This is a genomic window from Massilimicrobiota sp. An105, assembly GCF_002161155.1.
GTDB classification, from domain to species: Bacteria; Bacillota_I; Bacilli_A; order Erysipelotrichales; family Coprobacillaceae; genus Allocoprobacillus; species Allocoprobacillus merdigallinarum.
In genome coordinates this window covers 1-57,671 of sequence record NZ_NFLY01000004.1, presented here as the reverse complement: position 1 = coordinate 57,671, position 57,671 = coordinate 1, and the positions used below count along the sequence as shown (strand labels likewise).

Here is a 57,671-nt window from a genome sequence, read left to right as displayed (position 1 = left end):
GTAGAGATTTTAAAATTTTATGTTTAGAAGAACCTGAAGCACATTTACATCCAGCAATGCAATACAAGTTATTTAAATATCTTAAAAATTTAGATAAGAAGAATGAGTTAAATCAGCAAATTTTTGTAACCACACATTCAAGTAACATTTCTGCAGTAGCCGGAATAGACAATATGTTTATGCTTTCATATGAACGAACTGGTAAATATCCTGATTGCCGTCAACAAAGTTTGAAAGAACAATTTAAGGATTCAGAAGGAAAAACAGAGAAAAAAGAAGCAAAATTACATTTAACAAAGTTTTTAGATGTTACACGTTCTGATATGCTATTTGCAGATAAGGTGATTTTGGTAGAAGGTATTGCAGAAAAATTATTGATGCCTCTATTTATGGAAGCATGTGGTTGTTCATATGAGGATGAACATATTTCTATAGTTGAAATTGGTGGGAAACATTTTGAACATTTTGTAGAGTTATTCAATGGGAATGCTGTAAATAAAAAGGTACTTTGTATTACAGACAAAGATTTTAAATGGATTGATAATGATGGAAAATTAAAATCTTTTGAATCATATCAAAGCGAGGAAGTAGCACATATTAAAAAACTAAAAGAACGATTCAGTATAGAAAATTTTTGCATACATACTCAAACTCTTGGTGGAAAAACTTTTGAAGATGAGTTATTTCTTGCTAATATGGATAAACCTGAAGTAGCAAAAATTATCTTTAAAAAAGCTATATGCGATGGATTGGAAGAGTTCTTTAATAAGTATGATTTTAATATAACAGAATGGATTATGAACAAGGAAGATATTGATGGTAGATCACGTAAAGTAATAAATAAGTACTTAAAAGCCTTTGAAGAAAGAGTTGATATATTGCCTAGAAAGACAGAATTTTATGAGAAACTCATATTTGCAGAATTATTTTTACATTATGCTAAAAATAAAAAAGGTGATGTTGCATTAAGTTTATTAACAGACGTTGATTTGTATAATGAAGATGAAACTACTAAGTTAATTGTACCTGAATATATACAGGAGGGGTTAAAATGGTTAATGAAATAACATCTGGTGATATATTGAATGTGGAGCAACTAAAAAAACACTCAAAAATTTATGCCGGACCCGGCGCAGGAAAAACTTATTTTTTAGTTGAAAATGTAAAAAACATTTTAACAACTAACGAATCTATTGTAAATAGCAAATCTAGAAAGGTTCTTTGTATCACATATACTAATACTGCGGTAAATGAAATACAAAAGAGGCTTGAAAGGTATATTGATTATGTTGAAGCATATACAATACATGGATTTATAATTGAACACATAATTAAACCTTTTCAAGATGATTTGATAGGTATAATGAAATCGGATTTTAACATATCTGTTTCAAAAAAAGGTATGATTTCTTCTCAAATTGAAGGACTTGGTATTTTGCATGGGATTAATAAAGAAGAAATTTATAGCTATATAAAAAATACAAATCCAGAAAAATTTGATACAGACAAATTTAATTATAGTAAAAAGATTATGGGAGAAGTTGAAGTTGATAATAATCTGTTCTTAAAGTCAAAAAAAGAGAGAGAAGAACCCATTCATGAAATTAAAGCTTCAAAAAGCATTAAAGAAGATCATAAACTTCCTCTCAAACAGTATATGTGGTCCATTATTAGAAAACTAACACATAATGAAATTTTATATTTTGGATATAGAATTTTAGAAAATAATCCAATAGCTCTATATGCTATACGTGTTAAATTTCCGTTTATATTTATAGATGAATTTCAAGATACTAACCCTTTGCAAACATTACTTGTAAAATTAATTGGACAAAAATCAACTAAAATTATTGTTGTCGGAGATGTTGCTCAATCAATTTATAGTTTTCAAGGAGCCAAACCAACTGATTTTAACGATTTTTGCATTGATCCTGAACATGATATTTTATACTCTATAAATGGAAATAGACGTTCTACAGAAAACGTAGTTAATTTTTGTAATTTTTTAAGACAATCAGATACAAATATTATTCAAAAAAGTATTAAATCATATGATAATGAAGGAATTAAGAAAAAGACAGAAGCTAAAAAAATACATTTTTTGATTGGGGAATCATCAGACAATAAAAAGATTATTAGTGATGTTATAAACGAAGGAGGAGTTGTTTTAACAAGAGTATGGGCAGCAGCTTTTGATTACATTCAAGATGTAGAAGAAAATCAAGCTAGTTTGCTAAAATCCATATATAATAGTTATAGTAGGTCACCTATACGGCTTAGAGATGAAATAATGGAACATAATAATGTTAAATGGGTACGATCTTTTCGTTTCATTTTTAAATTATGGGAAAGTTTTAAAAATGGATCTTTTATAGATATGATTTCTGCATTACAGATATATTTGGATATTAATGTCCAAAAGATTACTCCTAAGTTTATTTTTCAATTTAATCATATGTTAAGGGATATTTTTAAAGATGTTAATAATTCTTCCTTCACTTGCGATGTTATAGAAAAATTTAATAATAAAATATTGGACGGTGAGTATATTGGTTTAAAAGAATTGTTTAAAGAAGGTATTACTAAAATATCTATTTTTGACGAACAAGAAAGAGAGAACTTAATAAGCTGCGTATCTTTATTAAGATGGGATACATCATATAAATTATTTACTGAAGTCTTTTCAGAAAATAGCAAGTATATGACAGTACATCAAGCAAAAGGATTAGAGTGGGATAAAGTGATTGTGTGTTTAATGCCAGCTTCTAGAGACGGAATAGTTATTTCGGAGGTGTTTTCAAACCCCCAATTAATGGCAGAGAATAGTTCTGATGAGTTTGTAAGAATGTATTATGTTGCGTGTAGCAGAGCGAGAGAAGATTTATATATACATATTCCGAATGGATGTAGCAAAGATATTATAATAAGAAATCTAGATGAATATGTACAAAATCATGGATGTAGATTAGAATATGAATTTTTGCCAATGCCATAGAAAATTTTACTATTAGGAGAAATAATTTGAAATATAAATTTTTGAAAATGGGGGGGGGTTATGTTACTACAACGGGAGTATAAATAATTAATTAGAGATTTAATAGAGCAAATTATATGCAATATGTTTCTAAAAATTAGCAAATATATTAAATACAATTACCTTGTTTTGGAGTTCATGGTAAGATATGATTGAAGAAAGTTTAAGAAGATATTATCCTAAAAATATTAGGATTACCGAAAACATATGTGCTAGAAATTTTTAAATAATTTGTATCAAAGTAATCAATTTGGAGTGGAGAAAACAAATTAAATACTAACATTAATTATGAAAGAAATGGAAAAGTCTTGTGATAATTAATAATTATATGCTTAATGAAATAAATTTATTGGTTGTGGAGAGGAATGTTAATAATGGCAAAAAAAGAAATAAAAACAGATTTGTGGGTTTATGATTTGCTTAAAGAAGCTGGAATAAAAATTGATGCACAAGGTTCAACTATAAAAGAATTGGATTTAGCATTAAAAAGTGCATCAAAAAGAGGGACAGGAAACGTAGGTTTCCCTGAATATTGTGGAATTGTTAAAGATTTTGTCATAGTTATAGAAGATAAAGCAGATGTAAAAAGTCATATGATTATAGATGAAGATGTAATCAAAGATGATATAAAAGCTATAACTGATTATGCTGTAAATGGTGCCCTACATTATGGTAAACATATTGCTAAAAACACATCCTACAAAAAAGTCATTTGTATTGGAGTCTCTGGTAATGAAAAAAATCATAGAATTACACCTGTTTTTGTAGATGATACAGAATATTATAGAATTCTTCCTGATGTTGAAAGTTTCATATCGTTCAATTCTGATAACATTGAGGAATACTATATTAAAGAAGTTCTTAAAGAACAAACAGATAAAGAAAAGGAACTTGCTGAAATCTTAAAAGATGCTGCATCTTTGCATGAGGATTTAAGAAATTATGGGAATTTAAAAGATATCGATAAACCCTTGGTGGTTTCAGGTATCTTGCTTGCCTTAAATGAAAAAAAACAAAATTTAATTGATGAGCTTAATGGTGATGATATTACAACTGATGGTCAAATTATATATCAAACAATTGAGACCGCATTAAAAAGGGCAAACGTAGCTCCAGATGTTAAAAGGGATAAAATATTGCATCAGTTTACTATAATTCAAGATACTGCTATTTTAAATATTAAAAATCAAGTGTTAGGGGAAACCCCTTTGAAATATTATACAAAATTTCTATACCAACATATTTTCAGGGCTATAAAATATACTGATACTTCTGAAGATTATTTAGGAAGATTTTATGGTGAATTTATGAGTTACAGTGGAGGAGATGGTCAAACTTTAGGTATAGTTTTGACCCCTAAACATATTACAGAATTATTTTGTGATTTGGTTGATTTAAAGCCTACTGATGTGGTTTTTGATCCATGCTGTGGCACTGGAGGGTTCTTGATTGCTGCAATGCAGGATATGCTTAAAAAATCAACTTCAGAGAGTCAAAAGACACAAATAAGAAAAAATCAATTACATGGAATTGAGTTGCAACCATATATGTTTACGATAGCAACAACAAATATGATTCTTCGAGGTGATGGAAAATCTAATTTAATAAATGCTAACTTCTTTGATGAAAAGCCAAATAAATTACAATTAAAAGGGGCAACAGTTGGAATGATAAATCCTCCATATAGTCAAGGATCAAAACAAAATCCTCAACTTTATGAAATTTCATTTATTGAACACTTATTAGATTCATTAGCGCCAGATGCAAGATGTATTGCGATTGTTCCTCAATCAACATTTACTGGTAAAACAAAAGATGAGCAAAGTTTAAAAGAGAAGATTTTGAAAAATCATACACTTGAAGGAGTAATAACTTTAAATAAAGATACATTCTATGGAGTTGGAGTATTGCCTTGCATTGCTGTATTTACTGCGCATCAAACACATCCATCTGATAAGGAATGTAAATTTATAAATTTTGAAGATGATGGTTGGAAAGTATCTCCTCATATCGGATTACTTGAGACAGAATCAGCAAAGGATAAAAAACAACATTTGTTAGACGTTTGGTTTGATAGAATAGAAGCAGATACAAATTTTTGTGTAAAATCAACAGTTGAATCAACGGATGAATGGTTGCACAGTTTTTACTATTTTAATGATAATATTCCAACCGAAAAAGATTTTGATAAGACAATTGGTGATTTTCTTTCGTTTGAATTTTCCATGATAATGCAAGGCAGAAAATATCTTTTTGAGAATGGAGGAGAACAAACTGATGAATCTTAATGATAAAAAATGGAAAGAATTTCATTTTTCTTCTTTTGTTAATTCAATTGACAGAGGTAAAGTAAAAGATTTAAGCAAAATTGATGTAGGAGAGACGGCTGTAATAGCAGCTGCAGGTGCAAATGAGGGAATCTCAACTTTTGCTAATTGTAACAAAAAATATAAAAATGCCATGACTATTTCTTTAAATGGTGTTGGAACAGGAACTGCTTTTGTTCATAATTATTCGTTTAATTTAAATTCTGACTGTGGTGTTGTTATTACGGGGAGTAAAATGTCTATTGATGTCTTAAGATTTTTCCAATGTTGTATTAATATGCATAAAAATAAATTTAGTTATGGATATAAAGCAAATGAAACAAGACTCAAAAGACAAATAATTCTATTACCTGTAAAAGATAATAATGAACCAGATTTTGAGTATATGGAACACTATATTAAAGAAATTAAATTTAAAAAAAAGGAGGAATACGTAAAATTTTGTAAAAATAAACTAGATGAATTAGGAAAAGAAGTATCAATCTTACCTCTTAATAAGATTGAATGGAAAGAATTTTTCGTAACAGATATTTTTAACAAACCAATGAGAGGAAAAAGAATTATTTCTGCCAATTATATCGATGGGGATAAACCTGTTGTTTCATCAGCTGGAGGAAATAATGGAGTAATTGCATTTGTTGGTAATAAATATAAAATTAGAGAATATGAAAATTGCTTGAGCGTTGCAAACGGAGGAGTTTCGGCAGGATTTGCTTTTTATCATCCGTATAAATTTATAGCTACGGATCATATTACACATTTTAAAGGACAACAATTAAATAAATACCATTATTTATTTCTTGGCACAGTAATAAGGAATCAGATGCATACAAAATATGATTTTAGTAGAGAAATGACAGATCCAAGACTACAACGAGAAAAAATAATAATTCCTATTACAAAAGAAGGGAATCCAGACTATTCTTATATGGAACAATACATAAAAAATATAATGATTAGGAAATATTCCGAATATTTATCATATTTAGAAAGAGATTAAATATATAAAATTTAATTATATTCTATCATTTATATAATTATTTAGCGTATTATTACATAGATATTTTTTGTTTAAATCCATTTATTTTAACAGCATTAATTACTTGAATAACAAAATCGATTTTTATGCATTTTCTTCAATTTTAAGACTTTTTCTTTATATCATATTTTTATTTTGATAATCTATTTTCGATGTGTTTTAAGATTGAATTTAATTGAATTTCTTTGGGTTGTTTTTTTAGAGTGATTCAATTTTATATATTGAAAAAAGAATATGCTGAAAACGAAGATGTTTTATGGTTCATATACTCCCAGATATGAGCAATATATCATATAAGCATCGTATTAGGTGTAAATAATAATTAAAAATATACTAGCTAATATGTGTTGATGAAGGATAAAATAATTATTGTTATACTTAAGTTTTATTTGAAAGCAACTAAATTCGATGTTAAAAAGTATGAGTAAATGATAATGAAGTTTCTATGCTAAATAAAAAATTTATTTTAAAAAAACTTGTTATGATAATATAGTAGTTCTATTTTGCATATTATAATGAAAATGAAAAGTATTGTGTTGGATAAATACAGATATAATAAAAAACAAATTTTTTGATAATTATTTATAATCAAATATCATATATGAAATATGAAGTGTTTTATTGCTTAATCAGAGTTTTAATGAGTAATTGTAACAAATACCTAGAATAATATTTTTGATGTTAAACTTAGGAAAGTATTAATACTATAAATACATTTTTAATTTTATACGCTCTTTTTAATAAAAATGTTGCTAATCTTTTCTCGTTGAAGAAATATATCGTAATCATCTTTATAATTAGCCTCTTTAAGAGACAGTGGCATTGAAGTAACATATAAAAATATATTTTTATATGATGATCTCTCTGCTAGTAAATTCATGAATTTTTGAAGATTATTAATACATTAAATAAATAGCAATAAAATTCTTAAAAAGAGCGATTTTATAAAGAATCTTGAAATAAACGAACTTTCATTATACGATTAGAGATTTTATAAGATGTGTAGAAAAAAATTAAAGGTTCTAGTTCTAGTAATAAGTAATTTTAATACTAATTAATAATTAAATATACCATCTTCCACCAAAATAGTTTATAATAGGAAAGCATGTTATAAAATGCAAATGATAGGGGAGAAGGTTTGATATGATAAAGTTTTTTAAAGCCAATATGGAACCTAGAAAAGGGTTACGTATTGCAGAAGTTATTATTTCTATTTTATTATGTGTTGCTTCTATTGTATCTATTGGATATGGTATGTTCCAAGTGAATGCCCATGTCAATGATGCAAAGTTTATCCAAAGTATAGAAATGACTAGAGATAGGGAACTAGAAGATTATAGTGAGGATAATACAGTTTGTGATGTTACATATATAAGTGGGGATAAGCAATTAGTTGTTTCTTATTCGTATGAAGATTACATTCAATTAGAAGATGATAGTATTACAGCATATGAATATGAAACTGATAATGGAACAAAGCTCTATTTTGATCATCAAAATATAACAGATCAGGAAATACAACATTCATATGGACAAGTCAAAGCCAATGAATTAACACCTGTGTTTAACTTTGGAATTGCTTCATTTATTTTGATGATATCTGTTTTGATTATGACATTATTTGCAAAACAGTTTACAACGTATGAAAAATCATGGTTTTTATCAATCATGGTATTGGCTACGATTATTTCAGTTATTTTTCCAGAAGAAAGTGCAAATGGTGTCAATGGAATTATCATCATGTTGCTTTATTTACTAGATACATTCCTGAATATTCTTTGTGAATTGCTTATTTCTAAACAGTCAAGATACAATTTCCTTGTTTCTGTATTCGTAGAAATCGTAGAAATAGCAATGTGTGTTGTCTTAATGTATCGTTTTGCGACAATGGTCACAACATTATTGTTCTGGTTACCAATTGATATTATTAGTTATATTAACTGGTCAAGACATAAAGATGAAGAAGAAAGTGAATTGACAGTTGTCAGAAAATTAAAAGGATATCAGGAAGTGTTAGTTATTGTTGGTATTGTTGTTTGGACAATTGTTGTAGGATATTTTATTAGTGGTTTAGATATCTCAACAGATTTCTATAACAATGAATTATTAGAAACTGCTATTATTTATATTGATGCCTGTGCATCAGCAGTAGGTATTGCGAATGGTTTGTTTATTTTCTTTAGACTAAGGGAACAATGGATAGCATGGTATATTTGTGCATTCCTTGAAGCTGTTATTAATGTAATTTCTGGACAATATGTTTTATTAGTTCTGAAATTAGGTTACTTTACAAATACAACATATGGTTATATCAAGTGGAGTAAGTATATTCAGTCCCATTCACAAGAAAAACAGACTCAAATATCTGCATGAGTCTTGTAGATTGTTTATAAAATTGGTAAAATAAGCATGAAAGAAAATCTTAAAAATATATAAGGAGTGAAAAATATGGCTATATCAGCAGGAGATTTTAGAACAGGATTAACTTTAATCGTTGATGGTGATCCTTGCCAGGTTTTAGATTTTCAACATGTCAAACCTGGAAAAGGTGCAGCTATCTTGAAAACAAAAATGAGAAATTTAAAGACAAATGCAATTCAAGAAAGAAACTTTAATGCAAATACAAAATTTGATCAAGCTAATATTTCAAGAAAAACAGCACAATATTCATATAAAGATGGATCAACATTCTATTTCATGGATATGGAAACATATGAAACATATGAATTAGCTAATGATCAAGTTGGAGATACTCAATATTATATTATTGAAGGTTCAGAAGTTTCATTAATGTTCTTTGAAGGTGATTTATTATCAGTATCTGTACCAGAAAAAGTAGAATTAACAGTTGTAGAAACTGATCCAGCTATTAAAGGAGCACCATCTAATCAAACAAAAGATGCTGTGACTGATACAGGATTATCATTACGTGTTCCTCAGTTCATTGAACCGGGAGAAAAAATTGTTGTTTTTACAGCAGATGGTAAGTATGCAGGAAGAGCTTAATCAAGCTCTTTTTTTCAAAGATGAATAAAGTTGTATTAATTACAGGTGGAGCACAAGGCATTGGAAAAGCCATTGCTTTAGAACTTGGAAAACAAGGTTATGATATTGTGATTAATTATCTCACATCCAAAAAAGAAGCTCATGCATTAAAAGATATGATTAGAGACAATTATGGTGTACGATGTATGGCTATTCAATGTGATGTTTCTAAGGAAGATGAAGTTGATCAGATGATATCTTCTATTGAATTAGAACTATGTGGTGTTGATATTTTAATTAATAATGCTGCTGTTGATTTATCTAATCTTTTTCATTTGAAAAATGCTGAGGAATTTAGAAAGACTTTAGATGTCAATGTTGTGGGTGCATTTAATTGCAGTAAACGTGTTTATCGACATATGTTAGATCAGGAATATGGTAGAATTATAAATATTTCTTCAACTAATGGTATCAATACTTATTATCCTATGTGTATAGATTATGATGCTTCTAAAGCAGCACTGATTTCCATGACACATAATCTTGCTTTTGAGTTTGCTCCATATGTCAATGTCAATTGTATTGCTCCAGGTTTTATCGGAACAGAAAATGAGTTGGACGGATATGATGAAGAATTTTTAAAAGAAGAAGTTGAAAAAATTATGGTCAATCGATATGGTGATCCTCAAGAAGTGGCTTATTTAGTGAAATTCTTAATAAGCGATGAAGCTAATTTTATTAATAATACTGTCATACGTATTGATGGTGGACAAAAGGGAAGTTGTTAATCCAACTTCCCTTTCATATTTGATAATGCCAGTAAAATAGACAATTTACCATATTCAAATGTTAATCCACCTTGTATGTAAAGTGTATAAGGTTCAATAACAGGTGCATCAGCACTTAATTCAATCGTGCTACCTTGTGTAAAGCTACCTGCTGCCATGACTTCATCAAAAGGATAGCCTGGCATAGGGGCAGGTAAAACTTGAACGAATGAATCAATAGGGCTTGTCTGTTGAATCCCTTGTGTAAAGTTCACTAAATTATCTTTTGTTTTGAGTTCTAAAGTTTGAATGATATCTGTGCGTGGTTCATCATAACGAGGAGATACATTAGAATATCCTAATTTTTCTAGCATATAAGCAGAAAATACAGCTGTTTTTAAAGCGTTTTTGACAGCATTAGGAGCCATAAATAAACCTTTAAAGAAAGTATTGTTTAAGTTGAAATTAGCACCTAAATCTTTTCCAATACCAGGAGCAGTCAAACGTTCAGCAACCATATGAATAAGTTCCTGATTTCCTGCTATATATCCACCAGTAGGTGCAATTCCTCCACCGAGGTTTTTCATTAAAGATCCGACAACTACATCAGCTCCAACATGACCAGGTTCTTTGTCTTCTACTAACTCACCATAGCAGTTATCAACCATAATAATAACATCTTTATTTACTTCACGAATCTTTGAAATTATACGTTCAATCTTTGAAATAGAAAGAGATTGACGATGTGAATATCCTCTAGATCTTTGAATTTCAACAAGTTTGACATTATTCTGTTTTAATCTCTCTACAATTTTCTCATCATCAAAATCATCATTGACTAATTCAATCTGTTCATATTTCACACCATTAGCCTTTAATGATTGTGTAGAATTTCCACTCAAACCAATCATTTCTTGTAAAGAATCATAAGGAGCTCCAGATAAAGAAATCATTGTATCTCCATGTTTTAATAAAGCAGAAAGCGTTAAATATAATGCGTTTGTTCCACTCATAATCTGAGGGCGAACTAAAGCAGCTTCACATCCAAGAACAGTCGCAAAGATTTTTTCTAATTTATCTCTTCCCTCATCATAATTTCCATATCCATTAATATCTGCAAAATCAGAATAAGAAACTCTATTTTCTATAAATGCTGATAAGATACGATTAGAATTTATTAAAGCTATTTCATCTATTTTTTTATAAATATCATTTAAAATATTTTCTGATTCTTTTGCTATTTCCAGTAAATCTGGATGAATTTGTTCTAATATCATGTTTATAATCCTCCCATAATTAATCCATTATCTATTATACATGAATATTGATAGTTTGTATTAAAATCAATTAAAATATTTCAATCACTTTAAATGTATAATTATTGTATTTTTATAAAAATAAAGTTATAACACGATAATCATGCTATAACTCTATTTCATCTATGCGTTTTGTTTCATCTTCATGACATATAAGTTGAATATGTCCATCAACAATGAGATAACTTTCACCATATATTGTTTCGTGTTTATCAATGAGTAAATAACTTCCATCAACCAATACGATGAATGGATGACCAATGCTATCTTTATAAGTGATATCTTCATATAATCTCATACCATCTAAGTATTTATCTTTAACCATTTGATAATGAGGAATAATATTTATTTTTGTAAGATTCAAACCACTTATCCATCTCTGAAACTCTGGATTTATAGCTTCGCCATCTTCTTCAGGTTGACAATAAACAATGTCTGCACTATTCATACTACCAGCACTAATACCAATGATAATTCCATCAAAATCTTTAATTTTTTCTCGAAGTTGAATATCTTTAAAAAATTGATTTTGAGTAGGAACATGACCTCCGCCTAATAAAATAACATCATATTGTTGAAGTTCATCTTTGGTAAAGTCACTATATCTTCTATCAATCAAATCAAAACATTGAATAGAAAAGTTTTCTTTCAAAAAAGTTTCTCTAAAGAAGTCACACATGTCATCATTTTGTTCATAGGCATAAGGACTAGCGGCAATGATACAACAACGACTATGCTCTTTCCAATATTTTCTCAATTGATCTACAAAATGATTTTTCTTATCTAAACCATCTACTTTTCTACTGCCATCTAATGGACCAGTAGGACTACTCGTTAAAAAAATGACCATATTTTTCACCTCATGTTTATTTTATCACAAAAATAATCGAAACAAGATAAATAGATAAGGAAAATCTGTTATAATAATCATAGAAAGAAAAGGGAGTTGAGCAATATGCATTTAAGTGATGAAGAAAAAAGGGCAATGTTAAGACAAATGCAAGATGGTTTTATTAGGTATCATCAAAGAGAAGAATATATGAAAAATATATCTATTGATGATTTATTAAAAGATATCAATCAATTAGGTTTTCAGTATACCGAACAAGACATACTGGATAAGTACCAAGAATATATAAGTGTAACAGACACTGATGATTATTTTTTTAAAAGAAATCAGATGAGTTGGGAAGCTGTTGATGATCAAGCACAAATACTAAATTCTGATGCTTTGCTTCAACTTATATGTAAAATAGTAAAAAAACATTATGATATAGAAAAAATATGCGACCCATGGTTTATTATGGAAAGAATCGATGCACTGGATGATGTTCCAAAAAATGAAGCACAAGAAAAAATATTAGGAATTATTGAATCTATAGTAGAATATGGGAAACTACGACATATCAATAGTGTTGAAGAAATTATGGAAGATTATGACATAAATGCGATTTTAAAAGATCAGATTCGTCGATGTCATCAAAGAGATGCTCACTTTAAGCAAGTAATCAAAAGTTATTATGATACATTTATAGATGCCGATCATAGCATTTATAAAATAAAGTAGAAATGTTATATATTTTGTAAAAAAGTAAAGGAGATAACAAATGATACCACAATATAATGAAATGTATAATGAAGTGTTACAAGTATTAAATAAACATCATCAGTTAAGAGTACGTGATATGGTAGATGAAGTATCTGATGTATTACATTTAACTGAAGATGAAAGAAATCAAAAGATGGAAAACAGTCATAAAACAGTGATTTATCATCGTTTGGGATGGACAAAAACATATTTAACAAAAGCAGGATTGATTCGTTCTGTAGAAAGAGGTGTTTATCAAATTACACCTCAAGGGGAAAATATACTATCTTCTCATATTCATGTTGATGATGATTATTTAATGCAATATGAAGAAGTTAGACAGTTTGTAAATCGTCATAATGAACAACCTGAAAATCAAACGAAACCAAAAGAGTCTACGCCTTTAGAAAATATTGATCAATCTATTAAGATGATATCATCACGTGTCAGTGATGAACTATTAGATATGATTATATCTAAAGATCCGGCTTTCTTTGAAAAACTTGTTTTAGATTTGTTAGATAAAATGGGTTATGCTTATGATAAAGAATCTATTATTTCAACTGATTATAGTGGTGATGAAGGTATAGATGGAATTATCAATGAAGATCAGTTTGGATTTAATAGTATTTATATTCAAGCTAAGAAATGGAATAGAAGTAGTGTGGGAAGACCAGAAATTCAAAAGTTTTTAGGCGCAGTAGCTGGTCAAGGTGGTATAAAGGGATTATTTATTACAACATCTACTTTTACAAGAGAAGCCATTGATTATGCAAAAAAAACAATTACAAGTTAAACTCATTTTAATTGATGGTAAAATGTTAACGGATTTAATGATAAAATATAATTTAGGTGTGAGTGTTGTGCAGACTTATGAAATCAAACAATTAGATTTAGATTATTTTGATAGTGAGCTTGTTTAACTTTAATTAGTTTTTTATTTATAATAGAAGTTTAACTATCATGTTTCAATTAAACTTTATGTTTTAGAATCAATTTGGTACAAATAGTTGACTATATCTAAATAATGAAAAGGGGTATGAGAAAAAATATTGATATAGAAGAAATAATGAATAACTTCATTTTTCCAATAAATACCCTTAGGATGATACCAACCTCTAGATTGCTTATCTTCTTTTGTATAATCACAGATGATAACACAGTGATGGTTTGTTTCAAATGTTATCTTTTGTTCTCTTTGTAAAAGGTGTGAATAAGATAGGTTGCATTGTTGAGAAATTTTCTTTAAAAATGAAAAAGTGTCTGCATCATTAATGATATCAAGATTGGAAAGTATATCTTGACTTATTTGTTCTTCACAACGGGAGATATATCTTCCAATACGCAAGATATTTTGCTTTGTATACATTAGGTTGATTTTGAGGACAGGAATTTGTAAGTGTGATGTTTCAATAAATGTATCACTAATAATAAAAAATACATTATTTAACGATATATTATTCATTTCATATAGTTCTTTATATATAAAACGAATATACGGAAATTCAGATTGTAGTTTGTATAGTAAGTCTTGCGATAAAAGTTTTCCTACAGAGGTTGTAACAATAATAGTATATGGTTGAAATGTTTTTTGACTATGAAGATGTCTTAGAATGACATATGCAATAGAACAGATATCATTATCAAATAAATCAATATGATATTGATTCTGGATGAGTACGGAGAGTCTATAAGCTAAATCAATGCTTAATGGGCTTCTCTTTTTTATTTCTCTTATCATAACAGAGTTTGAACATATCTGATTTTTTGATTTGATAAGTATAGGAATAAGTAATTGAGATAAATCATTTATAAATGATTTTCCTAATACAACATTTGTTTGTTTCTCTAAGCTTTTTACAAGTGTCTGAATTTCATGAGGTGGAATGTATTGATTATCATGAGGACCACTAGAAAGGATTAAAAGGATTAGATAATATAATTCTTGTTTAGGAAAGTTTAAGTATTTTTGAAATGAATGAATCCATTTTTGAATATATGGAATATATTTTTGACAATATTGATTGTTTTGAATGATTTCACTGGATACATAAATTCCTTTCCATATGCGATAAAACATAATCCATATATGATTATATAGGTTATATGCCTCAATATGCGATAAAGAAATATGAAATGTTTGTTTTATATACTCTATAAAATCTTCAAAAGATATATGAATAAAATTCAATTCCTGCTGAATATAAGTAATAAGAGGTGATTCTTTATAAAAGGCTGTTTCCCTAGCCAATAACATGCGTTTATTAATTTCCGTACCTTCAAGATAAACACCTTTATAAGGAAGAAAGTATATTTTCATGTGATAAGGTTCAATCGTTTCACTTGCACGTGTGATATCTTCTTTTAATGTGGCTCTTGTTATATAGAAATGAGATATAAGTTCTCTTGTTGTTACAATATTATTTTTGAATAAAAGATAACGTAATATAAGTTGTTCACGTATAAACTTATCTTTCGTGTCAATATTATCATAATAATATAAATCGCCAAGTTCTTTTTTGATTTCAGCCTGTAGTTGTTTTATAGAACCTTCTAATTGATATCCTATTCCACGAATAGAGTGTAAATGACAGGGATATGTAACTAACTGTTGTTTTAAATTTTGAATATCATAGCGAATGATTCTTTCAGATATATTGAAATATCTGGCAAAATATTGTGATGTTAAAGGATGGGTTGACTGCATAAGTAAGTTGAGTATACGTGCTTGACGTGCATGTTGAAATTTTATTGACATATTTTTCTCCTTAAATGTTTTAATATTTTGCCGTTATATAACGGCTTATAAAGTGCAAATTTCTATAAATCTCTATGCTATAATTAAATCATAAAGAAGATGAAATCTCAAGGTTTCACCTCGTAAACATTCGAAAAAGGAGGGACAATTATGAATGTTATTATGAGTAAAATTGAAAACGTATTATTACCTATAGCTAATAAAATTGGTAATAATAAGTATTTAATGGCTCTTAGAGATGGTATGGTTGCATCTATGCCAATGATGATGATAGGATCAATTTTATTGATTATTACAGAAATACCAATTCAACCATATCAAGATTTTATGGCTCGAAATCTGGGAGAAGGATGGAAATGGTTCAGTGATGCAGGGACAGCTGCAACCATCAATCTGGCAGCTATTTTTGCTATTGTTGGTATAGCAACTTCATTGGCAAGAAGTCATAAAAAAGATACTGTCATGGCTATTATCGTTTCTTTAGCTGCTTATTTTACAGTTCTTGTACAAATAGAAGGTGGTGGCTTTGCATTACAGGATTTAGGTGCAAAAGGATTGTTCTCGGCTATGATTATTTCTATGATTTCTACAAAATTATATGCAGTTATTGTAGATAAGAATATTACAATCAAGATGCCTAGCAGTGTTCCACCTGCTATATCTAAAAGCTTTGAAGCATTAATACCAGCAATGATTATTATACCTATCTTTTTAGTAGTACGTTTTATATTTGCGCAAACATCATTTGAATCAATGAATAATTTTATTCTTAATATGTTACAGGCGCCTTTAACTGGTATTACTTGTACATATGGTGGAATCATGCTTTCGACGTTTTTATCACATTTACTATGGTTCTTTGGCTTACATGGAGCTTCTATTGTATCAGCTGTTTTTGGACCGATGTTACAGGTAGCAGGTTTAGAAAACTTAGCAGCTTTTCAAGCTAATACAGCTCTGCCAAATATTGTTACACAACAATTTAATGATATTTTTCAAACGTATGGAGGAGTAGGTTCTACTTTAGCATTAGCATTTTTGATGGCATTTTTCTGTAAATCTAAACAGGTCAAAACTTTAGGAAGATTAGCACTTGTTCCTGGAATATTTGGCATTAATGAACCACTGGTTTTTGGTTTACCACTTGTATTAAATCCATTTTTAATGCTTCCGTTTTTTATTACACCACTTATAAATATAACTTTAGCATATTTTGCAACATATTTTGGATGGATTGGTGTCACAACAGGAGTTGCGGTAACCTGGACAGTACCACCTATCATTTCAGGTATACTAGGTACAAATACAATAAGTGCAGGTATTTTACAGTTAATAGCAATATTATTATCAGTGGCAATCTATTATCCATTCATTAAAGTATATGATAATAGAATGTTAGATGAAGAAAATGAGGCTTTAATGAATGAAACAAAATAAGATTATTTTATTGAAAGCAGAATATGTTATAGGTTTTAAGAATAATCATCATGTTATTTATCAACCAGGTGTGGTTGCATATAAAAATGAAAATATTATTTTTGTTGGGCAGGATTATAAAGGGCATTATGATGAAATGCATGATTTTGGTTTATCAATGATATCACCAGGCTTTATTGATTTAGATGCTGATATAGATAGTGATCATGCATTGCAGGATATTGTACATGTTCATGATGAGAAAAAAAGATTTCATATTAATATTCATGCTGATTACTCTGACAGTTATAGTGATGAAGATTTTAAAGCAAGACATCATTTTTCAATGATTCATTTATTAAAAAGTGGTATAACAACTGCAATGCCTATTTCAGGTGAACAATTTTATAAATGGGGTATGAGTAAACATGAATGTGAATTGATGGTGGATATGGCAAAAAAAGTAGGCATAAGATTGTTTTTAGGCCCATCATTCAAATCAAAAAAAACACCTCAATCAAAAATAGTAAAAGAATTACAAGATCAAAGTGTTCAAGATGCATATGATTTTATAGAGGAGTGGCTTAATAAAGATGAACTCATTTCTCCTATCATGAATCCTTGTCAAATTCATATTACAGATTTAAAAATATTAAAAGAAACAGTAAAATATGCTCAAAATAAAAATATTCCCTATCGTATTCATGCCTGTGAAGGCATTAGAGAATGGAATTATACATTACCGTATTTTCAGCAGACAACAATTGATTTGTTTTATCAAGAAGGAATGTTATATAATCATATGATTATCCCTCATTGTATCACTGCTAAGAATTCAGAACTGAAGTTATTAGCACAAAATGGTGTGAGTGTTGTCAGTACACCTTTAGCTGATGCAAATTTTGCGACAGCCCTGTTCTCCTTTGATAAATATTTAAGTTATGGTATTAATATGACAATGGGAAGTGATGCTCAACCATGCGATATGATTAGAAATATGAGGATGGCCTGGGATTTAGATCGTTTATGTAATCGAAGAAAGTTTTTTTCAAGATATAGTGATGATGGAAAGATGATTCCGTTACTACCTGATGAACCACTATATGAAAAAACAAATGCTGATGCTTTCTTCAATGCCGCAACAATTAATGGAGCAAAGGCATTAGGAAGAAATGATTTAGGCAAACTTTCTGTAGATGCAAAAGCAGATATAATTGTTGTGAATCTTAAAAATATTATGGTGGGACCAATACATGATCCAATTCGAACAATGATCAATAGTTGTACAAGCTACAATATTTCTGATGTCATAGTAAATGGTGAATATCTCATTAAGAATTATCATTATATAAAAGAAGATGAAGATAAAGTTCTGGAAGATGCTTATCGTGCATACGAAAGATATTTAAATTTATATGAAAAATATGATATAGAACATAAATCATTGGAAACAATGTTTCCAAGTACATTTCCTCTCTATAAAAAATAAACGAAAAGCAGCTAGATAATATTCTGGTTGCTTTTCATGATTGATGTTATAATTTAAATATATAATTGTAGTTTTATGTAGTTGAATTATTAACATTACTAGGAGATGAACAATATGTTGTTTGATTATGATGATAATGATATTAAAAGTATTTACAGTTATGCAAAAAAATTAGAATCTCGTACATTTAGAGATATCAAGAAAGAATTTGATGATTCAGGATTAACTTATTATTTGAATCCTCGAGATAGCAAGCCTGTTCATATTGTTAAGGAATCAAAAACAGGATATACATCAAATTCTAAAGCTAAAGGTCAATTAGGAGGATTTTTAGAGAGGTATTATTTTGGATATCAACCTAATAGTCATCAAGGTGCAGATTTTGAAAAGGTAGGTATTGAACTTAAACAAACATGCATTGATCTAACTAAAAAGGGTGAATATCGCGCAGGTGAAAGATTATCAATAACAAACATTTCTTACAAAGAACCTGTTGTTGAAGATTTCTATGCTAGCCATGTATGGGAAAAGATAAAGAAGATATTACTTGTGCATTATTTAAGAGATAAATCTAAAGATAGAATGGATTATCAAATAAAATTTGTTAATCTTTTTACACCGCCTCAAAAAGATTTAGATATTATTATTCAAGATTATAAGAAAATCAACGATAAAATCAAACAAGGAAAAGCACATGAATTAAGTGAGAGTGATACTCTTTATTTAGGCGCATGTACAAAAGGGAGTACAGCCATAAAAAGTATGCAACCTCAATATTATGGTGAACATATTCTAGCTAAAAAAAGAAATTTTTGTTTTAAACAAAGCTATATGAATTATGTTTTAAAAAATTATATTTTGACAAATAATGTACCTTATGAATCTATTATCCATGATGCATCATCTTTAGGTAAAATGACTTTTGAAGAGTATATTATTCATAGAATTGAAAAATATGTAGGAAAGACAGATAAAGAATTATGTGAAATGTTTGAACGTGAATATAATAATAATGAGGCACAATGGAGTCATTTAGCTTACTTGATGCTTGGAATTAAAGGAAATCATGCTGAAGAATTTGAAAAGGCAGGAATTGTAGTAAAGGCTATTAGAATTGAAAAGAATAATACAATAAAAGAAAATATGTCTATTCCGCCATTTAAATTTAAAGAGCTAGTACAAGAAACATGGGAAAATTCAACTTTATTTAATTATTTTGATACAACTAGATTTTTATTTGTAATTTATAAATCGGATGGTGATTGTTATAAACTGATAGGGTCTCAACTATGGAATATGCCATACAATGATTTGAATAAGGTGGTAAAAGCTGGTTGGGAAAACATAAAGCAATCTTTATTGAATGGTGTTCGTTTTACATTAAAACAAATAAATAATGGTGTACGAGTTGAAAATTCTTTACCAAAGAAAAAAGATAATCCAATTTTGCATATACGTCCACATGCACAAAAGTCAGCATATTTATTGAAAGATGGTACCCAAATAGGTGATTTATCTAATGCTAATGAGTTGCCTGATGGACAATGGATGACAACACAAAGTTTTTGGATTAATAATACCTATTTGTATACACAATTGAATGTTTTAAAAAAATCTAGGTAAACTGATAAAAATCATAAAATGGAGATTTCATTATGGAGGATAAGAAAATACGTTCTAAAATTATGTCACATATTAGAGGTAAAGATACAAAACCAGAAATCAAAGTAAGAAAATATTTATACCATCATGGTTTTAGATATCGTAAGAATGATAGAGGTTTACCGGGAACACCAGATATAGTTGTTTTAAAATATAAAGTTGCAATTTTTGTGAATGGTTGCTTTTGGCATCATCATTATAATTGTAAATATGCGACTATTCCCAAAACGCGAAAAGAATATTGGCTTCCTAAAATTCAAAGAAATATCGATAATGATATAAAACATTATAAGCAATTAGAGGATATGGATTATCGAGTGATTGTGGTATGGGAATGTGAAGTAAGAGATGTTTTTAAATATAGAATGGAACAATTAATAGAAGAAATTAAAAATCCATATTATCATTAATGCTCATTTAAAAATTTTGTCTTGATCTTTTTGACAAATGATGATAAAATACGTCATGTACAATATTCTGTACATGACGTATTTAAGGGGCTACTAAAAATATTAAAGGAGAATACCATGGAAAAAATTGTCGTAGAATTATTTGCGGGTGTAGGCGGTTTTCGAGTTGGTTTGAATCATATAACTCATTTTGATGATAATGGAAGAGCCATTGAAGAAGGAAATTGGAATTTTACGTGGGCAAATCAATGGGAACCTTCTACAAAGGTTCAACATGCTTTTGATTGTTATTGTACTCGTTTTGGACAAGAAAATCATTCGAATATTGATATTTCAAAAGTAGATAAAAGAATAATTCCTGATCATAATTTATTGGTAGGAGGATTTCCTTGCCAAGATTATTCTGTGGCTAGATCATTATCGGGTGAAAGAGGAATTGAAGGGAAAAAAGGTGTTTTGTTTTGGGATATTGCAGAAACGTTGAGAACAAAGCATACTCCATTTGTATTATTGGAAAATGTAGATAGATTATTGAAATCTCCGTCTAAACAACGAGGAAGAGATTTTGGTATCATGCTTAGAACTTTTCATGATTTAGATTATAATGTAGAATGGCGTGTTATCAATGCAGCAGATTATGGATTTGCACAAAGACGTCGCAGAGTATATATATTTGCATGGAAACGAAATACAAATTATAATAATAATTTTATTGATATGCATTTACGAGATATTATATTTTATAACGGAATTTTTGCACAAGCATTTCCTGTTAATGTTGAAAAATCGCTTGAACTTAAAAGTTATAATACAAATATTGGAGAACATGAATATAAAGATACTGTAGTGATGACTGAACATTTTCACCAATCATTTGAAAATGCAGGAGTTATGATAAATGGATATGTATTTACAAATAAGATTGAACCTGAACTTGAGCCATTTACACCACTGAGAAATATATTGGATACAACCAGTCATCTAGAAGACTTCTTACTAGATGAAAATCAAATTCAGAAGTTTCAGGAATTAAGAGGGGCAAAAAAAAGAGAAAGAATTGCTCCTGATGGTAGTATATATTATTATTCAGAAGGCTCAATGTCACCTTATGATAGCCTGGACTTACCAGGGAGAACTATGTTGACAAGTGAATCAAGTATCAATAGAAGTACACATATTATAATGGATGAAGAACTTCACGCTTTACGATTTATTACACCTATTGAAGCGGAAAGAATGCAAGGATTTCCAGATGATTGGACTAATACAGGCATGCCCATTAATAGAAGATATTTTATGATGGGTAATGCATTAGTTACAGGGATAGTTTCTAGATTAGAACCATTTCTGTCACAAATTTTTGAAGATGAAGATTAATAAATAGGCAAAAAGCATATATTTGCTTTTTGCCTATGTTTTTATAAAAACATGTTTATTATGATATTTCATATATTTTTTTTCTTTAGGATTTATATTTATTCTGAGAGTATTATCGATGTTGAAATTATCATATAAATCAGTATTTATTAAATTGGAAATTAATATTTTCCCATCTGTATTAAATGATATATAACCTTTATCGAATAGAGCATCATGTGTAGCACATAGTACTAGCCCATTATTCAAATCATATGCTTCTTGGGCTGTACATTTAGAAAAAGGTTTAATATGGCTAGCTAACAATAAGTCTGGAATGTTTACTTGACATAATTCACATTGACAACGTTTATGCTTCAATAATTTCTTTCTAAAAGCGCCTTGCCCTTTCCTTGCTTTTAAAGTGGTTTGAATATATTTTTCAACGCTTTCTGGATTGCTAGAATCAAAATTTTGTGAAATATTAATTTCTTCATTAACTAATGTTTTTATTGTCATATCACTTATAGTATTATTTTCTATTGAATTTTTCCAATTTAAAGGACAAAAATCACTATCAAATGGATTGATACCATTTTGCAAATCTTCAAGCCAACCTAAATCGATTATTTCTTGAATGAGTGTAAAATTGGCTTTGTAGTTTCGTACGCCATTTGATTCTACAAATTCAAGCCCCAATTCCTTATAGTTTGGTATGCACAAGCCTGCATATTTTAAATCCGAGCTTTTTTCACAATCAGAATCATGATAAAAAAGAAAAATCGGATACTGTTTATAAGGATTATCAGCATTACCAAATAAAAATTTTAAATTTTTGTTACCGTTGTGTTTTGTATCATATATATTTTTACTTTTATAATTATCACCATAATATATAACCCTATTTTCATTGAATATGATTTTATCATTCCAATTATTATGATTAGCTTTCATAATTAAGACAAGATATGCTTTTTTATATGTTCCTTTTATATTTTTGGTTCTCATACCAGAACTATTTGATACTCCCATTAGTTTTGATATTTGATCTCTGCCAGCATTAGGTTGTGAACCGCTTTGATAAATATCTCCAGGAACAAGTTTGATTGGATTATTTTTATAAACATGGGTATATTTTTTTATAAGATTAAAAGAAACTACGTTCATTATATCAACCTCCAAAATTATTATCTCATTTTATTTTTAAGAATTAAAGCATGGATTTTAAGGTTTTATAGATAAGATTCTTAGAAATTTTTGAGAAAATTATTTGAACGATATGTATGTTAAGTATTATGTGATATATTTTATATAAGAAAATAAATTAATTAAAATAAGAAATGAGGAATAATAATGAATATTCAAAATTATTTTGCAAGACATATTTATAATAGAGGTGTTGATATCTACAATAGTGGTGGTGTTTACAATGTTGTTAAAGTGGGAAATGTATATAAAGGAAAGGTATTAGGCAACCATGAGTATGATGTTGAAATAGAAGTTTCTGATCAACTGAAGATTACAGATATGCGTTGTACTTGTCTTTATGCTATGAAAGGTAAAAAATGTAAACATGAAGCTGCATTGCTTATAGAGTTATTTGGTGATCATTCATCTTATGATTATGATTATGACGATTACGATGACGATCATGATTATGAGGATTATGACGATGATTATGATACAAAAGATGATAATTGCAGTGATATGTACCAAGGTCATGAAATTTTAGAACCCTTATCAAAGAAATCAAAAGAAGAATTACTGGATATCATTGGTCAAGCTCTTGAATCATCAGAAACATATCAAACCTTTTTCCATATTATAGAAGATATGCAAAGAGTCAATCATATATATCAAATGATTTATCAATATATATCATCAAATCAAATACCTCTTAGTGAAGATTATGAAAAGATATACACATCAATTCAAAACTTACATCATTTTCATCAAGATCAATATATAACAGATTTAGCTAAAGAAGCGCTCAATCAGCTTCTTCATACATTTTCATCTTTACAATCTTATCAGGAAGATTTCTTTCATCAGATGATTCAACTAATAGATACTTATGCATCTCAAAATGAAAAAACAAGTATTTATTTTGATCTCTGTGTAAAATATAACCAATCTGTGATTTATCAACTTATTGACAAACTTCATCAACAAAACATACCTCTAGATGATCTTTTATCATCCTATCAACAAAAGATAAGTTCTTATCCTATTTCAACTGAAATCTACGATAAATATCTTTATATTTTATATCACTATCAAAGAGAATCATTATCTTCTGTTATAGACACCAATAAAAACAATCTAGTATTTATTAAAGAAGCTATCAATCTTTATATGAATCATCAAGACTATCAAAAAGCCATTGATTTATGTCTCCAACAACTTCAAGAACATCCTCATCAAGATATTTATTTATTACTTCTTGATATTTATAAACAAACAAATCAAAATGAGCAAATCATTGTTCTTGCTACTGAGTTGCTTTATCATCAATATCCTGGACAAATCCAATATTATCAGTTACTTCAACAATCATATTTACCAGAAATATGGGAACACAAGAAAAAAGACATTATCCATGATTTAGAAAAGAACCAAATCAATATAAGTGAAATTTATATACAAGAAAAAATGTATGATGCTTTATTTCAATATTTAGCTAAAAATGATGATATATTTGGTATGAAGAAACATGAAGATATTCTTTTTGAACATTGTTTAGACAACATGATTCAATATTATAGTCGCTATGTGATGAATAGTTTAAGACATACAGGATCAAGAAGTTTCTATCATGAAATGGCTGAGCTTATTCATAAAATCAGTGAATATGATTTTGATAAAGCTTTTGATTTATCAAATCATCTGATATCGTTATATCCTAATAGACCAGCAATGATAGAAGAGATTAGAATATTTAAGGTTAAGTTAAAAGATGTGATTAGAGCTATTGAAATGACTGATCAGGATATAACTTGGTATTATCAAATATCTCAAGGACAATTTATCAATATAGATGATGATACGAATATTGCTAAAAAAATGATTGTGTTGAATTCACCAGATTATATACAATTACCAGATCATTATGATATTCATGAATATCATATTATGGAAATGTTCGCCAATCAATTAAAAGATCAGCATATGAAAAGAGAACTTCAAAAGACATTAAAAGGTAAAGGAGCATTCCGTCGCTTTAAGGATTTCATCTATAAAAATCAATTGAACACTGCATGGCAACAATTCTTATATGAAACTCATAGAGAATTGGCTATTCAATGGTGTCATAAACATAATATAGAGTTTGTAGAATAATCAAATGATTTGAATTTTATGATAATTCTTATTGAAGAAAATAAAATATAGCTTTATAATGACAATGTCATGGATGTCTTCTTATTGTAGCCTTTAAGGCTAGTGCTGCTCCATGATATAAGTTCCCTTATTGTTTTATGGTAGGCTTTTAGCTGAATCCACGTTTCAACAATGATAGGGAACTTTTATTTTATGTTTTGAGTTTTTATTTAGATGAAGCTTTATCTTTAGACGGAGAGAGTTTCATCTTTTTTACATATTCTAATCTAAAGATAACATATTTATTCTAATGAAAATATTATAGGTAATATTTGAAAAAAGAAACAGCCCATGCAATATTGTATGGGCTATTCAAGCTAGATGAAAATTGAGGTAATCTATATTTTCTTCTAGACTTAATTATCATTTCATTTCATTGTTATTCATTATATCATTTAGTTTTATTGCCTTTTTTGGTTGTCGTGTCCATGTCTTTTCCTGCTGTTTGATAATAAAATTCTTGAGTGGCTGTAATTTGAAATCTACATCAAATTTTTCAAGACAATCATAGTATTCTTTCCTATCTTCTTCATATATAATGATAGGGCTGACATTATGAATAAGCAGATAATAATTCATGATTGTTCTTCCAGTTCTTCCATTTGCATCAGCAAATGGATGAATATTTTCAAAACAGGCATGAAGGTAACTTGCCACAGTGAAAACATCTTCTCCTTCATACTCATTTATTTCTTCGAGCAGTTCTTGAAGATCGCTTTCGACATTTTCAGGATAACTTCCTACTTCATATTTACCTGTAATATAATCATGTTTTTTGAATTCTCCTGGTCTTTCATGATTCATATCATAACGATATGAATCATATGTTCCTTTTGAAAGTTCGTAATGAATCTTCTTGATAAGAGGAATACTTAAGGGTACCTTGTCAATAATTTTATCAAGCAAAAAATGATAACAATCTTTTTGATTTTGAATTTCAAAAAGTGTCCTTAAATCTCCAGTGTAATTGGATACTTTCCCTTTTTCAAATATATCTCTTGTATCATGGTAATCTGTGTTTTGATTTTCAATTTTGTTCGAGTGATAAGCAAAAAGTATTTTAAAATCAAGTAATTGAGCTTCAAGTTCATCTTTATTTTTATAGTATATTCTATACATGATATTCACCACCTGAAAATTATTATACAACAATTTTACTAAGAATTTATAGAGAAAGTTGTACTCTTTCAACTATTTTCAATATAAAATATGGGAAATCTGGTTGAAAGGCATTGTAAAAATCTTATTAAGTTCTTTGGATAATAAAAGGACTTCACACATTTAAAGATAAACTAATAGGAAAATTTAATGGTAGAGAATAAACTTCACATAAAGATATTGAAGCTATCAATCATTTGTTTAAATAAAACTTTATAAAATTGATAAAAAATTATAGATATTAAATGAATAACTTGTCTGTATTTTTATTAGTTGAATTAAAAAAAGAATAATTATTATAGAAAGAGTAGACTTAATTATTCAAAAAATAAATTATGGTAATAAGAATAAAAGACAAGCAAATTTGGTTACTATTGCTTGTCTTTGTTTCTCCATGTTATAAAAACATCTTTGCCGCAATGGGCTAATCCAATATAAATAACTTTGCCTGACATATTGGCGTCATAATGATTTTTTTGAATTTGTTGAATAGCTTGATTAGAAAGCTGTTCTATTTTTTCTTTGTTTGTTGAATATTTGAATTCCAATATATAAGAAGGTGATATTGCACTTTTTGCTTTTAGAATAATATCACAACGACCTTTTCCGGCTTCTTTATTACTGATGATTTCATAGTCATGGGATAACCATGCACACATTCCTAGAAACATTACATGATAGCTATTTTCATTTTGCAAATCATGATAAGATGGTAATGTCAATAAAATGTGAGTATAATAATTTTCAAAATCAATTTGATTACCAAACAATAATGCATCGCATAATCCGGATAGATCTGTTGAAGAAATATTGAGATAATAAGAGGTTAATTGCTGAAATTCTTTTTGCACTTCTTGATTTGGAATACGTAAAATATATCTATCAATTTGCAAAGAATTTGTTTTTTCTGTTGTTAAGTATCCTGCATTAACAAATAACCCCCATAGATTAGGAGTATTACTGACTTCAAAAAAACTTGTTTCCATTTGTACGAGTGTTTCAAGTTTTCCTGTTTCAATAAGTTTTTCATATCCTTGCTTAAAAGATGTATCACATTCTTTCATCGCATCTTTAATCATTTTATTAGAGCTTGTATTGACCCAATAAGGTCTTAATTCTTTATTGTCGATATAATTAATAATAGACCAGGGGTTATAAATTTCCATGTTTCCAATATGATAGCCATCATACATAGCTTTGACTTTATCATTCAATGAAAGTCCATAATATTCTAGCATAGCTTTTGTTTCTGTTTCTGTAAATCCGAAATATTGACTATAATGCTGATCTGTAAGAGTGCAAACAGCTGGATTATTTAAATCACTAAAAATATTTTCTTTAGCAACTCTTTGTATGCCTGTCAACATAGCATATTGCAGACTTGGAGAAGTTTTTAAGGCATTATGAAGTAATGAAGCTAAACCGCTTTTGATATCATCATAAAATTCACCGACATGTGCTTCGATAAAAGGTGTATCATATTCATCTATAAAAACCATAACTTTTTGATGGTAATATTTTTCCATCCTTTTCATTAAAAAATCTAATGATTCGCTTATCGTATTTAAGCTATTATCATGAATTAAAGCATCAACAATTCTGTTATAACGACTTTTTTCAAATTGAGACATATTAGAAAATACATGTTCATTTTTTTCATAAATATCTTGTAAAGTTGTTTTTATTGATAAAATAAATTGTTCTTTATGACCTTTAGCATTAGCAAAAGATATAAAGATGGTTGGATATTGATTTATGTATGAAGCATATTCTGTCTGCATAATCTTTGTATTTTTGAATATGTCTTTTGAATTTTTAGTTATGTCAAAAAACTCAGCCATCATAGACATATTAAGAGTTTTACCAAAACGTCTTGGTCGTGTAATTAAGGTTACAGTCGTTTTTCTTTCGAGAAAATCTTTAATCATTAAACTTTTATCTACATTATAATAATTTTCAGATATAAGTTTATGATAATCCATGACTCCAATAGGTAAAGCCTTTTTCATTGTTACACCTTCTTCCTTGTTATAAGTATAACATAAATGCCACTTTATCAAAACAAATTCTTTTCTTTGAATATTATGGAAGTCGATATACAAAATACTTATTGTGTTTTATTTCTTTTAATGAGAAAATATATGGTAGAAAAAGTAAATAATGAGGATATTATCATGGGTAAAATGACGACATTTGAAGACTTAGAAAAAGAAAATATGCAACTCAAAAAAAGAATAGAATATTTAGAAAAGCTTTTAGATAAACATCATATTGTTTATCATCAAATAGAAAAGGAAAATCATTTCATTAATAGTGAAGTCATTACCCCAAGACATGCGATTATATTTTATCGACTTTTTAAAGGGAGAAAAGATGTTTATAGTCAAAGACATATTAATAAAGATGGGAGAGTTGGATATTATCCTCAATGTGAAAACTTTTGGAAAAATGAAATCTGTTTGAAAAAAACAAATAAAAAAATAAAATGTAAAGATTGTCCAAATAAAAAATGGAAAGTGTTAAATCAAAGAGTTGTTATGGAGCATCTTAAAGGAAATGATATCAATGGTAATGATGTCATAGGTATTTATCCTATGTTAGAAGATGAAACTACAAACTTATTGGTATTTGATTTTGATAATCACGAAGTCGGAACAGATGGTGAGAATGTTGATAATAGTTGGAAAGAAGAGGTCAATGCTTTAAGAGAAATTTGTCAATTACATCAAATTGATATTCTTGTAGAAAGATCACGATCAGGTAGAGGGGCTCATCTTTGGATTTTTTTTGAAGAAGCTTTACCTGCTATAACAGCAAGACGTTTTGGTAGAGCGCTATTAAATATAGGTGCTCAATCTATTAATTTAAAAACATTTCAAACATATGATCGTATGATTCCTGCACAAGATCATTTGGCGGATGATGGGTTAGGAAATTTAATTGCCTTACCATTACAGGGCCAGGCTTTGAAAAAACAAAATAGTGCTTTTGTAGATGAAAATTGGAATGTTTATCCCCATCAATGGGAATGTCTTGAAAAAGTTAAAAAACTATCATTGGAATTTGTAGAAGAGAAACTTGAATTATGGAAAGATAAAGATATATTTAGTGAGAATTATGATTATTCGATATCTCAACCATGGATTAAAGAAAATCATTTTCATAAAGATGATGTCAATCATCATGTTGACATCAAATTTGCAAATATGGTTTATATTGATACAAGAAGTTTGAAGCCAAGAATTCAAAATCAAATAAGACGTTTAGCAGCTTTTAGAAATAAAGAATTTTTTAAGAGAAGAGCAATGGGATTATCTGTTAGAGGGATGAATTCATGGATAGAATGCGCAATTGATATAGATTATTGGATTTGTTTGCCTAGGGGATGTTTATCAGTTCTTCAAAATGAATTAGAAAAAAGTCAAATTACATATCATATAGAAGATCTTAGAAATTCGCAAAAGAAAATAGATGTCAATTTTATAGGTCAATTATATGATAATCAACAAAAGGCATGTGAAACATTATTAGAAAATGATATAGGAATTTGTCATGCAACGACTGCGTTTGGCAAAACTGTTGTTGGAACAAACTTGATAGCTCAAAGAAAAGTGAATACACTCATTGTCGTTCATACCAATTTGATTATGAATAACTGGGAAGATGATCTTAACCGTTTTTTAAGTGTTCATGAGAAATTACCAACATACACAACTCCATCAGGGATAAAGAAAACAAGAAAGAGTATTATTGGGAAATTATATAGTAATCATAATTCTGTAACTGGTATTATTGATATTGCTATTGTCAATTCACTCATTACAAAAGGTGAAATCAAAGATTTGGTTAGGAACTATGGGATGATTATTGTAGATGAATGTCATCATAGTGCATCTGCTATGCTGTATGATGTACTCACTGAAGTTCGCGCTAAATATGTTTATGGATTTACTGCAACTCCAAAAAGAGAAGATGGTTTGGAACAAAAAACTTTTATGCAATTAGGACCTATTCGATATCAGTTTACGACCAAGCAAAGATTACAACTTCAAAATGTCAATCATTATATCTTCCCACGTTTTACGAGATTCATAGATTTAGAAAATACAAAAATATCAATAAATGAAATGTATCAAAAATTGATTCATGATCAAGAAAGAAATCAACAAATTCTTACAGATATAAAAGAAGCACTTCAAAATAAACGTACACCATTGATTATTACAAAATTTAAGGAACATGCTCAATATTTATATGAACAATTACAGGGACGAAGTGACCATATTTTTCTGTTGGTTGGGGGTAAAGGTCATAAAACCAACAGACAAATACGTGAAAAACTCAAAAATATTAATAAACAAGAAAGTGTTATCTTAGTAGCAACAGCACAATATGTAGGAGAGGGCTTCAACTTTCCTAGATTAGATACTTTATTTTTAACCGTTCCTGTATCTGTAGAGAGTAACATAGAACAATATTCAGGAAGATTGCATAGAGATTTTGAAGGAAAAAAAGATGTTATTATTTATGATTATATTGATTCACATATAAAAACATTGGAAAAAATGTATCATAAACGTATGAGAACGTACAAAAAGATGGGCTATGAAATATGTACAACATTACATGTCCGTGAAGATGAAATTCAAATGATATATGATAACTCTGATTATCAAAAAATATTTGATAAAGATATAGAATGTGCTAATGAAAGTATTGTGATTTCAAGTCCAGGTTTAAGTCAAAAAAGTGTTAATTATTATTTAAGATTGTTTCAATCTAAGTTAAAAGAAAATATTTCCATAACAATTCTCACTTTAGATTCTAAAAGTTATCCAAAAAATATGATTGAAAAAACGAACATATTGATTCAAAATTTAAAAGAAAATGCTATTCATGTGATTGTTACTTCATCTTTATATGAACATTACGCTATAATTGATAAAGAAATGATCTGGTATGGGAATATGAATTTACTATCAAATGTTAAAGAACAAGATTATATGATGAGAATTTCACACCAGCAATTAGTATATGAATTATTACAAGAAACACAAAAAGTGATGAAAGAAGGAAAAGAATGAAAGTTAAAGAATTAAGAGATTTATTAAAAGATAAAGACATAAAGCTGATTAATGATGCTTTTGTAGAAGTTTACAAAGCTTTACCAAAATCAAAAAAAGAAGAATTAGATAGTGTTATTGAAAGTATTGTGAAAGGTGAAGGTAAGAAAAAAACAGTTAAACAAGAAGAAGTTTCATTAAATGATTTATTTGTTGAAATTCAAGATTTTTTACAGGATGCTTATCATGGCTTTTATATAGCCCCTAATCGTATTGTGCCTAAAAAAGAAAGGCCTAAATGGCGTTATAAAGTCAAAAGATATTTAAAGATTTTATTTGAGGTTTCCTCAGATCATCCTGATTTTTTACAAGTTGTTATATTGATTCGTGAAATTTATAAGGTGTTAAGTTATGGCTGTGGTGTTTATGTTTTTTCAAGTGATGATCCTTTTGCATCAGTTGGTATCGCTCAAGAAGAGTTATATGAAGAATATATAAAACGACAGATGCAATTACCAGTCACAGAAGAGACAATACGAGAGATGGTTACTGGTGCAACACATTGTTATTTGAGTCGTGAATGTTTGCATGAAATGTTATACGGCGTTTTAAACTTTCATATTCAAAAACTGGAATATCGTGATATGGTTAAAGAATATGGTCAAAAATTTATTGAGTCACAGAAAAAGTTTATTGCTTCATTAGAACGTTATGATGATAGACTTTATGAAGCAACTTCATTACTGAATGAAACGAATGATGTTGTTTTCATTTTTCACTATGGTTCCTTTGAAAAGGCTCTTCAATATTATTTTAAAAACAGCTATGAACGTAATCAGGAAGTGACTCTTTATAAAGTTTTGATGTTAACAGAGATATTCTTTTCCAAAAAAGAATGGATTGAAGCTTATGAGTATGGTTTAAAATTAAATATTGAACCTAGACAAAGCTTACAAGATAAATATAAAAAATATAAAGCATAAAAAAGGAGAACGACTATGTCAGAAAGAGAATATATAAGAAGTGCAACAATAGATATCATAACAAATCAAGTTCAAGATCATTTAGATGAAAATACAATGAATATGTATCAAAAAATGTTAGATCAAGGAATGAGTGAAGAAAGAGCGATAGAATTACTTGCCTTTTATATGGAAATGTATATCCAGGAAAATTTTCATTTACAGGAATTTAATAATGAAAAATGGAAAGCGTTTTTAGATAACTTGGAACCCATTTATCATGTGCCAGGTGAATATGAATTTGATGCTCAGGAAGAACGTCGTAATTTAAGACATATTCAAAGAGAATATGGAAAATTAAAATCTGATGTTGAAGAATTGGAAGATGAGCTTTTTGTGATTGAATCTCATTTATTAGTATTACATGCCCTGTATAAGATTGATACATTTGAAGCGAAGAAGATTATACATATTGTCATGAATCGTTTATTAGATTTGAAGAATCATTATACAAGTGATTATACAGATTATACAACTGAAGACATTTTATCTTTAGCAGACGGATTAGAGAAAATGTGTAATCCTTATATCAATCCACAGTTATATGATTATTTATCAAAGTTTGTTGATTTAAAAGATGAATCACAGTTTGATTATATTTTTAAAAATATTTTTCTATGTTTGTCTAGAATATTAGTCAGCATGGATAGATTTGAAAAAGATCTTGGAAAAAATGGCTATTTCCGTTTTATTAGTCAATATATTGATCTTGAGGCTTGTATTGATGATGGGCCAGCATTTATCTTTAACGAAAATACATTAAAAAAGTAAGAGGTTGTTATGGAATATAAAGATTATATGAATCAGATTCAACAAAGATTGAATACAATGAGTGCAGAAGAAAAGAATCAATGGATTTATCAATATGCCAGGGTTCTTGATAAAAGTCAACGTCAAAAAATGTTAAAAAGTTTAAATTTTGAACATTCTCAAATCATCAATTTTCATGAAAAAGACTTTCAACAATTTATCAAGGATGTGAGTGATGGGGAATTAACGATACCTGCAACAGAAGAGGATGATTATTATTATGGCTATGATTCAGAATATATAACGTATTATACAAAAGAATGTGATCTTTTAAATCAATTGAATGATTATATTCAAGATGCTTTTCTATATATCAATAATTGTCAATATCAGCAGGGATTCAATATTCTTCAAAAGCTGCAAGATTTAGAATATGAAACTGTATATGATTATGGGGATATATATGAATTATCTTTTGCAGAGTTATTTGAAAATAACTTGATGGATGTTAGCCTTGAACAATATTCACTTTATTATTTATATGCTGCTTTTCAGCTACATCGAAATATATCTGAAATGTATTCATATTTCAATCAGAGTAAGGTTGAATATGTTCTCAGCGATTTAATGGCTTTTGGACCAGAAGAGATAACACTGAGTGATGATGAATATGATCGATGGATATCATTTTTAGAAAATACGCCAGGAGACTATGCAGCAAAGCTTTTAAGAGATATATGCTTTCTTTATGGAGATATCAATCAATTAACAAAAATGACTTTCGAGATAGGAGCTAAACATCCATCTTTATATCTAGATGTTATTGACTATGATCTTTCTTTACATCAATTAGAACATGCTAAATCTATCGCATCACAGGCTTTCAAGCAGCTAGATGAAGGTTTAACGATACGTTCAAAGATTGCCGAAACACTGATTCCATACTGTCCAGATGATATAGAGTTGTATAAAATATCTTTCTTATCCAATCCTCAGATTAATCATTGTTTGCAATTATATACATTAGATTGTGATATCGCTTTTATAAAAACTGAATTTCAGAAGAAAAACTATGCTATTCGTTTTGAATTTGCAACCCTAGAACAAGAAAAAGCTTCTTTATCTTCTGATCAAAAAGAGATTCTTTTATTTTTCTTAGGAGACTACGAAAATATTCTTGAAAAAGCTGAAAAAGATCAAAATAATCTTGGATGGTCATCAAATTTAAAAGGAATACTTATACCATTATTACTCATGTATCTGAAACCAGAAAAGATGCATTTTGTGGCTGATGATGCAGTTATGGATGATTTAAGGCGTAGTTTAAAAGTAAGTGGAGAAGATTTCTATCAGTTATTTCATATCTGGAAAGAAAAATACATGATAACTGATGAATTCAAAAAGAAATGTATCCAATGGTTAAAAGATGAAATCGAACAAAGAACTGAGGTTATTGTAGGAGGAACTCATCGTCATAGCTATTATGAGGTTGCACAAGAAATTGTTGTTTTATCAGAGATTTTATATCTCAATAAAAACATTACAAGCATGGAAACATTTGTGAAAGACTATATCAAAAAATATTCACGTAAACATGCTTTTAAAACTGAAATGTTAAAATATGCAAAACAAGTATAATGTCTACATTTTGTTTTATAAAACCGTTTGAAAAGAACGGTTTTTTATGTCATTATATGCTATAATATGAATAATTGAGAGAAAGGGAAGATTTATGCATAATTTATTTGATGTGATACCAAATCAATTTTTCTATATTTTTATAGGTGATAATAAGCGTATATTGTCAGATTGTGTCTATTTAGCTTATCAGTCATTTCAAAATGATCTTTCTTTTTCATGTACAAGGGAACAGCTATTAACGATATTTCAGGATTACTTTGAAACACATCTTACTACGATTGACAGTGAAGAAAGTTTGAACAATTCTAGAGATAAGGCTTTGTATGTATTAAAGCGTTTAAAGGATTGTGGATGGATTCATGAAGAGGTTGGTGAAAATTATGAAGTGTTTATCACTTTTGAAGATTATAGTATTCAGATTATGGATTGTTTGTTTCATTTAGAAGATGTAAGAGAAAGTGAAGAATATTCAGGACTTATATATAATATATATACATCATTTCAAAACTTTGATATTCATCGAGGAGATTTGATTTTTGAAACAGCTTATGAAAATACCAAAGATTTAATTCATAAATTAAAAAATTTGAATTCCAATATCAAAAAATATATTCAAAAACTATTAGATGATGGCATAAAAGATGACTTGCAGGCATTATTAAATTCTTTACTGCAGGAATATCAGACAAAAATCATTGATCGTGCCTACTACAATCTGACAACCTATGATAATCCTTCTAAATATCGTCAGAGCATTCTTTCACGTATTCAGGAAGTGATGGATAATCAGGATTATGTCAGTTTGATTATTCATAATATTATGGAAAGAAAAGGTATCGAACATGATCATGCTTATGATTTATTGATGAATCAGAAAGAATATATCATGCAATCTTTTGAACATATTGAGGATATCATGCAGGAAATTGATAGTAAGAATAATAAATTTATTGAATCAGCGATTCATCGTATCACTTTCTTATTGAACAATCAAAATGATATTGAAGGAAAAATCAATAATATCATAAAATCCATTGCCAGTGGAAATGATGTTAATGATTTAGGTAATATCTATATCAATCAGATGATTAATCGTGATTCTTTATATATTCCTCGTCAAATAAGTAAACCAATGAAAACACAAATCGAAGATACTGTCATTTTAGATGAAAAGGAAAAAATGGAATCTATAGAAAGAATCAAAAGATCAGAAAATTATTCTCATAAAAAAATTGAAGAAAAAGTGATGTTATTATTAAAGAATGGACCTTTTAAAGGTTCACAATTACCATTAGAGACACAAAATGATTTGATTTATTTTGTCTTTATTTATCTTTATGGATTTAGCTATCAGACCAAATATCAGGTAGAGCCTTTAAATGAAGAAGTGATAATCAATCATTATCGTTTTCAGGACTTTTTGGTAAAGGAGAGATGACATGAATAAATATCAGCAGGCCACAACATTTTATAATCATTATGTACGTTTAAGTGACTCGAAAAAAGAAGAATTTTCACGTTTGTGTAATAAATTATTGAGTTATAACTATATCTGTGCCAGTCGTCCTAAAGATCAGGATGACTATTATAAAATTGTTAGTGAATTAGATTTATATGTTCAATACTTTGCATTAATGGATTATGTTGTAGAACATCATCAAGTAGATAAAGTCATTAATTTATATAATTTACAAAATTATAATCGTTATACATTGAAGAAAAATGAATCCATTGTTTTATTGCTTTTTAGAAGATTCTATTATCAGAAGATGCAGGAAGTTTCATTAATAGATCAGATTACAATGACAATGGAAGAACTTCATGACGCTATGATTGTCACAGGATTATTTGAAAAACGCATCAATAAAGGTGAAATGAGAGACATATTGCGTATTTTAAGACGTTATCATATTATTGACACAACAGGACAAAGTGATGATGATCAATCAATCATTATCATTTATCCAACAATACTCTATGTTTTGCCAGTTCAACGGATAGAAGATATTGATCATCGATTAGCAGAATACAGCAGACAAGGTGGTGACAAAAGTGAAGAAGCTCGTGAAGATGAAGATTATTAACTGGCATCTTTTTAGTAATGAAACAATTGAAATCAAAAATAATGTCGTGATTACTGGAGAAAATGGAACAGGAAAGTCAACATTGCTGGATGCCCTTCAATATGTTTTAACTGCAGGGAAAGCCAAATTTAACAGTGCAGCTAATGATTCTGGAAAACGTAATATAGAAGGGTATATGCGTGGAAAACTAGGACGAGAAGGTAAGCCATTTTTACGTACTGGGGATGTAGTTTCTTACATTGTCTTAGAATATTTTGATGAAACATCCAAACGTTCACAACTAATAGGTGTCGTCCTTGAATTAAGTCAGGCCAATATAAAAAAGGAACTCTTTTTTCAAGTTTTAGACCAAAATATACAGGATGATTTGTTTATTCATAAACGACATATTTATAATCGTAACGAATTTAGAAAAGAATTACAAAGACGCAAGCTTAAAGCCAATTTTGCAGATAAGAAGAGTCAGGTTCCTTCACTTTTTAGACAAAGTTTAGGTGTCTCTTCAAAATATTTTGAACTGATACCTCGAGCCCTGGCATTTAAGCCTATTAATCAGGTATATAATTTTATTTATGATTTTTTATTGAATGAAGATCCTGTCAAAATTGATGATTTACGTAATAATATTCATGCTTATAGACATTTAAGTGATGTCTTAAAAGAACAACAGAAGCGTATGGAACTATTAGAACAAATTGAAAGAACATACCAACAATATCAAAAAACACTGAAACATTTAAAAAATTATGAATTTGTAAAAGATGTGTTTTATATAGAAAGCTTAAATTATCAAAAAGGACAATTGGTACAGGGAATTGCGAAAAACAAAAAAATGATTCAAGATATGGAACAACAGATATCTTTGATTCAAAATCAGTTGCATGATTTACAAAAAGATGTCTTTCAATTGGAAAGTACTCTTGAATCTAATGAAAGTTATCGTTTAAAAAAAGAACTGGAAGAAAATCTTCACCAGCAACAAAGACGTTTTGAACAGGTATCTCAAGACTATCAGCTCTATATATCACAATTACAGGAAGATATCACAATGTTAAAGCGTTTAAGAATGAAAGAGACTTTTGTTGAACGTATTCAAAATCAAGATTATGATAGTCAGTATTTAAGTGAACAGCTTTTTGATATCCGTAATGATTTAAATGAAAGACGAAATGTCAATATGCAAAAAATAGCTCAATATAATCATGAGTTCAAACAGCTTAGAGAAACCAGTCAGCAGTTCAATAAACAGATGGAACTGTTGAATCGTAATCGTTTTTATTATCGCAAAGAAGTCAGTGAATTAATCGAAGTTCTTTCAGTGAATCTGGAAGAATATTTTCAGCAAAAAGTTGAAGTTAAGCCTTTATGTGAATATCTGGAAGTAACAGATGAATCATGGCGTCAGGCTATTGAAGGTTATCTCAATACGCAGCGCTTTGATTTGATTATTGAACCTGTTTATTTTCAAAAAGCTATGCAAATTTATGAACAATATAAAGCAGAACATCATATTTTTGGTGTCGGTATTGTAAATGTGATTCCTTTACAGAAATATTCTCAAACAGCAGAAAATAGCTTGGCACAGTTTGTGACAAGTTATAATAGCTATGCCAAAAATTATGCCAATATGATTTTAAATAAGGTTCATTGTGTTGAACATGTTGAAGATTTGACACAATATCCAATTGCAATCACAAAGACATGCATGGTTTATCAAAATTATGCTGTGAGAGCTATCAATCCTAAAATCTACCAACAACCATATCTTGGACAAGAAGCTATGAAAATTCAAAAGCAGATCATTCACCAAAAATTAACTGATTTAAAGCAGGAGATGACACAGATAGAAAAACAAAAACAGGATGCATCAAGAATTGTCCATTGGATTGAACAGTCACATATCAGCGATCTTGTTAGAAATTTCTATATTATTGATGATTATTGTCTGCTTGAAAAACAAATTCAGGATTTAAAAACACGCTTAAGTGAGATTGAAGAAGATGATTCCATTATGACTTTGATGTTCCAGCTTGAACATCTTCAAAAAGAATTGAAAACAGTTCAAAATCAGCTGACAGAGAAACAAAATCAATATAGTTATGAAACAGTCAGCATGGAAAATAACCAGAAGTCTTTAGAATCTTTGGAACAGACTTTGTCATCTTTACCACCACTTCCTGTAACACTTGATCCAGAAGTTGAAAAAATCAAACAACGTTACCAAAAACGTTATGGCAGATATCAGTATCAGACAATCAATCATCAGCTGCAATCACGTATCAATGAAGATAATGCACAAGTTATCAAAGATCAAAAAGATGTGGAATATCATATGCGTTCCTTTAATCATGAAGCTAAAATGGGTTATGAAGAAAGTGTTGAAAACATTGATGCCTATTTAACGATGTATTATCAGTTAAGAGATATCGAAATTGTGAAGCGACAGGAAGATGTTCGTCAGGCACGCATGAAGTGTGAAATGTCTTTCCAGGAATCATTTATTTCAAGGCTTTATGAAAAGATTCAACAAGCTAAAAAAGACATTCAGGAACTGAATAAAGGATTGAAAAATAAAAACTTTAATGGAGATCACTATGAATTTGAAGTCAATCCAAGTCGCCGACCAGAATATCGACAATATTATGATATCATCAGTACAAACCAGCAATATAACAGCGACAATTTATTTGTTACGACGTTATCACAAGAAAATCGTCATGTTATGGATGAGCTGTTTAAACAAATGGCTTTATTAGATGATAATGAAAGTGGAGAAAAGTTACTCAGAAAATATACAGACTATCGTGAATATCTTGATTATGATATCAAGATAACTCATGAAAATGGTGATTTCACAAAGTTTTCTAAGGTCAATCGTGAAAAATCAGGTGGAGAGACACAGACACCATTTTATGTTGTGATTGCTTCAAGCTTTGAACAGCTTATTAAGCAACGATATCAGGAAGATTCAGGATGTGTTGTTTTATTTGATGAAGCATTTAATAATATGGATGAAACAAGGATTCAGTCTATGATGAAATTTTATAATGAACTCAATGTTCAGATTATTATTGCAGTTCCACCTGATAGGGCTAGTACAATTATGCCTTATGTTGATACCACTTTAGCGATTATCAAATCTGGAGATCATTCTTTTGTCGAGGAAATCATTCATGAATAAATGTGGAAAATTGGTTTTAAATCATTTATTAGATAAATATGAACGTAGTGTTTTGTCTAAACAAGGCTCAGATAAACATTTACGTATTCATACACCAGTGCGTAAACTGTTTCCTAAATATGATAACAGTGATTATTATCATGAACGTTTGTTGATTGATGAAGCACTTCATGATTTAAGAGAATTACATATCGTGAGTTTATCAATGGACCTAGATGGTATTGATGATATTGAACTTTCTTTAATGAATATTGAAAAAGCCTATCAATATGCAAATCGAACTTTTTCTTTAGAAACAAGAAAGACAGTTATTCAGCTATTGGAACAGACAACATTTTCATATGAATGGTTGGAGACTTTTCGCGTAGATATGTTAAAAAAGCTTTCTTTGTTTCAGTCGGTTTATCGTTATTTGAATCTTGATGATATTCAGGAAATCAAAGATATTTTCACTGTTTTAAAAGCTTTGCCATTACAAAATTATGAAATTTCATTAAGAAAGTTTTCTTTAGCAATTTTAAAAGATTCTAAACGTTTAGAAGTTATCAAAACACGTTTATTACATATTTTATTTGATTACTGTCCGGAAAGTTTTGCGGATGAAGATGATGCTTTTGCATATTTCAATATTATGAAAAATCCTGGTTTTCTCTATTTAAGGGGACGCATGGTCATTGAACTCAATGGTCAAGTCATTGATTTAGGGCGTTTAAAAAGTCCCTTTTCTTTGATGAGTGAAAATATAGAACAATTACATATCTTGGATATCCAAGATCAGAATGTTTTGACCATTGAAAATCTGACTTCATTTTATGATACTGTTTTAGATAATACACTTGTGATTTACTTAGGTGGTTATCATAATGCTTTAAGACGTTCGTTGCTGACAAAAATATATGCGCTTTATCCCCATCTAAAGTTTTATCATTTTGGTGATATTGATGCAGGAGGATTTTATATCTATTATCATTTAAAAGAAAAAACACAGATTCCTTTTGAGATGCTTGGCATGGATATTCCCACATTACAGCACTATCAGGCTTATTGTAAATCCTTAACGCAAAATGATAGACGTCGATTAGAGAAACTGCAGGAAAAACATCATTTAGAAGTTATCAGTTATATGCTAACGCACAATTGTAAGCTGGAACAGGAAATTGTGAATCTGTAATCAAAACATTTTCAAAGAGTCATGATATGGCTCTTTTTATTATGACAAAATATGATATAATGTGCACATATAAGGAGAATTCATCTATGAAAACTGATTTTAATTTATTAACTTTATTTTCTAATCCAAATAATATATCTATTGCTAAAAGTTATGATCGTTATGATAATGTTTTAAGCATTGATCTTGAACAAGTGGAAAATGGATATCATGTTGATGCTGTCGTGAGAGTTAGAAGTGAAGAGTTTCAATGTTCTTTTTCCTTTGATGAGGAGTACAGTTTAACGGATTACAATTGTGAATGTATCTGGTGCCGTGATGGGAGCCCATGTGCTCATATTGGTGCAGTTTTATTGAAGTTAAATCAACTGGAGATTCCATCTTTTCCATACCACTATACCAATTCTCAAATTGAAGAAGAAAAAAAGCGACAAGAAGAACATCGCCAACAACAACTTCAGCGCGCTTATGCTTTAAGAGCTTTAGAAACAAATAATTTAATTCAACAAAATAAAGAATATTATCATAATCAGGTAAGCTCATCAATTTCTCATGAAAAATATCAATTAACACCTTCTTTTTATAATGACGATGATGATTTATATTTAGAATATAAGATTGGTAATACGAAAAAATACATTATTAAGAATATTGATGAATTCTTGGAACATATAGAGAATGAGGAGCAGGTCAAATATGGCAAATTTCTACAATTTGTTCATACACGTGAAGCTTTTACAGATGAAGCATTAAAACAGATTGATTTTCTTAAAAATGCTAAAAATACAATGAATGAGATTTATCGCGATAACTACTTTTTTGATTTTCGAAGAGATTTCAATATAGGAAGATATTTATATATTCATACAGAATTTATTGATGAATTTTATGATGTCTATAAAGAATTAGATTTAAATCATTGCCATTTTGAAAATATTGATTATGCTATCAAAGTGCGATTAATCAAAGACAATCATTACTATATACTTCGTGTCACAGATGAAAATGTCTTTTATCATGGTAATCATTATATTTATTTTATTTCAAAATCTGATTCACAGACAAATATTCAGCGTCTTCAGATAAATTTAAATGATAAATCTTTTGATGCTTTACTTCATTTACTTAAAGAACCTATCTTTATTAAAGAAGAAGATTTTGATGACTTTTATAAATATGTATGGACACCTATGCAAAATTCTTTTGATTTAGAATGTGATTTTGAACTTATCCAGTCATCTTATACTTTTATTAAAATATATGGTGATATGAATGAAAATGAACAAATTTATTTTAAGATTTATTATGAAGATGAAAATCAAAATCGAATTCATGCTTTTCAAAATGATTTAATGACAACCGTTCAACAGGATATTGTAGAAACATATTTTCGTGAACATTGTCAGCAAATTGATGAAAAGAATGGTTGTGCCTATTTTAATAGTTATGATGAAAAAACATATGAATTTATGCATACAGGTATTGAATTTCTCCAACAATACAGTGAAATATATATTTCAGAAGCATTAAAGAAAATTGGGAAACCTGTTCATTATCAAATTCAGGTCGGTGTTAAAGTTGATCATGATCTTATATCTTTAGATATGAAAAGTACTCAAATTCCACAAATGGAAATTGCTGAAGTTTTGTCGAAATACCGTCGCAAAAAGAAATTTCATCGTTTAAAAAGTGGTGAACTTCTTTATCTTGAATCACCTGATTTGGAAGAACTATCAAATTTTATGGATGAATATCATATCAATGCAAATGATATTCAAAATGGAAGTCTGACTTTAAATAAAAATCGTGTATTTGCATTGGATAATAATGCAACAGAATTACAACATATACAAATTGAAAGAGATGAATCCTTTCAAAAACTTATTCAACAATTTCATCAGCATACACAACATCTTTATCCTTTAACACCATACTACAATCAACTATTGAGAGATTATCAAAAAGAGGGTTATCAATGGTTACGAACACTTTATGAATTGGGATTCAATGGGATATTGGCTGATGATATGGGATTAGGAAAAACATTACAGGTTATTGCTTTGTTGGATCAGTTAGAAACAAACAAGCCAAGTTTAGTTGTATGTCCTTCTTCGTTAATTTATAACTGGGAAGATGAAGTTCATAAGTTTTCTCAAACTTTACCAGTGACATGCATTGTATCGGATGCGAATACAAGAAAAACGATGATACATGCGATTTGTGGTAAACATCTTTATGTCACTTCTTATGATTATATACGTCGTGATATAGAGTTATATGATGCTATTGAGTTTGAATACGTGATTCTTGATGAGTCGCAATATATCAAAAACCAGAAAACAAAAAATGCAACATCTGTTAAACAACTCCATGCTCTGCATAAATTAGCACTGTCAGGAACACCTATAGAAAATTCACTAGCTGAATTATGGTCAGTCTTTGATTTTTTAATGCCACAGTATTTATATAATTACCATTATTTTCAAAAGAAATTTGAAACAGATATTGTCAAAAATCAAGATCAAAAGAAAATTCAACAACTTCAAAAAATGGTTTCACCATTTATTTTAAGAAGAAATAAAAAAGATGTCTTATTAGAATTGCCTGATAAGATAGAAAAAACACAATTGATTCCTTTTACACAACAGGAAAGTGAATTGTATTTTGCCAATCTTGCTCAAATTAATACACAACTTCAAGAATTATTTCAAATGGAAAAAGTTGATAAGATTGTGATTTTATCAATGTTGACAAAACTAAGACAAATCTGCTGTGAACCAAGAATGATATATGATAATATTTATCAAAGTTCATCTAAGATGAAAGCTTGTATGGATTTGATTTGTAATTATAAAGCCAACCATCAACAAGTCTTATTATTTTCATCTTTTACAAAAGTCTTCGATTTGATGGAAGAAGAACTAAAATTAAATGGCATTCGTTATTTTATCTTAACTGGTGGAACTTCTAAGGAAACAAGACGAGAACTTGTACAGCGTTTTCAAGAGGGTGAGGCTGATGTCTTTTTGATTTCTTTAAAAGCAGGAGGAACAGGACTTAATCTAACAAAGGCACAGGCTGTTATCCACTATGATCCATGGTGGAACATTTCTGCTCAAAATCAGGCAACGGATAGAGCTTATCGCATTGGACAACATCATAATGTTATGGTACATCAATTGATTATGAAAGAGAGTATTGAAGAAAAAATTCAAATCTTACAGGCTAAGAAGAAAGAATTAGCAGACATGTTTGTAGAAAACAGTGAGGGAAATATTTCTTCATTATCAACAGAAGATTTGAAAGCGTTGTTTGCTATGTAGGAGGGGTGTTATGAGATATTATATTAAAGAATTATTAAATCAGAATTATGAAATAGTAGCTATGGATGGATATGATGCCTATGTCAGCATATATAATCATGAAGATATTCATTTGACTTCTCAACAAAAAGAAGCTGTGTCTTGCTCATCTATTGATAACCAGTATTATTACGGCATTGGTCAAGAAGAATGTCACGACTATTGTCAAATGGCTCAATATTTAGATATGGATCCATTACGATTTTTACAATTTTATCCATCATCACGTGATTATGGAAATTATAAAAACTTTTCTCAATTTCAAGACATTCATCATTGCATGGATTTTAGAAAAATCATAGAAGATGAAATCAAAGAACTTGTTTTAAAAGAACAATTACATCCAGATTCATTATTGTATACTCTATTAAAAGCAAAAGGCTATGTTTATCAGTCATCTGATGAAAATATACCTTATGAATTGCTTCATACACCTATTGAAGAACTAGGATTAAGTGTCCGTAGTTACAATTGCCTGAAAAGAGCAAATATTCATACTTTACGTGATTTAAGACAAGTCATGAAAAATGATGAACTTTATAAAATAAGAAATATGGCTCATAAGCTTGTTAAAGAAATTATTGATGCATATTGTCAGTTTCTGAATCAGAATTTTTCTTATCATTTAGAGTTGCATTTCATGCAAAAAAAGAGTCCTATCACATTTGTCTATGATAAGCAAGGTTTTGCATTAAAAAGTATTGTATCTAGCATTTTTCAAGACTTTTTCTTGGCTGATCACAAAAGTTTGTTAAAACATCATGATGCAATTTTTACCCCCAAAATAACAAATGTTCTTTTATGGATGGGCTACAGCAATATTGATGATGTTGAGCCTCACTTACCAAAGCTCGATGATTATTTTTATAAACTTTCTTTTACATCAAAGCCAGATGCTCTACAAAAAAGGTATAATGACTATCTTCATGCTCATATCACATATCATGAAATTCCTTATTCCATTTATCAAAAGCTTATCAATCAGGAGGCTTCACAAAAAGATATACAAAATGCCTTGCAAAAATATAATGCCTATGTTGAAAGTGTTGTTGAACAAATTAATAATAAAATATATTATGTCGAAAACGATCAGACAAGAGAATTTCATCATGATGATGAAAACGATACTGTTGATATATATGATATGGGTATTTATGAATGTATTCAATATGATGATTTGAAAAAGATTATGGATTCATTAGAAGATATCTGTGTTATCAAAGAGGTCATGAAAAAAATAAGATTATCACATTCTTATTATATTATTAAGGATCTCAATGAATATAAAGCACAGGTAGACATGATTATCAAAAATCATTCTCAATTAGAAGCCAAAGAACTTATAGAACAACTATTAGATAATCCGTTTTTATTAAAACATCAATACGAAGAACTTGTTCAATATATTCGTCTCAAATATAATAGCTAAATATTTCTATGAAAAAGGAGTTGCTCTGATGAGTCAACTCCTGAATTTTTTGTATTAAATAATCGCAAGTAAGACAAAGTTTAAGATAAATAATAATGCAACACCAGCAATAATAGGGTGAATATCTTTGGCTTGTTTCTTAAAGATTTTAATTAAACAATAGAAAATAAAGGCACTGGCAATACCATAAGAAATACTATAACAAAGAGCCATAAAGATACCTGCAAAGAAAGCTGGAATCGCATCTTCTAAATTTGACCAGTCAATTTCAGCAAATGATGAAACCATCATACATCCAACAATAATTAATGCTGGTGCTGTTGCAGCTGAAGGAATGGCACTGACAAAAGTTGCTAAAAAGGCACTTAAAGCAAAGCAGATGGCTGTGACAACAGATGTTAACCCTGTACGACCCCCAGCCCCAATACCAGCAGCACTTTCTACATAAGTTGTTGTATTTGAAGTTCCAAAAATAGCTCCAATAGATGTTGCAGTTGCATCCGCAAACAATGCTTTATCCATTTTAGAACTGAATCCACTACTTGTTTCTAATGCTTTTTCATCTTCTTCAGAGAAAATACCACTACGTCTACCAGTTCCAATAAATGTACCAATTGTATCAAAAGTGTCTGACATACTAAATGCAAAATTAGTAATTAAAACTAAAGGTAAACGAGACAGATCACTAAATAATGAAGGTAAACCTTCAGATGTAAAAATAACACCAAATGTTGAAGGTAAAGCACTTAATGCTTCACTAAAGCTAACAGTATCTGTTGTGGTTGTCACACCAAAAGGAATACCTAAGATAGTTGTGACAATAATCGCAATTAAAATGCCACCTTTCACATTTTTTAATGTTAAAATAGCTGCTAAAACCAATCCAATTAAGAAAATCCATAAAACAGGTTGATTTAATGTAGCAATGGCAGGAACACCGCTATCAAATGTAATAAAACCAACATTTAAGAAACCTAAATAAGCAATAAAGACACCAATTCCACCACCAATAGCATTTTGTAAAGATTGTGGAATAGCCTTAATAATGATTTTTCTGATCTTTGTAACAGTAATGAAAATATTAATCAAACCACAAATAAAAACCATTGATAAGGCTTGTTGCCATGTGAATTGTAATTGAAAACATACTGTATAAACGAAAAATGCATTCAATCCCATTCCAGGTGCTTGAGCATAAGGAACATTTGCTACAAGTCCCATAATTAAAGTTCCAACCACTGCAGAAATAATTGTAGCTAAGAAGACAGCTCCCCATTCCATTCCAGCTTGTGATAATGTATTTGGATTGACTGCAATAATATAAGCCATCGCAAAGAATGTTGTAATTCCAGCCATCACTTCTGTTGAAACAGTCGTTCCATTTTCTTTCAATTTAAATAATTTTTCCATTTTTTCTCCCTTCTCCTGATTTTAATCAAGAATGTCTAAACTTTATCATATTTCAAATTAATTTTCAAATACATCCATCAAATGACTTTATTCATATCATTATTTATCAATGCTTCATAGAAAATATTATTAAGAAATATGATTTTCTTGTATAATAAATTTGAAATCAAAATTCAATTTAAACGATATCATCAATAAATTCTGTTATGTTGAAAAAGATGTAGCAAGATATCGCTATATTTATGAACAGCATTTCAAAAAGAAAGTCAGGAGGGTTTAAGTAAATATGAAATTGACACCTATAAGTCGTTACATGGCATTACTGTTACGTCATCATCCTGAACAGGCAGGGATAACCTTAGATGAACATGGCTGGGCACATGTAGATGAATTAATCAAAGGTATTCAAAAAAGATATCCACAATTTCAACGAGAGATATTAGAAGAGATTGTTCGCACTGATTCAAAACAAAGATATGCTTTTAATGAAGATCATACTTTGATTCGCGCTAATCAGGGTCATTCTATACCTGTTGATATTGAATTCAAACATGCAGTGCCACCTGATATTTTATATCATGGAACAGCTAAAAAGTATGTATCTTCTATTCAACAGCAAGGTTTGATTTCTAAGTCGCGACTTTATGTTCATTTATCGACTGATGTTGAAACAGCTATAAAAGTAGGAAAAAGACATGGAGAACCTGTTATCTATCAAATTGATGCGAAACAAATGTATCAGGATGGCATTATTTTTTATCTTTCAGCTAATTATATCTGGCTCGTGAAAAAGGTTCCGCTTCAATATATGAAGCGACTGGATATAGAAAATATAAATCAGACATGAAATGTTTGAGTGTTATGTTCAAAAGGATTACAATAAAGATATAGATAATAATAAAGGAGACATGAATTTATGGGAAAATGAGATGGAAAAGTTGCAATCATTACAGGAGCGGCTGCTGGATTGGGTGAAGGTATTGCAGAAGCCTATGTGAAATATGGAGCTAAAATCTGTATGATTGATTTATCGAAAGATGTTGAACAGACAGCTCAAAAGCTACGTGATCAATATCATGGTGATATCATCACTTATGTGGGTAATGTTGCTGATAAAAATCAAATGAAAGAAGCAGTTCAAAAGACAGTGGATACATTTGGAGAAGTGAATATTGCCTGCTGTAATGCTGGAGTTTGTCGCTTAGCACCATTTGAACAAATGAGTGATGAAATGAGAGATTTTCATATTGATGTCAATATCAAAGGTGTATGGAATACTTGTCAGGCAGTCATTCCTTATATGTTAAAACAAGGGAAAGGAAGTATTGTGATTGCTTCTTCCGTGACTGGAGATATTGTGGCTGATGCAGGAGAAGCAGCTTATGCCATGACAAAAGCTGCTTTGGTTGGTTTAACAAAATGTCTAGCGGTTGAATATGCCAGCCGTCATATTCGTGTGAACTGTTCACAACTTGGTTATGCCAGAACACCAATGGTTGAAAAGATGGCAGTAGAATCAAATCCAGATGATCCAGAAAGTGCAATTGCTGATATTGCCAAAGGCGTTCCAATGGGAAGACTTGCCAAACCAATAGAAGTTGGAGAATTATTTGCATTTTTAGGTAGTGATGAGTCAAGTTATATCACTGGTTCACAGTTTGTTATTGATGGTGGAAGTACATTGCCTGAAACGATGAGTATGGGAACAAATGAATAAAATGATAGAGGGAACATGTCCATTCCCTCTTTTTTCATGATCATGAAAGTAGTAGAATATTAAAAAATATGTTAAAATATGCCATATAATCACAAGTCTATATGATGTTATAGACAAGTTATTCAACTTATCAATGTTTAAGTATGATTATAATTCAATAGATTCATGAAAAGTGGTATTATGATTTTTGATGGGGGTGTTTATTAAACTGATTAAATACAGATAGAATCAATAATTAATGAGCTTCTTTTTATGACACTCATTTGAACATGTTTATAAAAGATAATTCCATAAATGAAGGGAGATGGTAATTTGACAAAGGTAGATTTAATTACTGGTTTTTTAGGTTCAGGAAAGACTACATTTATTAAACATTATGCCAGTTATCTGGTGAAGCAGGGATATAAAGTGGGTATCATTGAAAATGACTTTGGCGCTGTCAATGTGGATATGATGCTTTTACAGGAATCATTAGGTACACAATGTGATTTAGAAATGATTGCGGGTGGTTGTGATCGCCAAACGCATCAAAGACGTTTCAAGACCAAACTCATTTCAATGGGCATGTTAAAATATGATTATCTTTTGGTTGAACCATCTGGTATATATGATGTTGATGAATTCTTTGATGTCTTACATGAAGAACCTTTAGAAAACTGGTATGAAATAGGAAATGTTTTTGCTGTTGTCAATGCTCAAATTGAACAGCATTTATCAAAGACTTCACGTTTTTTATTAGCTTCTCAAGTTGCTCATGCAGGATGTATTTTATTGAGTCATTATCAGGAAGCCAGTTTGGAAGAAGTGAAACAGACAATTCATTTCATTCAACAATCTCTTTATGATGTACAATGTCAAAGAGTGCTTCAAGAAACGGATTTTGATACACATTGGATGCAATGGACGGACGAAGATTTCCAAAGTTTTATGAATAAAAGTTATGTGTTGAGTGATTATATGAAACATGAGATTGATTATCAAAAAGCATATACATCATTATATTTTATGAATAATCGTTTGAATCAGACAGAATTCAAGAAAGCTATTGATTCTATTTTTCATGATTTGTCATGTGGACATGTTTTTCGTATCAAAGGATTTATATCTGAAAATCAACAATGGATGGAATTGAATGCCACTCAAGATCATATCTCTTTACAACCTATATCTGATGGACAGGATATTGTGATTGTCATTGGAGAAGATTTGAATCAGGAACATATTGAAACTTATTTAAAGCCATAAAAAAACATCGTTACGACGATGTTTTTTTTCGTATAGAAACTTCTCCAGAACAAAGCTGACTGATGCCTTTTTCAGTTTGAATCTTTAATGATGCATCATCATGAATATCTAAAACATAAGCTGTATAGGTCTGATTATTTTCATAGACGGTAATATTTTGATGTAAAATATAAGAATGCTGACGATAAAAATCAAGAAATGAAGATGTCTGTAAGTTTTGATAATCTTGATAGAAAATATGAAAAAAATCTATAATGAGCTGTTCACGAGAAACTTTTGTTGTACAAAAGTCTTCAATACAGCCTGCAATATTTTGTAGTTCATTAGGCATTGTATAAGAATGAACATTGATACCAATACCGACAATCATATTTTCAATACGAGCTGTATTCATTTCAAGACTCGCTTCACATAAAATTCCTGCAACCTTTAAATCCTGAATCATAATATCATTAACCCATTTGATTTGAGGGTAAACAGGATAATTTTTTTCAATCGTTTTGACTAGCGATACAGCCAGGCATGCAGTGATTTTTAAAGAATCATAAATGGTCAGATCTGGTTTTAAAACAAAAGATAAATAAATCCCTTTTTGTTGAGGGGAATGAAAGCTTTTTCCATTTCTTCCTTTTCCTTTTGTCTGTGATTGGGCAATGACAATATCTCCCTGTTGATGAGGTGATCTTTTTAAATAATCATTGGTTGAATCAATATCATCAAAATACTCAATGTTCTTAAAAAAATCAGGAATCTGTGCTTTGATATGATCAATCAAGATCGCATCATTATCGTCAGTTAAACAATATCCTTTTTTTGTCGATGATAAAATATGATATCCTTTCTCTTTTAATTTTTTTATACATGTTGATATTGTCATACGTGACACATTTAAACTTTCACAAATATCTTGTCCAGAAATATATTCATTTTGGTGTTGTTTTAATATTTTTAAGATTTCTTTTTCCATGCATTTATTATAGCTTATGTTTATAGGAAAGATAAAGGGATATTATGTACTTTTTCACTCAAAAAGTATAAAATAGAGATAGGAGGTGTGAATATGCCAACAGTAGAAGATGTATTAGATGATTTGACTTTACAGGCCAGTGAGATTGTATCTAGAGAAGATGATAGTCAAATTGTCATAGATTTATATAATGTGATTTCTCAAAAGTGTGAAAACGGAGATTTATTAAATGAATTGAATGGAATCGAAAGAGTTTTCTATCTCTGTCAGACTTTTGTTTTGATGATGGGTAGTGGTGGTATAGAAACCTATTACAAAGAGCCATCAGGAAATTATGCTAATGAAACAGTGGAAGCATTACTAGAAATGAATGCTAAACGTACTGCTTTGATTTTGGATAGAGGCAATGGTATTTTTCATGAAGGGATTGTCCCAGAAAATCAGCAATTAAGAATAGAAGAATTGAAAAACTTGGATTATAGTGAAATTTCATGGTTGTTTGATTTATTGGATCAGGAGTTTTTGCAGTTAAAAGAAGATTTAGAAATGTTAAGTCTGAATTATGTTTTGAATCATAAAGAAGCTTTTATGTAAGAAAAGAGATTGTGTTTTCTAAAAGATATGATTATAATGAAAATGAGGTGAATAAGGAATGAATTATTTTGATAAAATAAAAGAGAGATTATCATCTAAATTAAAAGGTCAGGAATTAACAAAAGAATCTTCTTTTAAAGATTTAGGTATTGATTCATTGGATTTGGTTGATTTAGTCTTTGAATTAGAAGAAGAAATTGGTGTTGAGTTTCAAGATGATGAATTGTTGAAAATTACAACAGTACAAGATTTATTAGATTTAATTGATACAAAGAAATAGGGGAAACTCTATTTCTTTTTTGGTAGGAGGAAAGTTATGATTTATCAGGTTGATCATCAAAAAGAAATTGTTAATATTCATGATATTCAAGAGGAACATCGTTATATTGCGATGATGGATTTAGAAGAACTCAAGTCCTGTTATCAGGAGTTTGGCATTGATGAAGCTGCTATTCAACGTTTAGAAGATCCTTCATTATTTCATCAAAATATGATTATTCCAGCATATCATTATTATTTTGGTTTGGTTCATTTGATTAATGCAAGAGATATTTTTGTAAAGAAAGATTCATTGGCGTTATTTATCTTTAAAAATATATTTTTGGTTGTTGTGATTGATGATGAAGATCATCACATCAATCAGGTTTTTCAATCATCCAGTGATTATGTTTTACAAAAAGAAGTTTCTATTACAAGACTTGTTTATTATTTTTTAAGTGACCTTCTCGCTGCTGATTATCAGTATCTTGAAGAACTTCAAAATGAAATTGAGGAACTAGAAACACAAGAAGAAGATTCCATGCATTTTACAAATCAGTTAAGACAGTTAAATAAAGAATTGCTGTTATTACAAAATTATTATGAAAACTTCATGACGATAGGTGAAGATTTAGAAATGAATCATCATCATATTTTTGAAGATGATGATTCAAGATATTTTGAAATCTTTACACGTCGTATTGAGCGTTTATCAAAAAATGTAGAAATGTTAAGAGAAATCTTGAATCAGGCTCATAGTGCTCATCAGTCTAGAGAAGACTATAAACTGAATAAAACAATGCAATTTTTTACTGTTGTCACAACGATTTTTATGCCATTGACTTTAATTGCAGGATGGTATGGGATGAATTTTGAAAATATGCCTGAATTAAAAAGTATATATGGTTATCCAGCTGTGATTGTATTAAGCTGTATTGTTGTGATTGGATTGATTGTTTTATTTAAGAAAAAGAAATTTTTATAACATGTCTAAAAAAACTTGATAAAAGATTTGTAAAGCTTCTTTTAAATCATGACTATCAATTCTTGCCAGACTTAAACGAATCGAAGGATGAAAATGGGAAGGATCATAAAAACATCTTTCATTACGGGCAATTTTGATTTGTTTTTGTTGGAGTCTGGTTTGAAATAAATCAAGATTGATATCAACAAGGCATTGAATGGTTAAATAGTAACCAGAATAGCTGGAAATCACTTGAATCAGTTGTGAATCCCAGTTTTGAGTGACTTTTTTGATAATCTGATAATCTTTTTTTAAATGATTTTGTAGTTGCTGAGTTTGTTTTTTATAAAGTGAGCTTTTAATGTAGGATTCTAAAGTGGCTTGAGAAATTAATGATGGTAATTGATAAGAATAATAGTAGGATTGATGACTCAATTTTTCAAATGTGTTTTTAAAGTCTTTATGAATAATCGCAGCACCAATACGTAAATAAGGAATTGTTTTTGAAAAGCTTGTTAGATAAATACAGTTTTGTCCTTCCATATAATAATAGAGTGGTAAATAATGTGATGTTGATGAACAATGTCCAAAGTAATCATCTTCAATAATATAGACGTTATACTTTAAAGCCAGTTGCGCAATTTTTTGACGCATAGAGGTAGAATAAGTTGTTCCTAAAGGATTATGATTACGTGGAATGGTATAAAAGAATTTAATGTCATAATGTTGAAAGAGATATTGTAATTGAGTTAAATCAATACCATTTTCATCACGGGTAATTGTCAAAACAGGCAATGATTGAGATTTTAAAAATTGAACATAATAACTATATGTTGGCTCTTCAATCAGAATATATGTATGCTGATTAGGAAAATCAATAGCCGATAAAAAAGATAACATTTGTGTAACACCTTGAATCAGATAGATAGAACTTTCTTGAGTATAAATGCCCATGTCAAAAAAGAAGTCGGCTAAAGTCTGGCGTAAAGATTGAACACCTTGTAAAGACAGGTTCAATGAAGATTCCCTATATTCTTCAATAGCTAAAGATAAGCAATGTTTGGCATCTTCTAAAGATGTTGCTTTGATTGCAGGATTCCCTGTTTCTAGTGAAAATTCTTTTGTATTGGATATTGGTAAGATAGGGGAACCAAGTACATAATAGCCACTTTGTGCTTTGGCATAAATCAAATGTTGATGAATCAATAATTGATAAGCTTTGATCACTGTTTCTTTACTACATCCTTGTTTTTTAGCCATAGTTCCAATCGAAGGCAGACGTTCTCCCTGTTTATAAACCTGTTGCATGATATCTTGTTCTAATGATTGAGCTAAACGTTCATATTTGGTCATATTGATCAACTCCTTAAAGATAGTATATCACATTCTAAATTATACCGGTATAGTTAACAATTCATTGTATTGCTTTTTTGAATAATTATTTTATAATGAAATCATCAAGAAGAAAGAGGTGCTCAAAATGAATAAAGATGGTGTTAAAATTGTAACAATTGGTGGAGGAAGCAGTTATACTCCAGAATTAGTAGAAGGGTTTATTAAAAGATATGATCATTTACCAGTTAGAGAATTATGGTTAGTAGATATTGAAGCAGGACGTGAAAAATTAGAAACAGTTGGTGCGTTGGCAAAGCGTATGGTTAAAAAAGCAGGATTACCAATGAAAGTCATTTTAAGTTATGATCGTCGTGAAGCTTTGAAAGATGCAGACTTTGTCACAACACAAATGCGTATTGGACGTTTACCAGCGCGTGTGTTAGATGAAAGAATTCCATTAAGCCATGGTTTAATTGGACAAGAAACAAATGGAGCTGGAGGAATGTTCAAAGCTTTCCGTACAATTCCTGTGATTTTAGATATTGTTAAAGATATTGAAGAGTTATGTCCAAATGCATGGTTAATCAACTTTACAAATCCAGCTGGAATGGTGACTGAAGCTATTTTACGCTATACAAACTTTAAAAAAGCCATTGGACTTTGTAATGTTCCAGTGAATATGGTTGCTGGTTTTGCAAAAATGTTAAATGTTGATGAAAGTCAAGTGACAATGGAAGTTCAAGGGGTTAACCACTTTATTTTTGCAACTGATGTTTTTGTTGATGGGGTTTCACGTTTTGATGAATTATTGCATAAATATGCATATTTGAAACCTGAAGATACAATTCAAATGAAAAACTTCGTATCTTTACCATACTCTCCATCATTTATCAAAGGATTAAAAGCCATTCCTTGTCCATATCATAATTACTATTTCTTTACAAAAGAACAATTAGAAGAAGAATTAGAACAATTGAAAACAGGAACAGTTCGTGGAGAAGTTGTCAGCAAGACTGAAGAAGAATTATTTGAATTATATAGTCATGAAGAACTTCAGGAAAAACCAGAACAATTAGCAATGCGTGGAGGAGCTAAATATTCTGATGCAGCATGTAATTTAATTGCTTCTATCTATATAAATAAAGGTGATATTCAATATGTGGATGTCAGAAACAATGGCGCTATTGCTGATTTACCAATGGATAGTGCAGTAGAAGTGGCTTGTCGTATTACTGCAGATGGTCCACAACCTATCGCAACAGGAGATTTAAGATTACCAATTAGTGGATATGTTCATATGATGAAAACATTTGAACGTTTAGTTATTGAAGCAGCCATCAAAGGTGATCGTGATTTAGCAGTGACAGCTTTAAATATGAATCCATTATGTCCAAGTGATGAAATTGCTAATATTGTGATTGATGAATTATTAGAAGCACATAAAGATTATTTACCACAATTCTTTAATAAATAGAGTTAGTTCGCTAACTCTTTTTTGTATAAAGTTTTTTCATTTTAGTATTGAAATCTTTAAAAAGGTATGTTATTATAGTTAGGCAACTGAAGGAGACATACTCAAGAGGCTGAAGAGGCGCCCCTGCTAAGGGTGTAGGTCGGGAAACTGGCGCGAGGGTTCAAATCCCTCTGTCTCCGCCATTTATGTAAACCCTTGGCAGTTGTTATATTGGTCTGGTAGTTCAGTTGGTTAGAATGCCGCCCTGTCACGGCGGAGGTCGCGGGTTCGAGCCCCGTCCAGACCGCCAATATAAAATGATAACTATTCCATCAAGGAATAGTTTTTTTGTTTATAAAAGAAAAAAGTGGCTTTACCACTTTATCATTGATGATCTTTTTGATAGGCATACATAATCGCAATGACTGTTTTTGCATCAACGATTTCACCGTCTAATACTTTTTGATAAGCTTCATCAATATCCATCTTGATAATATCAATAAACTCATCATCATCACCAGCTAAAGCATCATTGACTTCTTCAAAATCAATCGCTTCATAAAGATAAAGCCATTCGCTTGTATAGCCTGGAGAAGGTAAAACTTTCATAATAAATTTCATATCACGAGCACGATTATTTGTTTCTTCTTCTAATTCACGAAAGGCACAATCTTGTGGATCTTCATCTTTTTCTAACTTTCCAGCAGGCACTTCAATAGTTTGAATACGATTAGGATATCTAAATTGTTTCACAAGAATGATTTGATGTTCTTTAACAGCTAAGATACAAACACCACCATGATGATAAACAACTTCACGATAGGCATGTTCACCATTTTCTAATTCGACTTCTTCTCTTGTGACTTGCATAATTTTACCATCATAAATAAGTGTTCTTTGAATCTCTTTTTCCATGATTTTTCACCTCCTCCATATTATAACATAAAATAGAAAAAGAAAGTATGCGGGGGAGCATACTTTCTTCTATCTCTATTATTTACACGTTAGGGTGATAATAGGGGGTATGTTTAAGTGACAACCACTTAACATAAATAATTATAACAGAGTTTTAAGAGATGTAAAGGCTTTCAAATAAAATTGTGTATTTTTTTAAGAAATTCGTAAATTGAAAAACTAAATTCCATCCCTAAATCAATTTATATGGAATTTAATTTTACAAATCCAATGATAGAATTTAATTCTGCAAACTTTTATAATAATAATGGGTATTCCTTCTACTGGAGGTGCTCATCATGGCTAATCAGAAACATTTAACTGCTCTTGATAGAATCACAATTGAAAATGGTCTAAAAAATAACGATTCTTTCAAGGCCATTGCCAA

Annotated in this window: 42 protein-coding genes, 2 tRNA genes and 1 pseudogene (1 of these 45 running past the window's edge); 35 read left to right on the top strand and 10 right to left on the bottom strand. The window is 29.4% G+C overall.

All coding sequences use genetic code 11. The features are described from left to right. From B5E48_RS01790 to B5E48_RS01760, 7 genes are all read left to right on the top strand, one after another. Nucleotides 1–1,067, top strand: the 3' portion of a protein-coding gene (locus B5E48_RS01790) for an ATP-dependent nuclease (RefSeq protein WP_087303878.1). Its footprint begins 955 nt before the window's first position; the window shows 1,067 of its 2,022 coding nt (coding positions 956–2,022); its start codon lies beyond the left edge, outside the window; it ends in the stop codon at nucleotides 1,065–1,067. After that, nucleotides 1,052–2,995, top strand: a complete 1,944-nt coding sequence (locus B5E48_RS01785; RefSeq protein ID WP_087244000.1) for a UvrD-helicase domain-containing protein — start codon at nucleotides 1,052–1,054, stop codon at nucleotides 2,993–2,995. Before B5E48_RS01790 ends, B5E48_RS01785 begins: the two co-directional genes overlap by 16 nt. Before the next feature lie 413 nt (nucleotides 2,996–3,408). After that, nucleotides 3,409–5,322 (top strand): HsdM family class I SAM-dependent methyltransferase, encoded by a 1,914-nt coding sequence (locus B5E48_RS01780; RefSeq protein WP_087244001.1) that lies wholly within the window; start codon nucleotides 3,409–3,411, stop codon nucleotides 5,320–5,322. Beyond that, nucleotides 5,312–6,361, top strand: coding sequence for a restriction endonuclease subunit S (locus tag B5E48_RS01775; protein ID WP_158095564.1), 1,050 nt, complete (start codon nucleotides 5,312–5,314; stop codon nucleotides 6,359–6,361). The genes B5E48_RS01780 and B5E48_RS01775 overlap by 11 nt, the downstream gene beginning before the upstream one ends. Before the next feature lie 1,182 nt (nucleotides 6,362–7,543). Continuing rightward, a complete protein-coding gene (gene pnuC, locus B5E48_RS01770) occupies nucleotides 7,544–8,773 on the top strand; it encodes a nicotinamide riboside transporter PnuC (RefSeq protein WP_087303877.1) in 1,230 nt (409 codons plus the stop codon). Between the two features lie 75 nt (nucleotides 8,774–8,848). Then, a complete protein-coding gene (gene efp / locus B5E48_RS01765; RefSeq protein ID WP_087244004.1) occupies nucleotides 8,849–9,406 on the top strand; it encodes an elongation factor P in 558 nt (185 codons plus the stop codon). 20 nt (nucleotides 9,407–9,426) lie between these two features. Beyond that, nucleotides 9,427–10,173: an SDR family NAD(P)-dependent oxidoreductase gene (locus B5E48_RS01760; RefSeq protein WP_087303876.1), complete on the top strand. Its 747-nt coding sequence runs from the start codon at nucleotides 9,427–9,429 to the stop codon at nucleotides 10,171–10,173. Here B5E48_RS01760 and B5E48_RS01755 read toward each other — a convergent pair. Both B5E48_RS01755 and B5E48_RS01750 read right to left on the bottom strand, forming a co-directional pair. Beyond that, nucleotides 10,170–11,429 (bottom strand): methionine gamma-lyase family protein, encoded by a 1,260-nt coding sequence (locus tag B5E48_RS01755; protein ID WP_087303875.1) that lies wholly within the window; start codon nucleotides 11,427–11,429, stop codon nucleotides 10,170–10,172. The genes B5E48_RS01760 and B5E48_RS01755 overlap by 4 nt on opposite strands. A gap of 145 nt (nucleotides 11,430–11,574) precedes the next feature. Continuing rightward, on the bottom strand, nucleotides 11,575–12,318 hold the full coding sequence (locus B5E48_RS01750; RefSeq protein WP_087303874.1) for a Type 1 glutamine amidotransferase-like domain-containing protein: 744 nt from the start codon (nucleotides 12,316–12,318) through the stop codon (nucleotides 11,575–11,577). 105 nt (nucleotides 12,319–12,423) lie between these two features. On the opposite strand from B5E48_RS01750, the gene B5E48_RS01745 reads away from it, so the two are divergent. Genes B5E48_RS01745 through B5E48_RS13705 form a run of 3 tightly spaced genes read left to right on the top strand, consistent with a single transcriptional unit; the run spans nucleotide 12,424 to nucleotide 13,979 of the window. After that, nucleotides 12,424–13,035, top strand: a complete 612-nt coding sequence (locus B5E48_RS01745; RefSeq protein WP_087303873.1) for a hypothetical protein — start codon at nucleotides 12,424–12,426, stop codon at nucleotides 13,033–13,035. A gap of 40 nt (nucleotides 13,036–13,075) precedes the next feature. Further along, entirely contained in the window at nucleotides 13,076–13,852 is a 777-nt protein-coding gene (locus B5E48_RS01740; RefSeq protein WP_087303872.1) for a restriction endonuclease, read from the top strand. Further along, complete coding sequence (locus tag B5E48_RS13705; protein WP_158097244.1) at nucleotides 13,827–13,979, top strand: hypothetical protein; 153 nt, start codon at nucleotides 13,827–13,829, stop codon at nucleotides 13,977–13,979. Before B5E48_RS01740 ends, B5E48_RS13705 begins: the two co-directional genes overlap by 26 nt. Nucleotides 13,980–14,035: 56 nt before the next feature. Here the strand turns inward: B5E48_RS13705 and B5E48_RS01735 are convergent, their stop codons facing one another. Then, nucleotides 14,036–15,814, bottom strand: a complete 1,779-nt coding sequence (locus B5E48_RS01735; protein WP_087303871.1) for a BglG family transcription antiterminator — start codon at nucleotides 15,812–15,814, stop codon at nucleotides 14,036–14,038. Between the two features lie 150 nt (nucleotides 15,815–15,964). On the opposite strand from B5E48_RS01735, the gene B5E48_RS01730 reads away from it, so the two are divergent. The 5 genes from B5E48_RS01730 (at nucleotide 15,965) to dcm (ending at nucleotide 22,168) form a co-directional block, all read left to right on the top strand. After that, on the top strand, nucleotides 15,965–17,251 hold the full coding sequence (locus B5E48_RS01730) for a PTS sugar transporter subunit IIC (RefSeq protein ID WP_087303870.1): 1,287 nt from the start codon (nucleotides 15,965–15,967) through the stop codon (nucleotides 17,249–17,251). Then, nucleotides 17,238–18,719 (top strand): amidohydrolase family protein, encoded by a 1,482-nt coding sequence (locus B5E48_RS01725; protein ID WP_087303869.1) that lies wholly within the window; start codon nucleotides 17,238–17,240, stop codon nucleotides 18,717–18,719. Before B5E48_RS01730 ends, B5E48_RS01725 begins: the two co-directional genes overlap by 14 nt. Nucleotides 18,720–18,833: 114 nt before the next feature. Continuing rightward, nucleotides 18,834–20,342 (top strand): Sau3AI family type II restriction endonuclease, encoded by a 1,509-nt coding sequence (locus tag B5E48_RS01720; RefSeq protein WP_206407301.1) that lies wholly within the window; start codon nucleotides 18,834–18,836, stop codon nucleotides 20,340–20,342. 32 nt (nucleotides 20,343–20,374) lie between these two features. Beyond that, on the top strand, nucleotides 20,375–20,791 hold the full coding sequence (locus B5E48_RS01715; protein WP_087303867.1) for a very short patch repair endonuclease: 417 nt from the start codon (nucleotides 20,375–20,377) through the stop codon (nucleotides 20,789–20,791). Between the two features lie 117 nt (nucleotides 20,792–20,908). Then, a complete protein-coding gene (gene dcm, locus B5E48_RS01710) occupies nucleotides 20,909–22,168 on the top strand; it encodes a DNA (cytosine-5-)-methyltransferase (protein WP_087303866.1) in 1,260 nt (419 codons plus the stop codon). Nucleotides 22,169–22,201: 33 nt separating this feature from the next. Here dcm and B5E48_RS01705 read toward each other — a convergent pair whose 3' ends face one another. Then, nucleotides 22,202–23,314 carry an HNH endonuclease gene (locus B5E48_RS01705; RefSeq protein WP_087303865.1) on the bottom strand — a complete coding sequence of 371 codons (1,113 nt, stop codon included), beginning with the start codon at nucleotides 23,312–23,314 and terminating at the stop codon, nucleotides 22,202–22,204. Between the two features lie 186 nt (nucleotides 23,315–23,500). On the opposite strand from B5E48_RS01705, the gene B5E48_RS01700 reads away from it, so the two are divergent. Further along, on the top strand, nucleotides 23,501–25,486 hold the full coding sequence (locus B5E48_RS01700; protein ID WP_087303864.1) for a UPF0158 family protein: 1,986 nt from the start codon (nucleotides 23,501–23,503) through the stop codon (nucleotides 25,484–25,486). 402 nt (nucleotides 25,487–25,888) lie between these two features. Here B5E48_RS01700 and B5E48_RS01695 read toward each other — a convergent pair whose 3' ends face one another. Both B5E48_RS01695 and B5E48_RS01690 read right to left on the bottom strand, forming a co-directional pair. Next, nucleotides 25,889–26,644, bottom strand: coding sequence for a Fic family protein (locus B5E48_RS01695; protein ID WP_087303863.1), 756 nt, complete (start codon nucleotides 26,642–26,644; stop codon nucleotides 25,889–25,891). Nucleotides 26,645–27,054: 410 nt separating this feature from the next. After that, the gene (locus B5E48_RS01690; RefSeq protein WP_087303862.1) at nucleotides 27,055–28,692 is read right to left on the bottom strand and encodes an AAA family ATPase; all 1,638 of its coding nucleotides are present in this window, start codon (nucleotides 28,690–28,692) and stop codon (nucleotides 27,055–27,057) included. A gap of 132 nt (nucleotides 28,693–28,824) precedes the next feature. Here B5E48_RS01690 and B5E48_RS01685 point away from each other — a divergent pair, with 132 nt between their 5' ends. The 10 genes from B5E48_RS01685 to B5E48_RS01640 all read left to right on the top strand — a co-directional run bounded on the left by B5E48_RS01685 (nucleotide 28,825) and on the right by B5E48_RS01640 (nucleotide 46,386). Continuing rightward, nucleotides 28,825–31,767, top strand: coding sequence for a TOTE conflict system archaeo-eukaryotic primase domain-containing protein (locus tag B5E48_RS01685; RefSeq protein ID WP_158097243.1), 2,943 nt, complete (start codon nucleotides 28,825–28,827; stop codon nucleotides 31,765–31,767). Next, a complete protein-coding gene (locus B5E48_RS01680; RefSeq protein WP_087297464.1) occupies nucleotides 31,764–32,729 on the top strand; it encodes a hypothetical protein in 966 nt (321 codons plus the stop codon). The genes B5E48_RS01685 and B5E48_RS01680 overlap by 4 nt, the downstream gene beginning before the upstream one ends. A gap of 15 nt (nucleotides 32,730–32,744) precedes the next feature. After that, complete coding sequence (locus B5E48_RS01675) at nucleotides 32,745–33,539, top strand: hypothetical protein (protein ID WP_087303860.1); 795 nt, start codon at nucleotides 32,745–32,747, stop codon at nucleotides 33,537–33,539. 9 nt (nucleotides 33,540–33,548) lie between these two features. After that, a complete protein-coding gene (locus B5E48_RS01670; RefSeq protein ID WP_087303859.1) occupies nucleotides 33,549–35,156 on the top strand; it encodes a hypothetical protein in 1,608 nt (535 codons plus the stop codon). Nucleotides 35,157–35,250: 94 nt separating this feature from the next. Further along, nucleotides 35,251–36,597, top strand: coding sequence for a Wadjet anti-phage system protein JetA family protein (locus tag B5E48_RS01665; RefSeq protein WP_087303858.1), 1,347 nt, complete (start codon nucleotides 35,251–35,253; stop codon nucleotides 36,595–36,597). 1 nt (nucleotide 36,598) lies between these two features. Then, nucleotides 36,599–37,243 (top strand): DUF4194 domain-containing protein, encoded by a 645-nt coding sequence (locus B5E48_RS01660; protein ID WP_087303857.1) that lies wholly within the window; start codon nucleotides 36,599–36,601, stop codon nucleotides 37,241–37,243. Next, on the top strand, nucleotides 37,212–40,424 hold the full coding sequence (locus tag B5E48_RS01655) for an ATP-binding protein (RefSeq protein WP_143746998.1): 3,213 nt from the start codon (nucleotides 37,212–37,214) through the stop codon (nucleotides 40,422–40,424). Before B5E48_RS01660 ends, B5E48_RS01655 begins: the two co-directional genes overlap by 32 nt. Continuing rightward, entirely contained in the window at nucleotides 40,417–41,595 is a 1,179-nt protein-coding gene (locus B5E48_RS01650) for a Wadjet anti-phage system protein JetD domain-containing protein (protein WP_087303855.1), read from the top strand. The genes B5E48_RS01655 and B5E48_RS01650 overlap by 8 nt, the downstream gene beginning before the upstream one ends. An 86-nt stretch (nucleotides 41,596–41,681) precedes the next feature. Further along, nucleotides 41,682–44,918 carry a DEAD/DEAH box helicase gene (locus tag B5E48_RS01645; protein ID WP_158097242.1) on the top strand — a complete coding sequence of 1,079 codons (3,237 nt, stop codon included), beginning with the start codon at nucleotides 41,682–41,684 and terminating at the stop codon, nucleotides 44,916–44,918. A gap of 10 nt (nucleotides 44,919–44,928) precedes the next feature. Beyond that, nucleotides 44,929–46,386 (top strand): DNA-directed RNA polymerase subunit alpha C-terminal domain-containing protein, encoded by a 1,458-nt coding sequence (locus B5E48_RS01640; protein ID WP_087303853.1) that lies wholly within the window; start codon nucleotides 44,929–44,931, stop codon nucleotides 46,384–46,386. 54 nt (nucleotides 46,387–46,440) lie between these two features. Here the strand turns inward: B5E48_RS01640 and B5E48_RS01635 are convergent, their stop codons facing one another. Continuing rightward, nucleotides 46,441–47,796 carry an NCS2 family permease gene (locus B5E48_RS01635; protein WP_087303852.1) on the bottom strand — a complete coding sequence of 452 codons (1,356 nt, stop codon included), beginning with the start codon at nucleotides 47,794–47,796 and terminating at the stop codon, nucleotides 46,441–46,443. Between the two features lie 286 nt (nucleotides 47,797–48,082). Between B5E48_RS01635 and B5E48_RS01630 the strand changes: the two genes are divergently transcribed. The 3 genes and pseudogenes from B5E48_RS01630 (at nucleotide 48,083) to B5E48_RS01620 (ending at nucleotide 50,758) form a co-directional block, all read left to right on the top strand. Further along, nucleotides 48,083–48,643: an RNA 2'-phosphotransferase gene (locus B5E48_RS01630; protein ID WP_087243128.1), complete on the top strand. Its 561-nt coding sequence runs from the start codon at nucleotides 48,083–48,085 to the stop codon at nucleotides 48,641–48,643. A gap of 93 nt (nucleotides 48,644–48,736) precedes the next feature. Continuing rightward, nucleotides 48,737–49,513 (top strand): annotated as a pseudogene (gene ucpA, locus B5E48_RS01625) (SDR family oxidoreductase UcpA); the annotation flags it as partial. A 312-nt stretch (nucleotides 49,514–49,825) separates the two neighbouring features. Then, entirely contained in the window at nucleotides 49,826–50,758 is a 933-nt protein-coding gene (locus B5E48_RS01620) for a GTP-binding protein (RefSeq protein ID WP_087297473.1), read from the top strand. A 10-nt stretch (nucleotides 50,759–50,768) separates the two neighbouring features. Here B5E48_RS01620 and B5E48_RS01615 read toward each other — a convergent pair whose 3' ends face one another. Continuing rightward, nucleotides 50,769–51,725 (bottom strand): biotin--[acetyl-CoA-carboxylase] ligase, encoded by a 957-nt coding sequence (locus tag B5E48_RS01615; protein ID WP_087303851.1) that lies wholly within the window; start codon nucleotides 51,723–51,725, stop codon nucleotides 50,769–50,771. Nucleotides 51,726–51,818: 93 nt separating this feature from the next. Between B5E48_RS01615 and B5E48_RS01610 the strand changes: the two genes are divergently transcribed. The 3 genes from B5E48_RS01610 to B5E48_RS01600 are packed head-to-tail and all read left to right on the top strand — an operon-like array spanning nucleotide 51,819 to nucleotide 53,562. Next, nucleotides 51,819–52,319, top strand: coding sequence for a DMP19 family protein (locus tag B5E48_RS01610; RefSeq protein WP_087303850.1), 501 nt, complete (start codon nucleotides 51,819–51,821; stop codon nucleotides 52,317–52,319). Nucleotides 52,320–52,377: 58 nt separating this feature from the next. Next, on the top strand, nucleotides 52,378–52,599 hold the full coding sequence (locus tag B5E48_RS01605; protein WP_087297475.1) for an acyl carrier protein: 222 nt from the start codon (nucleotides 52,378–52,380) through the stop codon (nucleotides 52,597–52,599). Between the two features lie 36 nt (nucleotides 52,600–52,635). Then, nucleotides 52,636–53,562 (top strand): magnesium transporter CorA family protein, encoded by a 927-nt coding sequence (locus B5E48_RS01600; protein WP_087303849.1) that lies wholly within the window; start codon nucleotides 52,636–52,638, stop codon nucleotides 53,560–53,562. Here B5E48_RS01600 and B5E48_RS01595 read toward each other — a convergent pair. Continuing rightward, nucleotides 53,557–54,894, bottom strand: a complete 1,338-nt coding sequence (locus B5E48_RS01595) for an aminotransferase-like domain-containing protein (protein WP_087303848.1) — start codon at nucleotides 54,892–54,894, stop codon at nucleotides 53,557–53,559. The genes B5E48_RS01600 and B5E48_RS01595 overlap by 6 nt on opposite strands. A 127-nt stretch (nucleotides 54,895–55,021) precedes the next feature. Here B5E48_RS01595 and B5E48_RS01590 point away from each other — a divergent pair, with 127 nt between their 5' ends. The 3 genes from B5E48_RS01590 to B5E48_RS01580 all read left to right on the top strand — a co-directional run bounded on the left by B5E48_RS01590 (nucleotide 55,022) and on the right by B5E48_RS01580 (nucleotide 56,639). Further along, complete coding sequence (locus B5E48_RS01590) at nucleotides 55,022–56,350, top strand: 6-phospho-beta-glucosidase (protein ID WP_087303847.1); 1,329 nt, start codon at nucleotides 55,022–55,024, stop codon at nucleotides 56,348–56,350. 91 nt (nucleotides 56,351–56,441) lie between these two features. Next, nucleotides 56,442–56,532, top strand: a tRNA-Ser gene (locus B5E48_RS01585). 30 nt (nucleotides 56,533–56,562) lie between these two features. Beyond that, a tRNA-Asp gene (locus B5E48_RS01580) sits at nucleotides 56,563–56,639 on the top strand. Nucleotides 56,640–56,713: 74 nt separating this feature from the next. Here the strand turns inward: B5E48_RS01580 and B5E48_RS01575 are convergent. Further along, nucleotides 56,714–57,244 carry an NUDIX hydrolase gene (locus tag B5E48_RS01575; RefSeq protein ID WP_087303846.1) on the bottom strand — a complete coding sequence of 177 codons (531 nt, stop codon included), beginning with the start codon at nucleotides 57,242–57,244 and terminating at the stop codon, nucleotides 56,714–56,716. Between the last annotated feature and the right edge of the window lie 427 nt (nucleotides 57,245–57,671).

Coding starts and splice junctions, on each gene's coding strand:
- B5E48_RS01785 (WP_087244000.1), top strand. CDS start 1,052: ATGGTTAATGAAATAACATCTGGTGATATATTGAATGTGGAGCAACTA.
- B5E48_RS01780 (WP_087244001.1), top strand. CDS start 3,409: ATGGCAAAAAAAGAAATAAAAACAGATTTGTGGGTTTATGATTTGCTT.
- B5E48_RS01775 (WP_158095564.1), top strand. CDS start 5,312: ATGAATCTTAATGATAAAAAATGGAAAGAATTTCATTTTTCTTCTTTT.
- pnuC (WP_087303877.1), top strand. CDS start 7,544: ATGATAAAGTTTTTTAAAGCCAATATGGAACCTAGAAAAGGGTTACGT.
- efp (WP_087244004.1), top strand. CDS start 8,849: ATGGCTATATCAGCAGGAGATTTTAGAACAGGATTAACTTTAATCGTT.
- B5E48_RS01760 (WP_087303876.1), top strand. CDS start 9,427: ATGAATAAAGTTGTATTAATTACAGGTGGAGCACAAGGCATTGGAAAA.
- B5E48_RS01755 (WP_087303875.1), bottom strand. CDS start 11,429: ATGATATTAGAACAAATTCATCCAGATTTACTGGAAATAGCAAAAGAA.
- B5E48_RS01750 (WP_087303874.1), bottom strand. CDS start 12,318: ATGGTCATTTTTTTAACGAGTAGTCCTACTGGTCCATTAGATGGCAGT.
- B5E48_RS01745 (WP_087303873.1), top strand. CDS start 12,424: ATGCATTTAAGTGATGAAGAAAAAAGGGCAATGTTAAGACAAATGCAA.
- B5E48_RS01740 (WP_087303872.1), top strand. CDS start 13,076: ATGATACCACAATATAATGAAATGTATAATGAAGTGTTACAAGTATTA.
- B5E48_RS13705 (WP_158097244.1), top strand. CDS start 13,827: ATGCAAAAAAAACAATTACAAGTTAAACTCATTTTAATTGATGGTAAA.
- B5E48_RS01735 (WP_087303871.1), bottom strand. CDS start 15,814: ATGTCAATAAAATTTCAACATGCACGTCAAGCACGTATACTCAACTTA.
- B5E48_RS01730 (WP_087303870.1), top strand. CDS start 15,965: ATGAATGTTATTATGAGTAAAATTGAAAACGTATTATTACCTATAGCT.
- B5E48_RS01725 (WP_087303869.1), top strand. CDS start 17,238: ATGAAACAAAATAAGATTATTTTATTGAAAGCAGAATATGTTATAGGT.
- B5E48_RS01720 (WP_206407301.1), top strand. CDS start 18,834: ATGTTGTTTGATTATGATGATAATGATATTAAAAGTATTTACAGTTAT.
- B5E48_RS01715 (WP_087303867.1), top strand. CDS start 20,375: ATGGAGGATAAGAAAATACGTTCTAAAATTATGTCACATATTAGAGGT.
- dcm (WP_087303866.1), top strand. CDS start 20,909: ATGGAAAAAATTGTCGTAGAATTATTTGCGGGTGTAGGCGGTTTTCGA.
- B5E48_RS01705 (WP_087303865.1), bottom strand. CDS start 23,314: ATGAACGTAGTTTCTTTTAATCTTATAAAAAAATATACCCATGTTTAT.
- B5E48_RS01700 (WP_087303864.1), top strand. CDS start 23,501: ATGAATATTCAAAATTATTTTGCAAGACATATTTATAATAGAGGTGTT.
- B5E48_RS01695 (WP_087303863.1), bottom strand. CDS start 26,644: ATGTATAGAATATACTATAAAAATAAAGATGAACTTGAAGCTCAATTA.
- B5E48_RS01690 (WP_087303862.1), bottom strand. CDS start 28,692: ATGAAAAAGGCTTTACCTATTGGAGTCATGGATTATCATAAACTTATA.
- B5E48_RS01685 (WP_158097243.1), top strand. CDS start 28,825: ATGGTAGAAAAAGTAAATAATGAGGATATTATCATGGGTAAAATGACG.
- B5E48_RS01680 (WP_087297464.1), top strand. CDS start 31,764: ATGAAAGTTAAAGAATTAAGAGATTTATTAAAAGATAAAGACATAAAG.
- B5E48_RS01675 (WP_087303860.1), top strand. CDS start 32,745: ATGTCAGAAAGAGAATATATAAGAAGTGCAACAATAGATATCATAACA.
- B5E48_RS01670 (WP_087303859.1), top strand. CDS start 33,549: ATGGAATATAAAGATTATATGAATCAGATTCAACAAAGATTGAATACA.
- B5E48_RS01665 (WP_087303858.1), top strand. CDS start 35,251: ATGCATAATTTATTTGATGTGATACCAAATCAATTTTTCTATATTTTT.
- B5E48_RS01660 (WP_087303857.1), top strand. CDS start 36,599: ATGAATAAATATCAGCAGGCCACAACATTTTATAATCATTATGTACGT.
- B5E48_RS01650 (WP_087303855.1), top strand. CDS start 40,417: ATGAATAAATGTGGAAAATTGGTTTTAAATCATTTATTAGATAAATAT.
- B5E48_RS01645 (WP_158097242.1), top strand. CDS start 41,682: ATGAAAACTGATTTTAATTTATTAACTTTATTTTCTAATCCAAATAAT.
- B5E48_RS01640 (WP_087303853.1), top strand. CDS start 44,929: ATGAGATATTATATTAAAGAATTATTAAATCAGAATTATGAAATAGTA.
- B5E48_RS01635 (WP_087303852.1), bottom strand. CDS start 47,796: ATGGAAAAATTATTTAAATTGAAAGAAAATGGAACGACTGTTTCAACA.
- B5E48_RS01630 (WP_087243128.1), top strand. CDS start 48,083: ATGAAATTGACACCTATAAGTCGTTACATGGCATTACTGTTACGTCAT.
- B5E48_RS01615 (WP_087303851.1), bottom strand. CDS start 51,725: ATGGAAAAAGAAATCTTAAAAATATTAAAACAACACCAAAATGAATAT.
- B5E48_RS01610 (WP_087303850.1), top strand. CDS start 51,819: ATGCCAACAGTAGAAGATGTATTAGATGATTTGACTTTACAGGCCAGT.
- B5E48_RS01605 (WP_087297475.1), top strand. CDS start 52,378: ATGAATTATTTTGATAAAATAAAAGAGAGATTATCATCTAAATTAAAA.
- B5E48_RS01600 (WP_087303849.1), top strand. CDS start 52,636: ATGATTTATCAGGTTGATCATCAAAAAGAAATTGTTAATATTCATGAT.
- B5E48_RS01595 (WP_087303848.1), bottom strand. CDS start 54,894: ATGACCAAATATGAACGTTTAGCTCAATCATTAGAACAAGATATCATG.
- B5E48_RS01590 (WP_087303847.1), top strand. CDS start 55,022: ATGAATAAAGATGGTGTTAAAATTGTAACAATTGGTGGAGGAAGCAGT.
- B5E48_RS01575 (WP_087303846.1), bottom strand. CDS start 57,244: ATGGAAAAAGAGATTCAAAGAACACTTATTTATGATGGTAAAATTATG.